Here is a 57,671-nt window from a genome sequence, read left to right on the forward strand (position 1 = left end):
GAGCTAAGGGCGCTCCCGCCTTATTGTGCATGATCCGGCGACATGTCACGCACACGTTTTCGCCGTGTCAGGCTGTCAACCCGATCACACCCCACATGAACAGGGTTTCCAGCACGATAGTCGTGAGCGTCCAGTCAGCGGCGCGGCGGGGTGTGTGGGCTTCTGGGAGGATGCCGGAGGTGGCCAGGTAGAGGAAGGAACCCGGCGAAGGGGTGTGGTGGGCATCGTGTACGCCCGCTGAACGCTCCGCCACGTAGACCCCAGGGGCACCAGCGCGAGCATGGGCACCGGTACGCCGTGCAGGTGGAGCGGGTCGGGGGCCAGGACCCGGAGGAGGTCGGAGGGGACCGACCGGAGCATCGCACCGGCCGCGGAGGCCCGGACGCGATGGCGGCGCCCGCCGAACCGATGGGATGCGCGACCAGTTCGCCGAGGAGCGTCATGAGGGGACGCTGGCATCGACAGCGGGACGGGCACAGGGATGGCCATCTGCATCGGTACGCAGCTCCAGGTCGGTCGGCTAGGAGCACGGTAGCGGGCTGGGCCCTCGCTTTGCGGTGGGCGCGCCCTGTGGCGGCCTTGGCCCGTGTGGTTCGAGGGGCTTGGTCTGGGATTGGGCGCCGGGCAGGCTCAGGCGGCTTGAACCCCTGCGGCCCGATACCCGAACGGGGTCCGTGGGCGGTGGGAAAGGCGGCGCGGGGTGGGGCGGAAGGGGTCTAAGCTGTCTTGGCATGGTCGCGACGCTCCTGCATGAAGTTCCCCTGCAGGGCGGGGACGTGACAGACGGGGTGGTGCGCGTCGGAGACACCGTGCGCAGACCGGCCAGTACGTCGACGCCCGCCGTGCATGCCCTGCTGAGACACCTGGAGGCCGCCGGGTTCGACGGGGCGCCCAGGGTGGTGGGCATGGACGGGCTGGGTCGCGAGATTCTCACCTACCTCCCCGGCAGGACGGGCCTGCGGCTCGAAAGCGTGACCGATGAGGCGCTGGCCGGGCTGGCGGGGTTGGTGCGGCGGTTCCACGACGCGACCACCGGGTTCCCGCTGTCGGGCAGAGGTTGGGACGGCGGGTCGAACGACGACAGAGCGCCCGAAGTGATCGGGCATTGTGATGTGACCCTGGAAAACGTGGTGTTCCGCGAGGGCGGCCCGGCGACCCCGTACGCGCTGATCGACTTCGACCTCGCCCGGCCCACCACCAGGCTGTTCGACGTCGTCACGACGCTTCGCCACTGGGCCCCCCTCGCCGACCCCGTCGACCGTGCCCCGCTCCTGCGCACCGTGGACGTCGGTGCCCGGCTGCGCCTGTTCTGCGACGCGTACGGAGTCGAGCCCCGCGAGCGCCGCCGCCTCCTCGAACTGGCCAGGCTCCGCTTCCACCGCTCCTACGCCGTCATGCGCACCCGCGCCGCCACCGGTGGCAACTGGGCGAAGATGTGGGCGGGCGGCGCTGGTGAACGCATCCGCCGTGCCACGGCGTGGCTGGATGTACACGAAGATGAGCTTCATGCCCATTTGGTGTGATCCTTTGGGGCTCGCCCTCGGCGTGGCCCTCGATCGGCTTCTCGCCGACCCGCAGAGCCCTGCTCATCCCGTCGCGCTGTTCGGGCGCGTCGCGGGGCGGCTGGAGAAGTCCCTGTACGCCGACGACCGGGCGCGTGGCGCGCTGCACGTCGCCGTGTGCGTCGGCGGCGCGACGGCCCTGGGGGTCCTGGCCGTGCGCCTGACGCCGCACCCTGCCCTCCGTACGGGGGTCACCGCCCTGGCCACCTGGGCCGTGCTCGGGGGTACGACGCTCGCCCGCGAGGGCCGCCACATGGCCGACGCGCTGGAGGGCGACGACGTGCCGCGTGCCAGGGCCCGGCTGCCCCACCTCTGCGGACGCGATCCGCGTCACCTGGAGGCCCCCGAACTGGCGCGGGCCACGGTCGAGTCCCTGGCCGAGAACACCTCCGACGCCGTCGTGGCGCCGCTGTTCTGGGGGGCGGTGGCGGGGGTGCCGGGGCTGCTGGCGTACCGGGCGGTCAACACGCTGGACGCCATGATCGGGCACCGCTCCCCCCGCTACGAGCGGTTCGGCTGGGCCGCCGCCCGGCTGGACGACGTGGCCAACTACGTGCCTGCGCGGCTCACCGGTGTGCTCACCGTGCTGACCGCGCCGGATCCGGCGGGGGCCCGGGCCATGCTGAGCAGGGACGGGCACCGCCACCCCAGCCCGAACTCCGGCCGGTGCGAAGCCGCGTTCGCCGGTGCGCTGGGCGTGACGCTGGGCGGCAAGAACGTGTACGAGGGCAGGACCGAGGAGCGGCCCACGATGGGCGACGGGCCCAGCCCGGAGGTCGGGGACATCCGCCGCGCCGTACGTCTGACGCGGGCGGTGAGCCTGGCAGCCGCGGGCGCGGCCGTCGCCACGGCCTGGGCCCTGCGCCGCCTGCTCACCAAATGACGACAGGGACCGCCCAGATGAGGCGACCTGATGGGCGCCGGGCGGCTCCCCAGCGACATAGCGGGTAAGCCGGGCCCACCCGCAGCCCGGCTCAGGTCGGGATCGGCTGGTGATCCCGGACCCTCAAGCAGGTGATCCCGGATTCTCAATCCGGCCCGGCTGGGGTGAAGAACGAGTTCCTCCAACCGGCCCGGCCGAGGTCGAGGACGAGGTTCTCACATCATTCGGTTGAGGTTGAGGACGAGCCAGATCACGAACACCGCGATCAACGTGATGGAGATCAGCGCCTTCGCCGCGCTGTGCGCGACTTCCTTCCTGGCCGTGACCTGCCGGGCACTCTGCTTCCACACCTGACGCATGATGATCATGGCCTGGAAGCGGCGGCCGAGGAAGAACACGGCGATCCCGATGAGAATGAAGAGAATGACGCGACCGTCTGCAGGTTCCACGGAGATCCCCCTGTGGTCCTTGAAGCTCCCTGATCCCCCCGAAACATTTGAGAACACAGGATACTCGTGTGACAGCGGTTTGTGACGCAAATCACTGCTCCGGATCGACCACGATCGGCGCGTGGTCGGACGGGCCCTTCCCCTTGCGGCGTGGACTTCCCAGTCCAGATGCACCAATTGCCAGTTCACGGTCAAGATCTGGCCGTCGAGGTCGACCTCCTTCCAGCGCAGCCCGCACGCCTCGCCCCGGCGCAGCCCGCGCAGCGCGATCAGTTGGTAGCGGGCGAACAGGCGGTGAGCTTTGGTTTCTCGGAGGAACCGGCGGGTGTGCGCGGGTGTCCAGACCATGACGGGGGAGGGGGGTGGCACGCTGGTGTAGGCGTCGATCGGGTCGCCCCGGCGCTGCTTCTCCCTTTCCCGGTAGCTGCGGTAGTCCTCCTGGCAGGCGTGCACCTGGTCGTCGGTCCACACCAGCGGCCTGGGCCGGGTCTTGGCTGGCTGTGGGGTGCCATAACCCGTACAACGGTCCTGGCCTGGGCCGATGTGGCTTGCCGCGAGCGCCGCCGCGTGGCCCTCGATCGCGGCTCGCGCGGCGTAGAGATCGATGATGTCCTTGGTGTGCAACCGCCGGACGACGGCGCCGCGCTTCGGCTCGACGACGACCGGCCCCTCGCCGGCCAGCCGCCCCAGCGCCTCTCGCGCAGGGCCACGGCTCACCCCCGGCTCCCGTGTCCAGTCGGCCTCGATCAGCCGCCGGCCGCCGACGAGCTGCCCACGCTTGATACGCGCGCTCGCTCGCTCGCGAAGCTCGTCGGCAATGCGCTCGACGACCGACGGCCCGCTTTCGGACACGAGCCTGGACAATGGTGAATCACGGCAGTGTTCGACGCGATCGTCCAACAAGAGTGTCGGTCACTTCACCCGGTTTCCGACCGCGTGGACCGTGCCTGCCGCAGCGCCGCGAGGCGGCGCGGAGACGGGGGCGCCGGACGGAACCGCCGCGAACTCGACGTCCGGCTCCACCCAGTCCGCCGTGAAGCGGTACCAGTCCACCGCCGTGGTCGGTTCCGCTGTCAGCGCCTTGCGTACCTCGGCGAACCACCGCTCCCAGCGCGAACGGAAATAGCCGCCCACCAGACCTGCCCAGCTCCGGGTCGCATACTCGGTCAGCACGAACGAGTCCTCGTAACCCCAGCTCGTGAGGAGCCGTTTGGCCTCGGTCGCCAGCCGCACGGATTCGGCCGGCGAGCCTGCCCACCGTCTCACGTCGGCGACCCAGTGCCCGAGCAGGAAGTTCTCGTCGGTCGAGAGGACCGCGTCCTGGCCGTCGACGCCGTCGAGGAAGAGCGCCACCAGACGGTCGTACCGGTCCAGGTCCTTCGCGTCGGCGGCCTCGGCGAGGGCCGGAAGGATGCGTCGCGCCTCGTCATCGACCACCTGACGAGCGAGGTCGACGAGATCGAACCGGAATCCGGGCGTCAGCTCGCCGGGAGCGCCTGACAACATCAGACGCAACGCGGGCACCAGTGCTCCGGCCGGATAGCCGAGTGCTCGCGGGCCCACCGCGCTCGCCTGGTTGGCGCGCAGGCTCGGGAGGAGACGCTCGCGGTCAACGGCGTCGAGCAGTTCGCGGCGCGGGTTCCCGACCCACGCCTGCAGGACCCAGGTGTAGGCGGGGTCGGCCCGCCGCATTCCCGCCTCGACGCCGCGGGCGGCCTCGTCCGGCGGCACGCCGCCGGACTTGCCGCCCTCGTGGAGAAGGTCGACGGCCCACATACCGCTGGCCTCGAAGAGGCGGTGCTGCTCGGCGTAGAACGCGTCCGCGACGGCGTCGTAGTGCGGCGTGTCGCTGGCCGGCCAGTCCGGGCGAGATCTGCCGTCGGTGAAAACCAAGTGACATTTCGCATCACTTGCCGGAATGCTGGGCACGGTCGATGAGTTTTGTCGGTGGTGCAGGTCAGTCTGTGCATGACCACGACTTCTTGCGAGATCCAAGGCTGTGCCCCCAGCCATGACCATGTCATGTCCGACAACCCTGATCGAGGTACCGTGTCCGGCCCACAGCTCGACTCACCTGCCAAATCCGCGACCGCCGTTTCAGGTCGCACCCCGGCCGTGATCCGGCTGCTGGTGCTTGCCACGTTCGTGGTCATTCTCAACGAGACGATCATGATCAACGCGATCCCGGCGCTGATGGACTCGTTGCACATCACCGAGCAGACCGCGCAGTGGCTCTCGACCGCCTTCATGCTGACCATGGCCGCTGTCATCCCGATCACCGGATGGTTCCTGCAGCGGGTGTCCACCCGCCATGCGTACGCCACCGCGATGGGTTTGTTCCTGCTCGGCACCGCGTTGGCCGCCGTCGCGCCGTCGTTCGAGGTGTTGCTGGGCGCCCGCATCATCCAGGCGTCCGGGACGGCCGTGATGATGCCGCTGCTGATGACCACATTGATGCAGGTGGTGCCCGAGGCAGACCGGGGCCGGGTGATGGGCAACGTCTCCCTGGCCATCTCGGTCGCGCCCGCAATGGGCCCGACGGTCTCGGGCGTGATCCTCCAGTTCGGGTCCTGGCCGTTGCTGTTCGCCGTGGTGCTCCCCATCGCCGCCGTGATCACCTGGCGCGGCCTGAAGCAGCTCAAGAACGTCGGAGAGCCCCAGTTCAGCACGGTCGACTGGGTGAGCGTGGTGACCGCGGCCGCGGGCTTCGGCGGCCTGGTCTACGGGCTCAGCAGGTTCGAGGGCGGTGACGCCCGCGTCGCCGCCGCGATCGTGGCGGCCGGCCTGTTCGCCATCGCCGTCTTCGTCGTCCGCCAGTTGTCGTTGCAGAAGCGCGGCGTGCCGCTGTTGGACCTGCGTACCCTGCTCCACCGCACCTACACGGTCGCGCTGATCCTGATGTCAGTGGCCTTCATGGCGATGCTCGGCTCGATGATCCTGCTGCCGCTGTACCTGCAGAACGTCCGCGGACTCACCGCCCTGGAGACCGGACTCCTCGTGATGCCGGGCGGTCTCGCGATGGGGCTGCTCGGGCCGACCGTCGGCCGCCTGTTCGACCGGTTCGGCGGCCGGGTCCTGGTCATCCCCGGCGCGATCGGGATCATGCTCGCGCTCGCCGGCTTCACCCAGGTCACGACGACCATGCCGTTCTGGCAGCTCCTCGGTCTGCACACGCTGCTGATGGTGAGTCTGGCCGCGACCTTCACTCCGGTGTTCACCCTCGGGCTCGGAGCGGTTCCACCGTCGCTCTACTCCCACGCCAGCTCGATCCTGAGCACGCTGCAGCAGGTCTCCGCGGCCTTCGGCACCGCGCTCGTGATCACCGTGATGAGCGCGCGGGCTGAGGCACTGAAGTCCGCAGGAGTCACCGAGGTGCTCGCCAACCTCGACGGCATGCGGCTGGCCTTCATCATCGGCGCGGTGCTGTCCGTGGCTGTGGTCGTCACCGCCCTGCTCCTACCGGCCCGCGCGGACAGCACCGGCGAGCTCCAGGAATCCAGTCGATGAACGCTTCGATCCCTTTCTCCTCGCGCGACCTGCACGCTCTGCCGCTGCGGGGTGTCGGGCCGCGGGCCGAGCGACCGCGGTAGACCTGGCCATCACTGGCGCGGGCTGGTGTGGCCGAGGCGTGACGCGACCTGGACGGCACGCCTCTCCAGAGGGAGCGTGGTCGGCGGCTGCTCGACGACGGCCACTGCGTCACGAAGGGCTCTCAGGTCCGTAACCGGCCCGGGGTCTGCTGAGCCAGGCATCCGCCGCTGGGCGAGCTGTCTGACCGCGAGATCTGCCGAGACGAACTCGAATACAATTGACTTTCTGTCCAGAAAACCGTCATGGCGGAGGCGGCATGGGTCGGTTGGCGCGTCCTGGGCGTCGGCCCTCTCCCATCCCCGACCCCGGCAGTCTTCTCGGGCGCTTCGCCCAGGCGTTGCGAGACCTGCGCGACCAGGCCGGTGATCCCAGCTACGAGGCGCTGGCCCGCGAGTCCGGCCGGTTGGGCACGCCGTACTCCGAGACCTCACTCCGCAACGCCGCCTCCGGACGTGTCCGGCCGTCTTGGGAAGTCGTCGAGGCGTTCGTCCGTGCCTGCGCCGCCTTCGCGGAAGCGCACCCCCAGAGGGCGGCCGAGACCGCGCATGGCCGGCACCTGTCAGCGCTCCTCCACACCTGGGCGGTTCGCTGGCGCGAGGTTTCCCTCTCCGATGACGGGGCGGAACCAAGCCAGGTGCCCGGCCAGGACCTCCGGGCCGACCGGGCCGCCGCGGAACCACCGACGCCCCCGGGCAACCTGCCGTCGGCGCTGGCCGGCTTCATGGGCCGGGAACGGGAGCTGGCAGAGGGCACCCGGTTGGTCATGACGGCCCGCCTGGTGACCCTGACCGGGGTCGGCGGCGTCGGCAAGACCAGTCTCGCACTCCGGATGGCGGAAGAGAGCGCAGGCCGGTTCCCCGCCGGGGTGTGGCTGGTCGAGCTGGCCGGGCTCACCGAGCGGGCCATGGTCGACCACGCCGTCGCCACCGTCATCGGTGTCCAGCTCAACGCGGATCAGCGACCACTGGAGGCCATCGCCAAGGCGCTCGGAGGTCAGCGGGTGCTCCTGGTGCTGGACAACTGCGAGCACCTACTCGACGTGACCGCCGCCCTGGCCAGGGCGCTGCTGCGGGCCGTACCCACGCTACGCATCCTGGCGACGAGCCGGCAGCCGCTGAACGTGGCCGGTGAGCATGTGCTGGAGGTCGGCCCGTTCCCGCTCCCGGGCGACACCGGCACGGACTCGGTGGCCGTGGACCTCTTCGCCGACCGCGCACGGGCGGTGCTACCGGGGTTTCGCGTGACCGCGGGAAACCGGGCCACGGTGGTCCGGGTGTGCCGCGTGCTGGACGGGCTGCCGTTGGCGCTGGAACTCGCCGCCCGCCGCCTACGTACGCTCTCCCTCGACGACCTGCTCGACCGGCTCGACCGGCGTTTCCACCTGCTCGGGCCGGCGAGCGCAGAGCGTACGGCGCATCCGCGGCACAGGACACTGCGTGGGGTGTTCGACTGGAGTTACGAGCTGTGCTCGGCGGACGAGCAGCTCATGTGGGAGTGGCTGTCGGTGTGGGCGGGGAGCGTGTCCCTTGCCGACGCCGAAGCGGCGTGCACCGACGAGCGGCTCGGCCCGCACGCCGCGTTCGAGGCGCTCTCGGGGCTCGTCGACAAGTCGCTCCTGCGGCGAGCCGAATCCGGTGGACGGACCCGGCTGCACATGCTGGAGACAGTCCGGCTCTACGGGCAGGAGCGGCTGGCCTCCTCAGGGCGGGAGCCCGAAGCGCGCCGCCGCCATCACGTCCACCACCTCGGCCTCGCCTTGCATGCGGAGAAGGCGTACGCCACGCCGCGGCAGCAGGCATGGCTCGTGCGGCTCGCGGAGGAGCACGCCAATATCCGGCAGGCGTTCACGTACGCGCTGGCCGAGGGCCCGGCGTCCGACACCCTCTTCGAGGGCGCTTATGCGCTGTGGATGTACTGGCTCGCACGCGGGAAGGTCGGGGAAGGCGTCCATTGGATGCGCCGGATAGCCGGCCTTCACCCTGGGTCGCCCGATGACGACCTGGCCCCCGCCTGGTGCCGGGCAATGTGGAGCGCCGCGTTCATTCTGCTCGTGCACGGTGACCGTGACGGTGCCGAAGGCCTGCTCAAGCGCGTTGAGCCGGTCATCCGGCGCGAGGGCGAGGGTTGGCACGGCATCCGCGCCGCCGTTCACCAGCTACGCGGGCTCTCCGCGCTGTTCGTCGGTGACACCGAGAGGGCGGCGGAGCAGTCGTGGGCGGCGCTGCGCGCCGACGGGCACCGCGACGGCATGCTGACACGCCAGCAGGCGCTGGCGCAGCTCGGGCTGGCCGCGTCGATGCGCGGTTGCCGTGAGGAGGCTGCCGGCTTCTTCCATCAGGCGCTGGAGCTGTCGGAGTCCTGCGGCGAGATCTGGCATCGCTCCTATCTGTTCTGGACGCTGGCCATGGAGTACGCCGAGATCAACCAGCCTGAGGAGGCCGTCGCCCTGCTGCGGCGCAGCCTGGAGCTCAAGCGGCGGCTCGGTGACCGGCTGGGAGCGGCCACGGTGAGCGAGACGCTCGCCAGGGTCCTGGCACAGCGCGGAGAGCCCCGGCTGGCGGCGCTGCTGCTCGGCGCCGCGCACAGCATCTGGCAGCCGGCCGGAGCCCCCCAGTTGTGGGGCTTCTCGCACCTGGTGCACAGCCGCGACCGCAGCATCGGTCAGATTCGGCGAATTCTCGGCGAGAAGGTCTTCCAGCAGGAGTACGCCGATGGCGAGCGCCTGGGACTGACGCAGGCCCTGGACACCCTGGTCGCGTACCAGCGGTAGTCGTCACTGGTTCCGCACTTTCCGCAGCAGATCCGCTTTCCACGCGGAGTGCTCTGGCCTCGGATGTCCCCGCCCCAGACACTCGATGGACCCGCGGCGCCAGAGGCGCGCCGCGGCCCGAACAGTGAGGGAGCGCATGGAGATCCAACTCGCCGACGCACTCAAGGCTCTGCGTCAGGAGCTCTCCAGATCCATCAAGGAGAGCGAGGGCGAAGCGGTCCGGTTCCGGATCGAGAGAATCAACCTTGAGGCCCAGGTCGCCGTGACGGCCGGACGCGAGGGGGGCGCGGCCGTCAAGATCTGGCTGTTCTCGGGAGACGGCAAGTCGTCCAGGCAGACCGTGTCCACCCACACGCTCACGCTGGAGCTGGCGGCCGAGACCGCGGACGGCGACTACGTGCGGACCGGGGCAAGCCGGAGGCCGACGGGCGCGCTCCCTCGCGACAGCCGCTGACAGCGCCGCTCATCGAAAGGAGCGTCGGCACCCTTGGCCAGCGACACGATACTTGACCGAGTCGTCGAGATTCTCGGAGATGACGGGACGTTCCGCGGCTCCGGCTATTTGATCGCGCCGGATCTGGTCCTGACCTGTGCGCACCTCTTCAAGGACGCACGCGATGGCGACCGTGGCCTCGTCCGGCTGACGGACACCGGCCGGCTGTTGAGGATCAGCAGGTTCCAGCAGCACTCGCGCTACGCACCTGATGACGATGGAACGTACGACATCGCGCTGGCGGTGCTGGAAAGCGAAGCGCGGCCGGACATGTGGAATGCCCGGATCGCGAAACTGCGGAAGAACGCCGACCAGGTCCGCTATGACGTGATCGGCTTTCCCGAGTACGGCGTTGAGAAACGCCTCTCGGGCCGGCGGCAGTTCTTCGGCACGATCGTGCTCGGCTCCTTCGCTGATCCGTACCGACTGGAGCTGACCGTCGACTCCGGCCAGCCCGAGATCACCGTCCTCATCGACACGGCGCGGGGCCTTACCCCGGAGACGAGACCTTGGGCAGGGGTCTCCGGCGCCGTCGTCCTCGTCGGAGGGAAAGGCGTGGTCGTCGGCGTCTGTACCGGTCACCTGTCCCCCTCACTGCGTGCTGTCAGCGTCGCTCACCTGGAGGAGGACCCGCCACTGCGGAGCCTTCTGGAGCCGCGTGGCATCCGCCCGCTGGAGTACACCGGGGAAACCCCTCCCTCCGACCTTCGAGAACTCGTGCCGCACGACAACGTCGTCGCGGAGCTGGCGGACTCGGGCCGCCATCTCTGCGAGAAGCGGATATCTTTCGTCAAACCGGAACAACACCACCCGGCCCGCCCCGAGAACCTTCTCGCTCGGCTGGAGTTCGAGACCCCCGGCGTGCTCCTCACCGGTGCGGCTGGAGCGGGTAAGAGCCGCATCTGCCTGGAGACCGCCGCGCTGGCCCAGCGAAACGGTTGGCAGGTGCTGCACCAGCGACCGGCCACCGACCCGGCCGTCGAGCGGGCCGTCGACCTGGCCGTGCGCTCCGGTCGCGGAAAGGTCCTCATCGTCCTCGACGACGTCCGGCCGGACATCTCTTTCGACCCGGGCGCCATGCGGGAAGGAGCGGACCACCGGCTGCCCCGGGTCGCCGTCCTCGCCTCGGCCGGCCCGACCGCGTTCGCCACGCTCCGCGAACGTTGCGTGGCCCAGCTCTTCGGGCACGCGGCCGTGCCCGACACCGAGCCTTACCTGCGCCGCGTACAGCAGGCGATCCTCGGTTGCATCGCGCCCCGGCCCGACAAGGCGTCCGGATGGAGCGCCGAGGAGCTGGCTGGACTGTGCGGGCTCCGGCCCGGCCTCGCCGTACTGATCGCCGCGGAGGTCAGGCGGCGGGGCCCTGGGGAGCCTGCGGTGCCGCGCAGGTCACGGCTGCCGGGAGGCGAGCTGTCGAACTGGCTGCTGACGCACCTGCGTGCGGACGAACTGTTCCCGGATCCGGGCGCCATGGCCGGGCGCGGGCCGTACCCGCTCGCCGCGGCGGCGGCCCTGGCCGCATGCCCGCAGCCGCGTCCCATGGTCGAGGCCGCCGCCGGCCGGCTGCTGGCCGGGTTCCCCGAAAGCGGGTTGGACGCCGCGTCCGTGGTGGACACGCTGGTCAACCGGGGCTGGCTGGAGGAGCGGGAGGAACGCCTGCACAGCGTGCACGATCTGGTCACCGAGGAACTGCTGCGCTACTGCCTCGTCACGCCATCCGGCGAGACCTTGCACGGAGCACAGTCGGCTGCGCTGCTGGACGCCGCGCTCACGGGCACGGCCACGTTCGCCCGCTTAGCGCACCGGCTGCGGCTGATGTCCGCCGGCTATCCGGAGAGCGCGCTGCGGCCTCTCCTAGAGCGGCTCTGCGGCCTGTGGCTGGATCAGCACGCGCGGGAGGCAGGCGTGCTCCTGGGGGACGGCGACAACACTCAGGAGGCTGAGCGGGGACTGCTGGCCATGGTCGCCGGGCCGCCCTGGCACGCCGCGCTGACGCGAAACTGGCCGGTCGTCGCCGGCCCTTTCCTCCAGGCGGCGGAGACGGGGCAGCGGGCATCCCTCGCTCTCACGAACCTCCTGCACGAGTGCCCCAAGGGGCCTGTACCCCTGCCGTTGGTCGAGTCGGCGCTGGACTGGTTGCGGCGGTTCCCCGGCCACCTGGACGCGCCGAAACTGCTCGGCGTGCTGTTGCGCCGTCTCGAACCCGGGGCCGCCGGAGAGGAGTCGTGCCGGGCTCTGGCCCTGGAGTGGCTGTCGGAGAACAGCACCTGGTCAACCGCCTCCCGTGTGCTCGACCCGCTGCTGAGAAGCACCGCGCTGCCGGACGAGGAAGCCGGAAAGGTGGTCGCCGCCGCCCTGCGGTGGCTGGACAAGCACGGGGAGAAGCCCCGGGGCAGCTTCGTGCTTCGCCCGCTGCTGGAGCGCCGGGCACCGGGTGAGCCGCTTCGCGTCCAGTCCGCCGAGCGGGCCCTGGCCTGGCTCCGCCACCACGACACGCGTGCCGATGCGCACTTCGTCCTCAGGGCGCTACTGGCGGCCCAGGGCATCGAGGCCCAGCACTTTCATCCGGCCGTGTCGCACACCCTGAACTGGTTCGCGGCGCACGGTCAGTCCAACGCCGCCTACCAACTGGCGGATGTCTTGTTCGAGCTCAGGGACGGACTGTCGGCGACCGACGCCGTGCTGGACTGGCTCGACTCCCACAACACCCACCTGGAGAGCCTCCACCTGGTCAAGGAGGCGGTCCGGCTCAAGGAGAAGGACATCAGCCGGGAACAGGCCCGGCGCGCCATCGCCCACGCGCTGATCTGGCTGGAGGCCCACTCCGGTCCCGATGCCAAGGAGGTCATCCACGCGCTGGCCGGACGGGGCCGTCGAAAGCCTTCCCAGGAGAACCCCCGGGTCGTCGACCGGATGGAGTTCAGTTCGACGCAGCCGGACCAGATCGCTCGCCACGCCGCGGACTGGATGGATTCCCACGGGGTCGAGCGAATGTCCGCCCTCTTGCTGAGCTCGATGCTCGGCTTCTGGCACTGCGGGCCGGTGCAGGGGCAGCGCATCTCCGCCCACGCCCTCGAGTGGCTCAGAACCCACAGGAACGACCGCCGGTACGGTGCGGTACTCGGGGACCTGATGCGTCGAGGCCGGCTCTCAAACGAGCAGGCGGGGAAGGCGCTCGATCGAGCGGCCGAGTGGCTTCGCGAGACCGAGCACCCGCCTGGCGAGACCTTCTACGCGGGAGTCCTCAAGCTTCTGAAGACTTGCCCCCCACGCGAACCAGGCAGGGCGGAGCACAACTCCGCCCTCATCGACGCCATTCTCGCCGCCCGGCACCGCACCCGGAGACCGCTGGACGACGGCCTTGCGCCGCCGCCTTCTCCCATCCGGCTCAGCCTGAACGAAGCATGCTTTCTGGTCGGCGTTCCGAATCTCACCGAGAAACAGACGGCGCAGATCGTCCCGGCCATCCTCGACTGGCTCGAACTGCACGCGGAGCACCAGCGGTCCGACTTCGTCCTCCGGGGCATCCTGAGGTGGAATGACCTGCGCACTCCCGAGGCGCGGCGGGTCATCGACTTCGCCTTCTCGTGGCTGCACCACTGGAACGACGCCAGCCAGGCCAAGGCGGTCCACGACGGCCCGGCTCTGGTGATCACCGGCCTGCTCCGGCGCGCCGAACTCACCAAGGCGCAGTTGGGCGACGCGGCGACGCTGGCGCTCGAGTGGATGTCCCCCTGGTTCAGAAGGAGGTCCGGGCTCAACCCGACGCTGCTGGGCGCGCTTCTGGGCCGGCCGGAACTGCCGCCACGGCTCATGGCCGACGTGCTCCTGCGTGCCCTGCACTGGCGCGGCAAGGACATCGTGCTCCTCGGCCGCGTCGGCAGGGTGAAGCCCGAGGGGGAGAGCGAGCCGGACGAGCCGGGATGGGCTCTCGACGAGCAGGCGTTCGCCTGGCTGGACGCCAACCACGCCAGTCATGAGGCCGGGGGCGTCATCGGCGCGCTGATGTCCCGCCTGCTGCGCGCCCCGCACGTCGACGACGTGGTGGTGGAACGCGCTCTGGGCCTCGCGCTGACCTGGCTGGAGGAGTACTCGGAGGACTTCGGGAGCCACCACGTCCTCCCCGTCCTCCTCGACCACCAGGAACGTTTCGCGGAGCAGGGACGCCGGTTGCCGGGCCTCGCCCTGCGGTGGCTCGCGCGGCACCATGCGGCCTTCGGCGCGTTGCAGGTGCTGCGGCATTGCGTCGACCACCCCGGGCTCACCCCGCAAGAACAGCAGGAATCGGCGCGCTACGCCTTCGCTTGGCTGGCGGAACACGGGACGAAGAAGAGAGCCTCCTACGTTCTCCGGCCGCTGGCGGAGCTCGACCACCTCAACGAGGGTCAGGTACGGCTCCTGACCGATCGGATTCTGGAGTGGTCCTCGCTGATGGTGGACAGGCTCGAGGACCTCAACAGGAAAGGGCAGTTGCGGAATCCGAGTGTGGAACGTCCTGACCCGCGTTACGTGCTGCAGCGGCTGCTCGTACGGGCGGACCTGCCGCCGGAACTGTTCGCCAGGGTGGCGGGCGCGGCCCTGGACAGCCGGTTCCTTCCTGGCCTGCAACCCGCCTTCGACTGGGAACTACCCGGACCGGACGGGTGCGGCACCGCTTCCCTGCCGGACTTCGCGCTCGACGGTATCGAACCGACAGCCCATCTCGCCGAGGCCGGTGACGCGATCGCGAGCCTGCTGGGTGTGCGCGAACTCCAGGACCACAGGCCGAAGCTGATCAACCTCTCCCTGCGCTGGCTCGGCGAGCACAGCCGCAGGCCAGAGGCCGTGACGGTCTGCTCAGCGATCTTCAGGTTCCTCAGGCCGCTCACGGACGAGCACAACTCGGTGACCCGGTTCGCGCTCGACTGGCTGGACGCGCACCCGGCCGATGCAAGGAGCGCCGTCCTGCTCCAGCATCTCCTGGACCGGTCCGCCACCAAGGCATCGACGGCGGCGATCCGGCACGCGGTCGTCTGGCTGAACGTCCACGCTGGTGAGTGCGAGGCCACCTTCGTCCTGACCCCACTCCTTGGCCGTCCGGAGCGCTCACCGGAGGACGAGGCGATCACCGTCCGCCAGGCGCTCGACTGGCTGGACCGGCATGGGCTCCGTCCCCAGTCGCACCACCTGCTCAACAGCCTGCTGCGGCACGCGAGGCTGAGCTCCGCGCAGCGCGGGCAGGTCATCAGGCACGCCCTGGTCTGGGTGCGGGCCCACGAGACCCGGCCTCCCGTGAGCACCGTGCTGATCTCCTGCCTGAGGTGCTCCGCGCTGTCCGCTGACCAGCTCCGCGAGATCTGCGGCGCGGCGCTGGCCTGGCTGGGCGGGCAAGCCAGGGAGGCCGCCGCGCCCGACGTCGTCCGGGCTCTGCTGAGCCGCGACGACCTCGTCGACGACCAGATCGTCCGTGTACGGCGGTATGCGGACGACTGGCTTGCCCAACACCGCCTGGAGCACTCGGCCGGTTCCCTGCTCTCCGCCTGTCTGACGCGCTCCGACCTCGATCAAGAAAGTGGCAGATCACTGGTCGCGCACAGCCTGGAATGGCTCGACGAGCACGTCGAAAGCTATGCGGCCCACCAGGTGCTGGGCGCGCTGCTCTGCCAGGAGCACCTGGGCATGGGTAACGCGCGCCGCGCTGCGGCCTTGGCACTGACCTGGGGGGCCGAGCACCGGGGAACCCCTCCTGTGGCCGTGCTGTGCGACCTGCTCCTGGCACGCGACGACCTGCGCGCGAATCAACGCGAGAGAGCCCTGGAGCTCAGGACCGAACTCGGCGTCGAGGCGGCCGAAGAACTCTGACGCGCGGGCCGTATGGATGCGGGGAGTGAAGCGGGACGGTAGGTGATGAATCGGATGCTCCTGGTCAATGCCCGCACAGCGCCCGAACCGGTTACCAAAAGTTGACCCGCCGACCGCCGATTCCGCGGGCGATTCAGGTGTGGATGCGACCCAACCCGCTCGTGGGCCGAGGCGCGGAGCTCGCGCACTTCGCCAACCTGCTCGACGCGGGCGGGCGGCCGATGTTCGCCGTCGTGACCGGCGAGCCGGGCATCGGCAAGACGCGGCTGCTGGCCGGGTTCGCCGAGCTGGCCGTGCGGCCGGTCCAGCACGGTCAGGGCGCGCAGGTCCAGGCCGGGCCACCGCTCGTTCAGCCAGGCCAGCACGTCGTTGAAGTGGGTGTGCACGCCTATCGGCCGTGGCTTGTAGGCCAGGCGGGTGCCGTCGGCGAAGCGCAGCAGGCCCACCGAGCGGCCTCCCTGGTGGCCGTCGCCGACGCCGCCCATGCGTACCTCGGCGAGAGGGCCGGGGTCGTGGCCGCGGAACATCTCACGTATGAGCAGGTCGCGGTCGGAGGCCAGGCGCCGTAGCAGCTCCAGGTGCGTGGTCACGGCCTGCTCGCAGCACTGCGCCAGGAGCCTGGCCAGCACCGGGTACTCGGCCAGCAGCGCGCCCAGGTTGCCGCGGGAGGCGAAGTGGGCGACGAAGGAGTCGAACCGCTCCTGCGGGGTGTCACCGGCCAGCGCGTCGCGTACGCGCAGCACGTTCAGCTCCAGCACCAGCGCCCGTGCGGCCAGGGTGGCGAGCTGCGGCCCGAGCGTGCCCGCGACCTGCTCGCGCAGCGGGGCCGGGTCGATCAGGGTGTCCAGCCCTTCGGCCGCACCGCCGCGGCCAGCTCGTCGACCGCGTGCCGGGCGAATGGCGCGACGACGAGCGTGAGCCCGGCGTGCCCGCCCGGCGGCACGCCGCCCTCGGGCAGTTCCCCCTGCGGGGGCATCGCGGCGAGGACCTCCTCTGCCCTGGCCGCCCATCCTGGCAGGGAGGCCCGCCCGGCCAGCTCCTGCGCGGGTTCGGCGAGCAGCGCGGTCAGGTCCGCCTCCTCGATGCCCAGCTCGGCGAGGCGCCGCTCGAAGCGCCCGTCCCGATCGAGCCGGTACGCCGTGCGCCACCGCTCCACCCGCCGCCGTGCCCGGTCAGCCGGTTCCTGTCCGGGGTCGGCCGCCGGAGTGCCGGGCAGCGCGAGTCGTTCGGCGAGGTGGAGGCCCGGCGCCCACCAGTGGGCCGGCATTCCCACCGGCACGGTCGCGGTGGCTTGCTGTTCTCCTGCTGCTGGGACGGCTGTCGGGGACATGGGCTCCCTCACTGCTCGCGATCAGGTCGCTGACTGGCAGCAGGATGCCGCGCGCAAGGAGGAGATCATGGAGCGCACCACCCAAGGAGGCCGACGGCCGCTCGCACGTATCGCCGCCGGCGCGGTCACACTCGCGGTCGCGGGCGTGCTCGCCCTCGCGGGGCCACCGGGAGCTGGTAACCCGGCTGCGCGTGCCAGGAGAGCGCGTGCCAGGAGAGCGCGTGCCAGGAGAGCGCGTGCCAGGAGAGCGCGTGCCAGGAGAGCGCGTGCCAGGAGAGCGCGTACGCCGACGCGCTCTCCGCAGGCGCCCGCCTGGTCGCCGGCGGCCAGGCGCGATCATGCATGTCTCCGATCAGAGCACGCGCGAGGGACGCCTCAACCTGGTGGCAGAAGAGCACATGGGCATCAGGTCACCAGGCCCCGGCGGAAGGCATAGACCACCGCCTGCACCCGGTCACGCAGGTCGAGCTTGGTGAGGATGCGCGACACGTATGTCTTGACGGTCTCCTGGCTGAGCACCAGCGTCTCGGCGATCTCGCTGTTGGACATGCCGTTGGCGATGAGGCGCAGTACCTCCAGTTCGCGCGGGGCCAGCGCGATGTCGTCCTCGGCGTCGGGAACGGGACGGATCCGGGTCGCGTACCTGCCGACGAGTTGCCGCGTCACCTCGGGCGCGAGCAGCGCGGCACCGGCGGCGACGGTGCGGATCCCGTGCAGTAGCTGCCCTGGCGGGGCGTCCTTGAGCAGGAACCCGCTGGCTCCCGCGCGCAGCGCCTCGTACACGTACTCGTCCAGGTTGAACGTCGTCACCACGAGCACCTTGACCGGATGCTCCACCCCGGCGCCGGCCAGCCTGCGGGTCGCCTCGATGCCGTCGAGGATCGGCATCCGTACGTCCATCACCACCAGATCCGGGTCCAGCCGGCGGGCGAGGTCGATGGCGGTGTGCCCGTCCCCGCACTCGCCCGCCACCTCGAGGTCGGGCTGGGCATCGATGATCGTCGAGAACCCGGTGCGGATCAGCGGCTGGTCGTCGCAGATCAGGATCCTTGTCGGCGCGTTCACGACGGGCTCCCCGCGGGGATGTGCGCCCGTACGGCGAAGCCGCCGTCCGCCCGCCGGTCCGCGCTGAACTCGCCGCCCAGCGCGTCGACCCGATCGCGGAGCCCGGCCAGACCCCGCCCGCTCCCACCAGGAGAGCCCGCGGTACCCGGGCCGTCGGTGCTGACCTCCACGATGATCTCCCTCGCGCCATGGCGCAGGCGGACCGCGGTACGGCTGCCGCGGGCGTGCTTGAGGGCATTCGTCAGGGACTCCTGTACGACGCGGTAGGCCACGAACTCGGCGCTGCCGGGGGTTTCCGCAGGCTTGCCCTCCTCGGTGAACTCCACCGGCTGCCCGGCCTGGCGGGTCCGCTCCACCAGCGTGTGCAGGTCGCCGACCGACGGCATCCTGACGTCCGCGTCATGGTCGGGGTTGAGCAGGTCGAGCAGGTGCCGCAGGTCGGTGAGGGCCCGCCGCCCGGTGTCGGTGACGGCGGTCAGGGTCTCGTCGAGGCGATCGGGTACGGCGGTCAGGTAGCGCGCGGCCTCGGCCTGCACGACCATCGCCGTGACGTGGTGGGTCACCACGTCGTGGAGTTCACGGGCGATGCGCGTGCGTTCGGCGGTCCTGGTGGTCTCGGCGATGTGGCGGCGCCGTTCCGCCTCGGCGATCCGGGTGGAGCGCAGCCAGGATCCGATGCACCATGCGGCTGCCAGCCCCAGGTAGAAGGCCACGAACCCGTCCAGGCCCTCGGGCGAGCCGAGCCCGTCGAGCACGACCGCCAGTGCGATGTACACCGCCGTCAGGATGGCCAGGGTGAGCCGCCGGTGATGTGCCAGATGCGCGCCTGCGCTCACCAGCGCCACCGGTAGCGCGGTGCCCGCGACCAGGTGGTAGCTGCCGAGGTGGGCGAGGACGAAGCCCAGCGACACCACGGCGAGGCTGATGGCCGGCCACTGCCGGCGTACGGCGAGGGGCAGGCACAGCAGGGCGAGCACCACAGCGGCCAAGGCGTCGAAGGGACGCGCCGGGAGGTCGCCGACCTGCGTCTCGTGGCCGCGGAGCACCGGCAGGAACGAGGCGATGATGAGCAGCAGTGCGAGCGGGAGATCCCGTAACTTGACGTCACATCTGCGCCACAGATCCAAGACCCGTAGGAGATCGCTCACGGGGAGAGCCTAGTGGCTGTGCCGTCGCGGCGGCGCTGTCGCGAGGTCCCTTTGTCCCCCGTGCGAGCTACCGGCGAATGTCCACTGTGCGGTGACGATTTCGGGGTGGTCGCTTCCCTAGCGTTACTTCTCAGTCACGGCGCGCCTTCGCCCGTTTCTCGCCACACCGCCGCCGTACGAACCGCTCTCCCAGTGGAGGACATCGTGTTCCGCAAGATCAAGGCATCCGTCGGGGTCACGCTGTGCAGCATCGTGGTCGGTGCCGCGCTCGTCGGCTGCGGCAGCGACTCGGGGACGGACTGGAATCCCTTCGGGCCCACGCGGAAGGCCGATGCCGAACCGATCTCGGGAACCGAGAGAATCAAGGTTGCCGGCCAGTCGGTGAACGTGTCGTGCTCCGGGGATCCGGCGAAGGGCGGGCCGGTCGTCATCCTCATGCACGGAGGCGGTGACGGCCTGGACAAGCTGGCCGCCCTCCAGAAGACGCTGAGCAAGAAGAACCGGGTCTGCTCCTACGACCGGCTGGGGGCGGGTGCGAGCGACAAGCCGACCGGCCCGCAGAGCTTCTCGAGCACTGGGAAGGTGCTGACCGGGGTGCTCGACCGGGTCGCGGGGGACAGTCCGGTCGTCCTGGCGGGGCACTCGCTGGGTGGGCTGATCGCCGCCCGGTACGCCCCCGACCACAAGGACAGGGTCAAGGGACTGGTCCTGCTGGACACCACCTCACCTACGATTGTCGGCGACATCACCAAGGCGATCCCGGCGTCCGCGAAGGGGCCCGCGGCCGAGGTGCGCGCCCAGAACCTCGCGATATTCAAGGGCGCGAACCCGGAGAAGCTCGTCATCACCGACGGCAAGGTCCGTTCCGCCGGGAACATCCCGGTGGAAGTGGTCCAGCACGGCGAGCAGTACCTCGCGGCCATCCCCGAATACGGCCTGCTCCTGGAGAAGGCCTGGTCCGCGGGCCAGCGCAAGTGGCTCGCGCTGTCCGGCAGAAGCAAGCTGAGCACGGCGGCCAAGAGCGGGCACTACATATACCTCGACCAGCCCGAAGTCGCCGTCCGCGCGATTGAGCGCGTCGCCGCGCTGGCCTCCCCCTCCGCTGGCTGACCGCGTGCACCACCCGGGTGGCCCGGCCCACGCCGACCCAGCAACGCATCGGAACGGCGCGGTGACCACCCGGCCGGCTCTGGTCGACGCCGGCGTGAAGTCCGCTCCTGGCGGCTTCACCTGCGCACTCGCCCGTGGAAGAGATCTCCTCGGGCTCCCCGACCTTAGGACTCCCGCCCGATGAGGGCATCGCTCACCTACGTGAGGACCCCACTGTTGATGCTCGTCACGCGGGTCCCATCGGTCGAACCGCCGCCTTGGAGAGGAAGCCCGATCACCAGGCGTTGCAGGAGCAGCTCCAGAACAGCCCGCACCCCTGTTCGGTCGACCAGCACACACGATCAAGACTGGCCGTCCGTGAGTTGGGCGAGGCGGTCCCAAGCTGGGGATGAGGCTCCGGGCTGGGATTGCTCGGCCAATCGGGCGATGGCGGGGTTGTGGACGGGGCTGGACTCGGATCGGCTGTGGCGGTTGGTGAACCAGTTCTTGGTACGGTCCGCGAGGTCGAGGAGGCGGGGATCGTTCGGCGACCAGTCGTAGGCGGCGTCATAGTCCAGGTAGAGGGCGCGGAACTCAGGATCGGTCATGAGTTCGCGTTTCTCGGAGATCCACAGGGAGGTGTCCTCGGGTGAGGCCGTCTGCATGAGGATCCAGCCGTCGCGCTCTACCTGGATCGCGCGTTCGCTGACGCCGAGGTCGCGCAGGTCGTCGAGATAGTCGGCGACCTCGGGGGAGACGAAGAGCCGGTCGCCGCGGCGTAGCTGGGCGAGCTGGTCGCGGGTTCGTCCCAACTGCGCGATGCGGTCTTCAAGGTCGTGATCGATCTCGGCGATGGCCGCCGTGAGAGTCTCCGGGTCGGCGTCGAGAAGGTCCCTGATGCGGGCCAGTGGCACGCCCGCATGAGCCAGGGTTCTGATCTTGACGAGGGTGACGGCGTCTTCGGCGGTGTAGCGCCGGTAGCCGGAGGAGTCGCGGTCGGGTTCGGTGAGCAGGCCGCGCTGGTGATAGTGGCGGATGGCCTTGATGGTCACTCCGGCGTAGTCCGCGAGCTGGCCGATCGTGAGCATGCTGGACATCCTTCCACCTCGGTGTGGAGCGGTCAGATCCGGCGGGTCAGACGGCCGCCGCCGTTGCGGAAGCGCGCCTGGCCGTCGCGGACGTCGTGGAAGGAGACGAGGAGCAGTCGCAGGTATCCGTCGAACGCCTCCAGCGGGTAGCCGGCGGGTGCGAAGAGGCCCGGCCGGATCGGCACGTAGCGCTGCGGCGGGGCGGAGGTCATGCCGCCGGCGAACTCGGTGAAGATCCGCTCCTGCGATTCGTCCGCCGGTTCGTAGGTCGTCCGCTCCTCGAGTTGGCCGTCGACGACGGTGACGTCGATGCGGAGCTGGTTGGAGCGGTAGGTGCCCACGTAGGGGGCGAGGTCGACGTCCTGCTCCACTTCGGTGACCAGGGTGGGGATCTGGACGCCGAGATGTGCGCTCAGGAGCCACTGCAGCATCTGGTCCTGCAGCATGATCGCCCCCGGATTGTTGCCGAAGGCGGTGAAGACCAGGTCGTGTTCGGGGACGACGCACAGGATGGACACGCCGCCGGGCGACGCGCCGGACATGGCCAGGACGGTCGTGTCGCCGAACGGGTATCGCACCCAGCCCAGGCCCATCGGCGGGACGTTCGGGGTCGCCATGTCGTGCGAGACCTGCTGCATCAGCGCGGTCGACGCGGCTGACAGGACGCGGGTGCCGGACGGGGACACACCGCCGGCAAGGTGGGTGTGTCCGAAGGCGAGCAGGTCGGCGATGGTGCCGATCGGCGTGCTGCCGGCCGGTCCCCAGGTGTCGGGCAGCATGAACATGCCGGTTGGCTTGGCCGCCATGGTCTCGGGGTCGAGGAAGTGGCCGATGGCCGTGCTGCGCAGGATGGCCTGCTCCGCTGAGGTGCTGGAGTTCTTCATGCCGACGGGTGCGTAGATGTCGCGCTGGAGCAGGTCGGGAAAGGGCATGCCGGTCACCACTTCCAACAGGCGGCCCGCGACGATCATGCCGCCGTTGGAGTAGCTGAGCTGCTCGCCGGGCTCGAACAGGGTGCCGCAGTTGCTCGCGAGACCGCTGACGTAGGTTCTCAGGGCGTCGCGGCCCTTGGCATCGGGGAAGAACAGGTCCGCGTCGATGCCGTTGGTGTGTGAGATCAGGTGCCTGACCAGGATCTTGTCCGCCGCGCCCGGCGCGGTGAGCACGAGTTCGGGGAGGTACTTCGTCACCGGGGTGTCGAGGTCCAGCAGCCCGCGGTCGACTTGCTGGAGGACCAGGGTGGTGGTCAGGACCTTGGTGACGGAGCCGAAGAGGAACCCGGTGTCGTGGAGCATGGGCGCGCCGGTGGCGATGTTCGCCGTGCCGTGGGCGACGATGATCTGCTCGCCGGCGCGGTAGACGCCGGCGACGTATCCGGGGATGTTGCTGGACTCGCAGTGGGCGGCGGCCTGCTCGCGGATCTGGGCTTCGACGGCGTGCAGTGCGTTGTCGGTCATGCAGAGCATCGTCGAACCTTGACCTAGGGGCAAGGTCAAGCCCACTCGTGAGCGCGACGTCGGGCAGCCGCACAGGTTGACGTGATCTCGGCGAATCGCCGGCAGGTGACTCCGCTGAGCGGATGCCCGCCTTATGTCCGGGCAACGCCCTGGTTCGCAAAAGGTGTGATCTTCACAATCGTGCCGTGAACCTTCAGCGAATCTTCCGGTTATTACCCATCACAACCCTCTCGTTACTGATGGTTGTCTCCTCCGCAGTGCTCTGGGCAGGGGCGACGCCGACCCAAGCGGTAAAGGGCGCAAGCCCGGTAGCCGACGGCACATGGGGCTTCGTGGCGAAGGTGAACGTGGGCGAGACTCACGGCTGCACCGGAGCCTTGGTCAGCCCGCAGTGGGTGCTCACCGCCGCCAGTTGCTTCGCCTCTCAGGGGCAGTCCGTCACGAGCGGGGCGCCGAAGACTGCGACGACGGTGACGGTCGGCAGGGCGGACCTGTCCGGTTCGGGCGGGCGGGTGCTGCCCGTCGAGTGGATCCACCCGCACCGCGACCGGGATGTCGTGCTGGTCAAGCTGTCATTGCGGGCCGTCGGCAGCACGCCTGTCACGGTCGGCTCCACCGTTCCTGGCGCGGGGGACGCGCTGCAGGTCGCCGGCTATGGGCGGACCGCCGAGGAGTGGGCGCCGAACCGGCTGCATGCCGCGCCGGTCGTGGCCGGGGCCGTGGCCGCCGGCTCGTTCGGTTGGACCGGAGCGAACGGCAGCGATGTGAGCGCCTGTCAGGGTGACGCGGGCGCGCCGGTGCTCCGCACGAGCGGCAGCCGCGCGGAGCTCGTCGGGCTCAGCTCCGGTGCGGGGCAGGGAGGCTGCCTCGGTGCGGCCGACGACGGGCCGCGCGGCGGCGACGCGGTGCGGGTGGACGACCTGGCGAGCTGGATCCGCACGGTCGCGGTCGAGCCCACCACGTCCTTCATCCAGTACGGATCCAGTCTCAGCGGGATCGGCGGTTATGACCTGGATGACAACCGTGATCAGGTGGTGGCGTTCGACTACGAGCATTCGGGAAAGCTCGATCATCTGCTGTTGTACCGGCCGGGGACCGGGATGGCCCGCATACTCAAGCACAGCGGTGGTGGCACGTTCACGCCGGTCTATGCCTCGGCCGACGGTGGGATCGGTGGCTACAACCTCAAAGATGCCCGGGACCGCATCATCGCCTTCGATTACACGAGTTCGGGGAAGCCGGATCACCTGGTGCTCTACCGTCCGGGCGGGCAAACGGCGTGGGTTCTCGAGCACGGCGCGGGCAACACGTTCAAAGCCGTCTTCAACAGCGCGGCCGGTATCGGTGGCTATGACCTGAAGAGCACGGCGGATCAGATCATCGCCTTCGACTACGAGCATTCGGGGAAGCTGGATCATCTGCTGCTCTACCGTCCGGGCGGGAAGACGGCCTGGATTCTGCAACACGGCGTGGGCAATTCGTTCACAGCGGTGTTCCACAGCTCGACCGGCATCGGCGGCTATGACCTGGAGATGGCGAAGGACCGCATCATCGCCTTCGACTACAGGAGTACGGGCGGGCAGAGCCATCTGTTCCTCTACCGGCCAGGCGACCAGATCACCTATTTCGCGGGACGGGCTCTTCCGCCGGTACGGGTGGTTCCGGTCACCGTGTCGCCCGTCATCGGCCCGGACTCCATCGTGGAGAGATTCGTCTATCCCGTGAACTTCCCGCACGAATTCGCGGGCACCTCCGGCCAGGACGATTGGGGGACGGACGAGGCCGAGGCGCAGAACTTCGAGCTGATCTCCGGGAACGGCGGGATCATCTGGGTCTCGTGCACCGCGTCCCCCGAGAGCGGGGTCGGCGTGATCAAGGTGTTTCCTGGCTTGCTGAACGGCCAGACCGAGATCGGCGAGCCGCACCTCGGCGTGACGGCGGTCTGCTTCAAGGTCCTCGGCTCAGAAGGATGGGTGAAGCTCCGGATCCCGAACGTCTATGAGGTTCAGGGAGACAGCCGCTCGCCAGGGGTCGGCCATGACGTGGACGCGACAGTTGTGAACGTGTCTTCCGGAGCGGAGCGGACCAAGCGCGTCGAGCGGGACGAGAGCGAGCAGTTCGGACGTACGGATACCACGTGTGAAGAGAGCCACCAGGATTATCCCGCCAACTGCCAAGAGACCCTCCTGGAACTGCGGGTCGTGAGCTGAGAACTGAACTGCCGGCCGGCGTATGACATCCGGCCGGCCGTTCAGCCCATTCATCGACCGCATCGACGGAAATGGTGGAAGTGAAGACGATTCAAGCGTTACCCGACAGGACTCCTTGGCGGACGGCAGGGGTCATCGGCGCCGTGCTCGCGTTGCTTCTCATGGGCAGCCCGGTCACCGAGGCCGCGGTGGCGGACCCACCCGCCGCGCCGGTATGCGAACGTCAAGTGGTTCTGGAAGCGTGGGTCACGGGCGGCGTGAACGTGCGTCCGGCGGCGGAGAAGGCTCTGCTCGGGGACAAAGCGGCGATCTGTGCGCTGCTTGCCGAGCTTCCCCGGCTCGTGGCGCAGGACGATCGTGAACAGGTCGGCCGCATCAAGGCCCGCGGAGGGCCCGAGGTGGCTGCCGCTGCCAACGCCGCCCTGGTCTCGGACGACTCCGATGCCGTGGTGAGGTTTCTCGACGGTGGCTGGGAGACCGTTCGGGAGATCGACCTGCGTGCCAGCGTGAACGAGATGAAGGCGGCCGGCGGGCCGGAGGTCAAGGCTGCCGCGAACGCGGTGCTGCGCAACGGGTCACGTGCGGCTTTGGGGCAGTTCATCGAGTCGGGCTGGCGGCTGCCGTACAGACTGGACCTTCGTGCGGTCGTCAATCGTGCGATGGCTGACGGCGGCCCGGAGGTGCAGGCAGCGGCGAACCGGGCGCTTCAGGACGGCAGCCTGGAGATGCAGGAGCGATTCGTCCAGATCGACTGGGGGGTGGCCCAGGCCCGGGACAACGAGAACCAGACCTTGAACGATCTCCGGGCGAGTGCCACAGAGGCGACCCGCCGTGCGGCATTCGAGACGATCTCCGCAGTCGCACAGGCCGAGCGTGCGAAAGCTGAGGCCGCGGCGGCCAAGGACGACGCGCAGGAGGCGGAACGCCTTGCCTCGCAGGCCGGGCGGGAGTCGGCGGAGGCCAAGCGTCAGGCCCGACGTGCGGCTGAGGCCGCCGACCGCGCCGCGGCTGCGTCCCGTGTCGCCGTACAAGCCGCGCGGGCAGCGGCGGAGGCCGCGCGCGCAGCCGCCGGAGCCGCCGGACGCGCTGCGACCGCGGCGGCGCGGGCGCATACGAAGTCCGACGAGGCATGGGCGGCAGCGGCGGCGGCCGAGCTGGACGCGAAGGCCGCTGCTGAGGCGGAGAACCACAACCGGGTCATGCAGCAGATCGGTCCACAGATCTCAGCCTGGCTCTCGCCCATCGATCAGATCACCGCTGTGACGCAGCAGGCGTACGCCGCGGTCGCCGCCGCCGATTCGGCGCGGGCGAACACCGAGGCCGCCGGACGTGCGGCCGAGGCCGCCGGCCGTTACGCGGGGGAGTCAAGCGCCGAGGCCCGGGCCGCGTTCGAGGCGGCCGCGCGTGCGGGAGCAAGCGCGGAACGGGCGAAGCGCGCCACCGCGGAGACGGTGCGTCACGCGGACGTCGCCAAGGACGCGGCCGGCAAGGCGCGAGATGCCGCGACGCGTGCGGTGTCCTATGCGGAAGCGGCGGCGAGCGCCGCGGCGAGCGCGGCCAAGCACGCGGGCACCGCCGTCAACGCGGCCGAGCTGGCGACGCAGCACGCGAACAATGCCTACCGCGCGGCGGAGGACGCACTGCAGGCAGCCGAAACGGCCCAGATCGTGTACAAAGCGGCGCGTGAGGCGGACGCCGAACGACTCAAGAACGAGCTCGAGCTCGAGTTGTCATTCGCCCGGCACATCAGTCAGGAAGCCGCCCAGGCCCGATTGGGGGACGCTCGCGGCTTCGGAGTGCCGATCGGCCGCTACCACACGCCCGAGATCGATGCGCTGATCGCCGAGGCCGCCAACCCGCAGACCGATGCCGCACTGGCCGCCCGCAAGGCGCGGGAGGTGGCTCGATACTTCGCGACCGTGCCCGGCACGTGGACCAGTTCGGCGGCCATGACGGCTCTCGGCGCGGACGATGACGTTCTTGCCATCGCGTTCGTCAAGAGCGGACTCGCAGCCGCAGAAGAGCAGGACGACCGCACGACCCTGACCGGTCTCATGGTCACCGGCACCCCGGCCATGAGAGCCGCCGCTCAGGACGCCCTCGACGGCGGGTGGCCCGACGTCATCGCGTTCCTCGACGACCCGGACTACCCCGAGCGAGCCGCCGAACAACGAGAGCAGATCGGCCGGATCCTCGCCGAGGCCCGCAGCGCCGGCCACGCGCAGACCGAGGAGGCGGCGAACATCGCCCTGCGCTCGGACGATCCGGACGCACTCAAGGAGTTCCTGGAGGTGAAGCACAACACCGCTTACACGATCGACGTCCGGTCGAAGGTCGGCGCGATCGCCGGCGACGACTCTCACGGTACCGAGGTGCGCAACGGCGCCCAGGTCGCACTCGCCGGCACGACGGCGATGCAGGTCGAGTTCTTGGAGGTGGAGCGGCACCGTGCGGCCGAACGCGACTACGCGACCGCGACGCACAACTACATCGCCACGTCCTTGATGATCGAGACCTCGCAGATCGCGCAGCGCGCCGTCGACTTCGCGCGCACCGCGCAGGCCGCGGCGGCAGAGGCCCGCGGTGCGGCGGAGGAGGCCATCGGGTACGCGAACGACGCCGGCAGAGCGGCCGAGCGGGCGCGGACGTTCGCAACCGAGGCCGTCGCCCACGCACGCGACGCCGCCGCGTCCGCGGAACGGGCCGCGGAGGCCGTCCGCACCGCCGCCGCGGCGGCCCAGCAGGCTCAGCAGTCGGCCAGGAAGGCGTCCCTCTCGGCACGTTGGGCCCGCGCCTCGGCTGTCTCGGCGGCACAGGACGCGGCCAGTGCCTTCGCCGCCTACGACACCGCGTACGCGGCGCAGATCCGGGCCGGCGAGAGCGCGTCCGAAGCGGCCCGGATCGCTGCCGAAGTGTTCGACGACTATCGGGAACAGGCCGAGCAGCGCCTCCGCGAACTCAAAGGCGAGTGGTACGGACACTGCAAGTCGGGGCCCGAGGACGGCCTGCCCGGGTACCACGACTGCAACGCCTACGTCGAGAAGATCCTCAACGACCCCAAGGGGCCGCTCCACGACCCGGACGGTTACGCCAAAGACCGAATCGAGCACTGCAAGAAGCAGTTCGTCGGCAAGGCCCAGGACGCCTGCATGTCCATCGTCCTGAGCCCGCTCTTCTACTTCGCGGCGAGAGGGATCTCCGACCGAGAGACCGAAACCCACCGTCTCGCCGAGGAATACCTGGCCCTGACCGGGCTGGACCTGCTCAACGGCGCCTCTCAGCTCTCGTTGATCAACGATTGTAAGAACGCCGCCGGGAAAGCCGCCGCACGCGCAGGCAAGGCGTTCTCGGACTGCATCACCGGGGCCCTGGACCTGTCCGAGGATCCCGACTGGGACAAATATTCGAGCGAGTGGAAGGGGACCTTCGTGGAGTCGCTCGTCCCCGAGGAACTTCGATTCGCCGAATACAACTCGGTCTGGGGGACGATGTACCTGCGCGAGCATTTGTCCGATCGCACCATTCTCTCGGCGATTCACGAGTCTGATCTGGCGACATCGCTTCTGCGTACTCTTCCGATCGGATGCGTGCAGGAGGGCGGACACTGCCCGTTCGAGGGCGCCGCGCTCCAGCTCAAGGACGTGAGCGAGTCCATCAAGCGGCTGAACAACCAGGGCTACATCGTCGACGAGTCCGGACGGGTGCTCAATGCGAGCGGACTGCCGATCGCGAGTCTGCCGCCGTCCAGCGATCTGGAGAAGTGGGCAGGGTACACCGTCGAGAGCGGGCTGCACGACGACCTGGCGGCCCTCGAACACCGCCTCGGCCTGCTGTACAGGCAGGAGTTCGGCCTGCCCATCGCACCTCCGGCCTGGCACCTCGAGACGCAGCTCGCCTATCGCGTCGCCACGCGGGAGGTGGCGCTCCGTGACTCCACGCTCCGGCTTGTCATGAACAATCGGGGCGGGGTCTGTGACGCGGTCCCGATCAGCGGCACCGGGCCTGACCAGCAGCGGCAGGCTGTGGCAGGGTGCATCCAGGCCATCAAACTGCTGCTTCCGGCCGGCACCACAATGATCATCTACTATCCCGACCCGGAAAATCCGGCGGAACTGCTTGAAGTCACCGTGCGTGGGGTCGGCCGCTGGCTGGACTGAGCCCGCCAGCCGCGTGTGGGTGAACTGGCTGGCATTTGGCCCAGGTACGGGCGCGGTCGTCGAGAGACGCCGCGCCTTCACCCTGCTGCGGAGGGCTGCGGGGGCACGAGACCGCGGACACGATGTCGGCCGGCCCGGCGCGGGCTCAGGCAGGACGGCTGCCGGACGGCGAGACCGTACCGCCCTGGGGCCGCATGCCATGCCAGGATTCCGGACCCTAAGATCCGAGGCGTGGCCAGATACTTCGATCTTCATCCAGACAATCCCCAGCCTCGCCTGATCAGCCAGATCGCCGAGATCCTGCGAGCGGACGGGCTCATCGCCTACCCCACCGACTCGTGCTATGCCCTCGGATGCCGACCGGGCAACAAGGAGGGCCTCGACCGGATCAGGGAGATCCGCGGCCTTGGCAGCGACCACCACTTCACCCTGGTATGTCGTGACTTCGCCCAATTCGGCCAGTTCGTTCACCTGAGCAATGCGCTGTTCCGCCAGGTCAAGGCGGCGACTCCCGGCGGCTACACGTTCATTCTGCCCGCGACCAAGGAGGTCCCGCGGCGGCTGCTGCATCCCCGGAAGAAGACGGTCGGCGTCCGCATCCCTGATCACGTCGTCGCCCAAGCGCTGCTGGCCGAGCTCGGCGAACCGCTGGTGTCCAGCACCCTGCTGCTGCCCGACGAGACCGAACCCCCGATGCAGGGGTGGGAGATCAAGGAGCGGCTTGACCACGTGGTGGACGCGGTCATCGACTCCGGCGAATGCGGCGCCACCCCGACGACCGTCGTCGACTTCTCGCAGGCGGAACCCGAGATTCTGCGCCGGGGCACGGGAGACACGTCCCTGTTCGAATAGGCGACCGGCAGTGGTCTCGCCGACCGCGATCTCCAGGCCGATTCGACATCTGAGGGCCGGCCTTCGACCGCGTCGGCGCTCCCCTGACCGCCGCCGGCGGCGGGGCGGGCGTCGTCCACCGGGGGCACCGCCGCGCGATCCGCGCCATCGCCGGACGCTCGAAGGGGCGGGGCACGTGCCCGGGGAGCGGTACCGCCGCATCTGCCCTGGCTGAGGCATGCGGAAAGGCACGGGCTGCGGTCAGCCCCGCAGTTCGGCTGGCCTGAACGAGGTCCCGGCCAGCCGAACTCGCCGATACCTGCCGCGTCGGCAGGAAGGGCCTAGTTTGTCGATTCCGCCAGGGGCTTGAGTTTCTCAGGCGAAACTTGCAGTTGAATGACGCCGTCCTGGATCGACCGCGCCTGCCAGACGACCCAGTCCGGCCCGACCTCACTGGCATCGACGGGTTCGAAGGTCAGGTGGTAATACCGGTCGGTGGCGTAGTTGGACGGGCCCTCGTCATGGGACGTCACCCGCTCGTACACGACCTGGAGATCACGCTTCTTGATCTCGTCGAGCACCTCGGCCACCGGCCGCTCGTGTGCCCCGACCCCTTGAAGCACCTCGCCGGAGTCCGTGGCAAGAGTCGGGCGTTGGTAGGGCTCTCCCTGCTGTGCGGGTCGGCCGACCTGGAACGACACGGTCCCGCGGAAGTCTTCGGCGATGCGGATGGCGAGGTGGCAGTCGCCCTGCCCGATCTGGCAGCCGGAAGGCTCCTTGCCCGCGGTGATGATCGTACGGCCGCTCGGCGTTTCGTCATCTCCCGGCAGCGGGCTGGGCATCGGCCCGCTCCGGTCGCCCCCGACCACCCTCCCTACATCTACCGGGGAGGCCGGAACCAGACGCAACTGCACATCCAACCCCACCGCCCTGAACCCCTCCGCATAGCGCTCATGATCGGCGAGAGGGTCCTTGATCTTGGCCACCCACTCGCCGTTCTCCTTCTCGATCTCGATGGCGGCATTGGCGTAGGAGGTCGCGCTGCCCGGTGCTCCGGGCACCACACTCGGGCCGACCACCAAAGCCGCCGCCAGCGCCGCGGTCAGCGCAGCGCCGATGATCAGTCCCCGGTTGCGCTTCGGGGTGAACGCGAGTGAGCGCCAGCGGTTCGACCGGACCGGTGCTGTCGGGAGCTCCGATCGCCAGCCGATGGACGCGGCCAGTTCGTCCGGGTCGGGCACGGCTATCTCGGCGCGCATGTGCCGGAGCAGCTTCATCTCATCCATCGGATACCTCTCCCAGAGCTTTGCGAAGTTTGGCGCGGGTCCTGTTCAGCCGCGAGCGGACCGTTCCTACCGGGATGCCGAGCACGTCGGCGACCTGCTGGTACGACAGCTCGCCCCAGGCGATCAGCAGCAGCAGATCGCGATCGGCTTTGCGCAGCCCGGCCAGCGCCTTGGCCAGGCGTGGAGTCGTGGTCGCCGCGGTGACCTGGTCGACGACGAGGTCGGCGTGGCCCTCGGTGACAGGGTCGACGCCGGTACGTGCGAGCGCACGATAAAGCCGTGCCTCCGAACGGTGGTGACGGCGTATCAGGTTGGTGGCGATGGTCCACAACCACGACAACGTGTCCCCGCGGGCGGGGTCGTAGCTGTGGCGATGCTGAAGCGCCTGATGGAAGGTCGCGGCGACGATGTCATCGGCGAGGTGGCCGCCCAACCGGCGGGCGGCATAACGGTGCAGCGGTGGTGCGTGCCGGCGGAACAGATCGTCGAAGCAGCGGGGGTCATCAAGTGATGAGGGTCTCAGTAACGCCTCATCCCATTCTTCAGGTATGACGTCGGGGGTACTCACACACGGCCATCCACGTCTCGTTGTGGTCGATACACCTATCACTAGCCCGATAGGCATCCTCCAGTTCCCTGTGAGTGTCAGAAACTTGTCCGCCCTGTGCGACCTGCGCGTATTCGCGGATCAGCCCGCCGAAGCGGGCGCGTCGGATGCCCTTGACATCGTCCTCGGCCGGGTCGGGAAGGGCGCTCGCCACGGGGGCGGCCCGGTCCAGGAGGCGATGTGGGCGGTGCTCTTGAAGGGGGTCTCGTAGATCGCCGGCACGCGTCGTAGCCGGCGGGCGTTGACGCTAAGGATCCGATCGAGGAGTTCTCGGCGCGGCCGCCGATCCAGCGTACGGCGAACGCGTCGGCCCGCGGAGCCCGGGGTGGGCTCTTGAGGATGCAGATGCCCGCGGCTACTCACCCCGCTCCAGGTGGCGGAGGTCAAGGCGCCGGCCTGCCGACTACCGGCCAAGACAGGCGTACCGCTATCGCTCACCGTGAGCGTACTCAACCACTCACGGAATGGAACCCGCTAGGATCCCATGCCCGGCGGTATTTCGTGCCCCTAGCACCTTTAGTTGATAAAGCGAGAGTGGTGGGATCGTTGGCGGCAGATCTGTCCAACTCCAAGGTTGCGCACCTGTATCAGGAAAGGTGCATCGTCAGGGTTCGCGGCGTGGACGACCTACGCGCGGAGGCTCTGGAGGCCGTGGCGGACAGCACGGCATCAGTGACCTACCGATCCATTCATGGCGGCACTATTACGGCAACGGACGAAATTTTTCGACTGCTCGACACTCTTCTTGAAAAGCGGCTGCCGGAGGCGTTCACACCGCTGGAAGAGCGCAAACATTGGGAAGACGATGACGAAGAAGCCGGGGCCCTGCCGGCCGGGCCCGGACCCTACGGTTCGGGTGTGCGGGCCCTGGGATCTGCCGGTGAGCGGATTACCCTGATCTCCAACGGGAAGCTTGACCTGCCCGACGCCGGGTTCGGGTTTGAAGACGATGGTCCAGACGACGATGCCCCGCATCGTCGAGAACCTTGGCAGGAAGTAACCGGTGACCCCGACCTCCTGCCGACCTGGCTGATCGGTCGGATGCGCTGGACAATGAACGATGGCACCTACGATGAGTTTCCGCATACCGAGCAGGGCCGAATCCAGCTTGCCGAGACACAAGCCAGCCGAGCAGAGCTGGCCGACCAGCTCCTCACTTCGTTCCCGCCGGAACGAAGTCGGTACTTTGTCGGCGCACATGCCGGTTGGGACCGTTGGTCTGAGGACTACCTGTCCCGCGACGAGGTGATCGCATTCGCCTCCGAAAACCACATGGCGGTTCTCTGGCTCGCCTTGTACCGCTACTACGGGTGAACCGCGTGAGTTAGAAGAGGTGGCGCGGGTCGAGCAGCAGCCACAAGATCCAAAGCGTCGGCTTGACCACCGCCGGCTTGACCACCGCCGGCACCGTCCGGAACGTACTTCGCCGCGCTTCCTGCTCGCGGCTCCCGCTCGGCCTCGTAGCCCGGCGAGTCGTCGCGGACGTCACAGAGCCGCGAGGCCACCTCGCCCCCTCATGGCGACCGGCCGCGCTCAGCCGGTCTCGCCTTGCGGAATCACGTAGAGGGTGTGGCCGGCGTTCAACCACCTCCTGCTGATTTCCACTCCAGTGACCCGCCCGATGAGGACCAATGCCGAGGTGATGCTTTCGGCCACCTCAACGGGACCCAGTGCTCCTCCTCGATCATCATTGAGCCCGAAACGCAGTCCCGTCATGTACGAATCCAGCGCACCGGGATCCTCGCCGGAGCGCACCAGCGGATTCGCAATTTTGAACTGGGTGATAACCTCCCCGTCGCTCGCATACACGAGGACGCCTGGACCGCCAATCTCCCACCCCATACTGATGGCCTTGGCCCCACCGCTGGAGATCGATCGAAGAGCCGTGTCGCTCGCGCACACACGGTCTCCGATCACGGCGATCCACCTGCCCGCCTTTCCGGCAAGAAACGCCCGATCGTCATGGATATTCAGAGCGATGCCGGCGCAGTCGGCGAACCTGGCTGCAGTGGCCGAGCCCAGATCGGCGCCCAGGCGGCGCGCGACTTCCTGTTCTGCAAGGCCCTGACACCAGACGGCGTAGAAGGCGGGTAGAGGGTCCTCCACCTCATCGTAGGAGCACAGCAGTTCGTAAAGACGGTCACGATCGGCCATTGAATCCATTCCTAGAAAAGCCGCCCGGCGTTGCGCCGGGCGGCACATTCGCTACGGCTGGACGGAGACTCAGAAGGGGTTTCCGCCGCCTACCTTATATCGCGCGAGGAAGACAGCGCGGTGCCAGCTTTTACTGGAGTCGCGACTGCTGTCGAGAGCGAGAACGGAATGGTTTCCGTCTCCCTTCCCGGCGCCTTCATGCGTCAACGCGAACGGGGACTCGTCACATTCCTTTTGGTTCTCGTGGGTTTGGTGAGATCAGGCGTGGTGAAGGCCGTGTTCACATGTTTGGCCACCTCGCCCATTCGCGGATGGCTCATGCTCATGGTGTAGACCCGTGCGGGTCTTATCCGGCTCATCGCAGAACTCCTACCCGGGCGCGACGAGACGTGCGCCGGGGAACGAGCTATGCACCGTCGTTGCCGTCGCGCAGGGAATGGATCATCCTCTGCAGGATCCGGAACGCGTCTGACTGCTCGGTCTCGGTCATGCCGGCCAGCATTCTGACCTCGACGGACCGGACCGCTACGGTCGCCTTCTCAAGGCTCCGTCGGCCGCGAGGCGTGAGCCGCGCGGGCGGCTGCGGGCACGTGTGGCGCCAGGACACCACTCGTGCCGCCGAGCCACGAGCGAAGCTCTCGCGCCGCGGGCCGCGGTGGGCACGGAGGCAGGTGGGCACTGGAGGCAATCGTGGTCCAGCACCTGACCGTGGCCCGGATCGCCGAAGGCCTCGCGGTTTCGTGGAACACCGCCAACGACGCGATCCTGGCCGAGGGCAAGCAGGTCCTGATCAACGACGAGCATCGCTTCGACGGCGTCCACGTGATCGGGGTCGACGAGTGTGGCGACACATCCGCCGCGGCGACAAGTACGTCACCGTGATCATCGACCTCACCGGGATCCGTGACGGCACCGGGCCGGTGCGCCTGCTGGACATGGTCGAGGGCCGCTCCAAGCAGGCGCTCTTTGACGGTCATCTGGTGATGATCGCTGGTCCGGGTGAACGCCACCACCCCTTTGTCGTCAGCCAACTCGGACCCCGGTGCGGCAGCACGGCCAACCCACCTGCCTGACACGCCTTACCGGCCCTCATGCCGCTGACCAGCTACTTCGCTTGACAACCCCAGATGACAATCGAGTCGCTGTTTGCCGAGATCAGTGTGCGAGTCGTCTGCTTCCCCTGCGCCGTGGGCGTGTCGAGCGCGCTTCTTCGCGAGAAGCTCCGCAAGGTTCCTGTAGTCGCCCAGCACGGTGACCGGCAATGACACCCATCTGAAATCTCACGTTCTGCGGGCGGCGGACGTCTACCAGTCAGGAGAAGGGAAACGCAGATGAGTACTCGACACATCGTGATCGAGACCAGCCTTGGACCGATCACGCTCGTGGCAAAGGGCGAGACGATTGCCGGCCTGTACTTCAGGCACCACGTCCGCCGGCCCTCGGAGGAGACGTTCGGCCCCGAGGTGGCCGACTCCACGGATCCGCTGTTGAACGAGGCTGCCCGACAGTTGCGCCACTACCTGGCGGGTCGGCGCAGGCAGTTCGATCTTCCGCTCGCCGCCGAGGGTGACGCGTTCCAGCACGCTGTCTGGGACATCGTGAAGAGCATCCAGTGCGGTGACACGACCACCTACGGTCGGATCGCCGAGCAGGTCGGAGACCGCAGTCTCGCGCAACGGGTCGGACAGGCCGTGGGTGCGAACCCGCTGTGCATCTTCGTGCCGTGCCACCGCGTCGTCGGCTCCAACGGCTCCCTCACCGGGTACGCCGGCGGGCTGGGGCACAAGCAGGCGCTGCTGGAGCTTGAGGAGCCGCCTGCGGTCAGCGCCGGACGGTTGTTCTGACCGGAAAACTCACGTTTGCCATCGAAAGTATGTCTTCAATGGGATGGACATGAAACAACCGTTCGAGAACGTAGTCGCGCAGCACGGCGCAACCGTGCTGCGCGTCTGCCGGGTCGTCCTCGGCCCGTACGACGCGGACGACGCATGGTCGGAGACCTTCCTCTCCGCCATGCGCGCCTATCCCGACCTGCCTGAGACGGCGAACGTGGAGGCATGGCTCGTGACGATCGCGCATCGTAAGGCAATCGACGTGCTGCGTGTCGCGAAGAGGAGTCCCCTGCCAGTCGACGAGGTACCGGAAGCACCGGAAGCACCGACAGGGCGGGACATCCCGGACTCTGAGGACTCTGACCTGTGGGCCGTAGTGAAGGAGCTCCCGAGCAAACAACGCCAGGCAGTCGCCTACCGCTACGTGGCGGGGCTGACATACGCCGAGATCGCGGAGATCCTCGGCGGCACCGTTGAGGCGGCCAGAAGAGCCGCCGCAGACGGGCTCAAGAATCTCAGGAAGAAGTATCCGGGCGCGATCACGAAAGGAGCATCATCATGAACGACATTCGCCACGATGACGACATGACCGCCCTGCTGTCGACGCCTGTGGATGCCGGCACTCTCGGCCGGCTCCATCGCCGTCTGGAGCAGGCGGCAGAGCGAGCCGATCTCGTCGATGTCGCTTACACCACCATCGACTCACCTGTCGGCAAGTTGCTGCTCGCCGCCACCCCGGAGGGGCTGGTCCGCGTGGCGTACGCCAGCGAGGACCACGATCGAGTCCTGGAAGCCCTCGGCCAGAAGCTCAGCCCGCGCATCCTGCGCGCCCCGAAGCGGCTGGACGAAGTGGTGCGCGAGATCGACGAGTACTTCGCCAAGCGCCGCCAGGTCTTCGATCTGACGCTGGACCTGTCCCTGTCTCGCGGATTCCGGCGCCTCGTGCAGACGCATCTGCCCGAGATCGGGTACGGCCAGACCCGCAGCTACCGAGACATGGCCGAGCTCGTCGGCAACCCCAAGGCCGTCCGGGCGGTGGGCACCGCCTGTGCGACCAACCCGCTGCCGATCGTCGTCCCGTGCCACCGCGTGCTGCGTACCGACGGCACGCTCGGCGGTTACATCGGCGGGCTCGAGGCCAAGACCATGCTGCTGAACCTGGAGGCCGCAGCATGAGCACCGCGAAGGCGACCAGGAGGAAGACGGATCGATGGTACGGCCGCGTCGAGTCCGGCGACTGGGAGGCGATCACCACAGAGGTCAACGAGTACGGCGGCGCACTGCTGCCGCAGTTGCTGACCCCGGAGGAGACCGTGGAGATCAGGGAGCTGTACGAGCAGGACGACCTGTTCCGCAGCACCGTCGACATGGGCCGGCACCGCTTCGGCGAGGGCCGGTACCGATACTTCAAAGCGCCGTACCCGGAACCGATCGAGCGGCTCAAGCAGGCGCTGTACCCGCGGCTGCTTCCCATCGCCCGCGACTGGTGGACCAAGCTCGGCAGGCCCGCACCGTGGCCGGACTCGCTTGATGAGTGGCTTCAGATGTGCCACGACGCCGGCCAGACGAAGTCTTCTGCGATCCTGCTCCACTACGGCGAGAAGGATTGGAACGCTCTGCATCGCGACCTGTACGGCGACCTCGTGTTCCCGTTGCAGGTCGTGATCAACCTCAACGAGCCCGGTGTGGATCACACGGGCGGCGAGTTCCTGCTGCTGGAACAGCGCCCGCGCGCCCAGTCCCGGGGCACGGCCACGCTGCTGCCGCACGGTCACGGATACCTCTTCACCACCCGCGACCGACCCGTCAAGTCCGCCCGCGGATGGTCCGCCGCGCCGGTTCGGCACGGTGTGTCCGCCATCCGGTCCGGCGAACGTCACACCCTTGCTCTCGTCTTCCATGACGCCGCATGAGTGACGCAACGAAGACGTACACCCTTCTGGGGGCAGACGGCTGTCTCTATCGGTCTGCGGTCAAGGGGCTGTGGGGCGGCCATCGCAGCTCGAAGATCTACGGGCGACTCGATTGTCCCGCCGCGCTGCGCGCCATCGCTCGCGGCTGCTACGTGCAGCACCGGGTCTTCTTCGCTGACGAGGCCACGGCGGTCGCCGCCGGGTTCCGTCCCTGCGGAGCCTGCTGCAGGGACCGTTATCAGAAGTGGAAGAGCGCCCAAGAGAACGGCGAACGATGGAAGCCCTGACCAGCCCCTTGCTGAAGGCGTCAGCGAGTCATGACGCGGACCTGACGGCTACGGATGCCGAGGTCGCGACCGTCATCAGAATCGCCTGCGACCGCCGTGCCCGCGATATCGTGATCGGCTCCGGCCGCACCCCTCACGCCCTTGCGACCTCACGCCTGATCGAATCGGCCTGGGATCGTACAGGAGGCGGAACTCTCGATACGATCACCTGGCCCGAGACCGGGGCCTCCTGGCTGCGTCACGCGTCACGGTTCGCCGCCGCCGACCCCGACCTGTGGGTGATGGTCGGGCCGGCAACCGGTTGGGCCCAGATGACCCGGCGGCTGCTGTGGTCGACTCGCTGGAGCCCCGCACGTACCCTCGCGACCGCCGGAGTCGGCGACCCGCGCACTCTCGCACTCGTCGGACTGGTCAATCTGGACGGTCTGGCCGGCGCAAACGCCGACGGTACCTCCTGGCTCGTTGCGCACGATTCCCTCGTGCACCTCACACACACGGAGGGCAAGCGATGACAGCGCTGTTCACTCCGGAGATCCCCGAGCGTGACGGGGGAGAGGTCGCCCCGGGCGCCACCCTGGTCCCCGATTGGCTGACTCGGGAACAGCAGAAGTGGATCGTGGATCAGTTCCGCGAGTGGGTGCGAGGCCCTCTCTTCGTCTTCTGCGGACCCGCCCGACTGGCCTACCACGGCGTCACCAAGGTGCACGAGAGCACTGCCTCCGAGGGATGCGGCCTCAGTCGCGGCCGGATCAACATCACGATGCGCGTGACCGGGCTTGACGGGTGATCGAATGACACAGGACGCAAGCGGCACCACCGCCGACCCCGGCGTCGTCGTCGGGGACGACGGGCTCGCCCGGCCCGCATGGGCAGCCGCCGCCCCTCTGCTGCGCGACTACTACGACACAGAGTGGGGCATGCCGGTCACGGACGAACGCGGCGTCTACGAGCGCGTCAGTCTCGAAGGATTTCAGGCGGGTCTGTCCTGGGCAACGATCCTCCGCAAGCGACCCGCATTCCGTGCGGCGTTCGACAACTTCCTCCCGGACGTGATCGCTGCGTACACCGAGACCGATGTCGAGCGGTTGATGGCCGACGTCGGCATCGTGCGCAACCGGCAGAAGATCCAGGCGACCATCACCAATGCCCGCGCCACCATCATGCTGCGTGAGGAGATGGGCCTGGCCGAACTGGTCTGGTCCTTCCGACCCGAGAGCACGCCCTGCCCCCAGACCTTTGCAGAGATCCCCACGAAGTCCGCCGAGTCGGTCGCGTTGTCAAAGGAACTGCGCCGACGCGGATTCGTCTTCGTCGGCCCGACCACCATGTACGCGCTCATGGAGGCGATCGGCATCGTCGACACCCATCTGCTCGGCTCGCATCGACGGGGCAGCTCCGGAATCTGGACCTCGTGACCCTTCATGGGCAAGCTCGTCGATAGCCGGTCTGCAAGCTCTCCCTGCACCACAGGATCTCGCGGCGATCCCGATGCGGAACTGCAGACGGTCGTCGGTCTCAGCGCCGCGCGGACCCGCACGCTCCGGGCCGTCGATCCTGAAGCCGAGCCCCGATCTCACGTTCCTGCGCGACCCGGCGTCTTCCACATGCCGGGAAGCAACCGCCCGGCATCGCTGACATCAGTCGGCTCAGCATGCCCGCGGCCGTTACGCGCCCGGCGGTCGCGGGCACCGCTGCTATGGCTGGGCGTGCAGGGAGCAAATACGAATGACCCGTCGACAGGACAAGGAATACGACCTGACCGACTTCGACGCCGACAAATTCTGGATCGAGTCGCACCGCGCGACCGCCGCCACGTACTACTTCCCGAGTCTCGCGGACAAGAGCGCCCGATCGACTCGGCTCGGCATGGCGGTCGGAGACCTCCTCCGATCCGCCATGATCTGCGGTGGCATCGACGTGATGCCCTTCACGATCCGCGACGAGAGCCTCGTCGTCGTAGCGTGCAGAGGCTACGAGACCGTCGGCATCTCGATCATCGACCCAGGCGGCGATGTCCCACGCGACGTCGTGACATGGATGGAGCCGACCCACGCGGCGTGGGTGGAGCAGGTGCTCAAGATCGAACTTCTGCGTAACGCCCGTGAGGCGGGCATCGACCGAGTGATCGTCCGGGACGGCACGGCGACAGAGGCCGTCTACAAGGCCCTCGGCCTGCACCCCATCGAGATGACCGCATGACCGAGGCCTCACGGACCGCTCACGCCCTCACCGGAATGGTCTCGATGAAGTCGCAGGCCAGTAGGGCGTCGGCTGGGCGAAAGTGTTCGCGACCTACCGAGGGGCGCCCGAGGTGGGGTTGCCGGAGATTTCGCCGGAGGGGGTGATGTCGTCGATTATCTCGGTGGGTCCGGCGGCGAAGGCGGAAGCGGCAGTCGCAGCGCCAAGGCCGAGCGCGAGAAAACCGGCTGCGGCCACAACGGCAAGCTTCTTGAGCAGTCTGACGTGTGTCACGAGACCTCCTGCGCGATACGAAGATGCAGGGGCGATCGTAGGGGACACCGAGATCGCGACACAATCCTCCGCATGAGGCTGGGGCGCGGGCCCACGTATGGCAGGTATGTGACGGTGTCAGGTGGACACCGACGCTGCACGAGCGGGTGGGGGCACCGTGTGGTCGGCCGGTACGGACGCCGTGGGGACGTCCTGCCGTAGTCTGCCCTGATGAATTCGTAGCCTGCCGAGTCATCTGTAAGGTATCTGCAACTCTCCGCGTCTATACATGCACATGTGAACCATGGCGCCAGAAGCCCGCACGAGGGCCGTGTTCCCTACGCCGATCCCTACGTCATCGCCACGAATGGGCCCGGCGGCGTCATTGTGCTGCCGACGCGGTCAAGGGCGGGGAGTGTCTTCTGATGGCGTTGGAGATCGGATTCCTTGGCCCGTTGCAGGTTCTGGGTGGTGACGGACCGGTTCGGGTCGTGGGGAGTCGACGTATCGGTGTGCTGGCCAGGCTGGCCCTGAACGCCGGGCAGGTCGTGCACGCCGAGCGGATCCTCACCGACGTCTGGGGCGATGGCTCTGCGGTGACCGCGGGCAAGCAGCTTCACATCGTGATCTCCAAACTCCGTGAAACCCTCGGGCCCCACAGCGCTGAGGAGGTCATCCAGACGGTGCCCGGCGGTTACCGGCTCGCGCTCGAACCCGACCACGTCGACGCCCATCTGTTCGGCCGTCTGGTCAAACGTGCCCGCATCGCCCAGGCGCAAGAGGGCAGGGCTGTCGCGGACGCTCTGTTCCGCGCGGCGCTGCAGTTGTGGCGGGGGGAGCCATTGGCAGAGCTGGCCGCCCCCTGGGCGCGGATCGAAGCCACCCGTCTGGAGGAAGAACGCCTCACCGTTCTGGAGGACCACGCCGATCTCCGCCTGGCCGCCGGGGACCATCACGCGGTGGCCACCGACCTGGCCGTGCATGTGCGGACCCACCCCTTGCGCGAACGTGCCGCCGCTCAGCTCATGCTCGCCCTGCACCGCGCCGGTCGTTCATCCGAGGCGCTCGCGGTCTACCAGGACACCCGCAGGGTCATGGTCTCCGAGCTCGGTATCGAACCCGGTGCCGAACTTCGCCGCCTGCACCAGGCCGTCCTGGTCAAGGATCCCGTCCTCGATCTGGCCGCTCCGGCCCAGCAGGTCATGGCCGGCGAGCCGTACGTCCCGGCCGAGATGCCCGCCGACACCCGTGCCTTCACCGCCCGCGCCGCCGAGATCGATCGCCTGCGCACCGCGCTCGGACCCGCCCACGGGCCTGTCGTCACCGTGATCGACGGACCTGGCGGTGTTGGTAAGTCCGCCTTGGCTGTTCATGTCGCCCACGCGATGGCGGCCCGGTTCACCGATGGCGTCATCTACCTCAACCTGCACGGGTCCACCCCTGGTCTCGACCCGTTGCCCCCGGCCCAAGCCTTGCGCCATCTGCTGCGTTCTCTCGGTCTGGACGGTGCCGCCGTTCCCGCCGGCCTGGACGAGGCCGCCGCGCGTTACCGGTCCCTGACGGCGACCTGCAATCTGCTGGTCATCCTGGACAACGCCCGTGACGTCCGCCAGATCCGCCCGCTCATCCCCGCCGGTTCCGGCTGCCGGGTCCTGATCACCTGCCGGGACCCGCTGGCCACTCTCGACAGCGCTCGCCGTCTCCATCTGGGCGCCCTGAACGCCGCCGACGCCGCCGCGCTCCTGTCCCGTCTGGCCGGACCCGATCGGGTACGCGCCGAGCCGCAGGCGGCCGAGCGGGTCGTCCACCTGTGCGGTGGCTTTCCTCTCGCCCTGCGGATCGTCGGCGCCCGCCTGGCCGCCCGCCCCGACTGGGCCCTGTCCGACCTGGAAGCGCGGCTGGCCGACGCCACCCGCCGCCTGGACGTGCTGGAGTACGCCGACCTGGCCGTCCGCGCCAGCATCGCGGTCAGCCACCACCACCTCCACGAAGAGCCCACCGGCCATGACGCCGCCCGCCTGCTGCCCCTGCTCGGCCTGCTCGACCTGCCTGCCCACACCCCCGCCGCCACCGCCGCCCTGACCGGCTGGCCGCACCACCGCGCGGAAGCCGCCCTGGAACGCCTGCTGGACGCCCGCCTCCTCGAACCCGCCGCCCCCGGCCGTTACCAGTTCCACGACCTGGTCGGCCTCTACGCCCGCGAACGAGCACACCAGGACCTGCCCGAGCAGGAACGCACCAACGCCGTACAGCGCGCGCTGCACCACTACCTGACCACCCTGTGGATGGCGAACACCCTGTTCAACAACGAGCCCGTACCGCGCTGCCCCGTCGAACTGCCCGCCACCATCTTCAAGGACCCGGCCGAAGCCGAACGATGGGTCCAGGACGAACGGGACAACCTGCTCGCTGCCGCGCAGCAGGCGTTGACCGGCCCCGACCCGGCGACCGCCGTCGGCCTGGTCATCGGACTCCACTGGCCCTTCTGCTACCAGGGCTGGCACACACAACTGGCCGACCTCTACACCCACGCCATCGAGGTAGCCGACCACGTCCACGCATGGGAGGACAAAGCCCAGCTCCGCAGCTTCCTCGGCTGGGTACACCGAGACCAGGGCCGCTACGACGCCGCGATCGCCCAACTGGAGACGGCCCTCACCGACTGGGACCGCGCCGGCCTGCCTCGGCGGAAGGCCGGGGTGCTCAACAACCTCGGCGTCATCAACACGATCGTGGGCCGTCTCGACGAGGCACTCGGCTACTTGGAGTCCGCGTTGGAGCTCAACGACGACGCAGAACGCCCCGCGGCCGCGGCGGTGCTCCGCAACAACCGGGTGCACGTCTACTACCGGCAGGGGCGCTTCGACGAGGCGATCGCGGAAGCACGCCAGTTGGTGGAGCTGTGGCCGAAAACGGACCCGCTCGCCGATGCGGGCATCGCACACGGTTCGCTGGGCGACGCCTACCGCCATGCCGGTCGGCTGACCGAGGCGGTGGAGAGCTACACGACGGCCGTGCGGCTGCTCCACGAGTCGGGATACCGCCTGAAGGAGGCCGTGTCACGCTGGTGGTTCGGCACCACGCTGCACGATCTCGAACGGCACGGCGAAGCGTGGAAACAGTGGGAGGAGTCCGTTCGCCTCCTGCGCGACGCCCGCCTGCTCACACCCGGGGAGGCGACCGAGATCCTCGCCCAGCCCGTGCCGGAAACACCCCAGCCGATCAAGAACATGCTCTGACCCGCACCCCGGTCGCGTGCCCGACATCTCGATCTGTACAAATTCTGGCGGACTACGCCGACCGACCTGACCGCCCGCCCCGGCACCGAACGCGCCGTCCATGGCCCTTCGGCCTCGGCCAGGATCGAGGTGTTCGCGTTCTGCTCCGGCGGGACCACGATCGGCTACTTCGCCGCTCTGGACCCGGCCGAGGCACTGGAGGAGGGGCTGAGAGCCGCGCTGCTGCGCCTGCAGTCCACGTACGGGTCGGCCGCGGAACCCCTGCCCGACCGGCTGCGCGGCTCATGGCGAGGCGGCTCGGCCCCGGCTGCCGAGGCGGCCGTGGAGGCGGCCACGGTGGCGGCACGGCTGCGCGCCCGGGGCCGGGTGGCGGTGGCCGTTGATCATCGGTCGGGCGGCGACGTCGTTCCGCTTCGCGCGGAAGAGCCGCCACCGTAGAGGACCTGGAGGCGCAGTACGACACGGCCGCCCATACCGAGGAAGCCCTCACTCTCAACGTCGAGGACCTCGACCCGGAATTCCGCCGCGACCGTGTCGTCACCAAGCGGCCGCACTCATGCGCTCGGCGTCGGGCTCGGCGTTGGGCTCTGCGTTGGCCGAGCCTGACCGGGTCAGCCTGCGAGCTGCTTCTGCAGGGCCTCGGCGTCGTGGAGGGCCGACATGTGCAGAAACTTCCCGTCGCGAATCCGGTAGATGGCGTACTCGACGATCTCGATCGACTTGCCGGTGGGAGCTGCCCCGAGCCACTCCTTGGCGGGGGTACCGGTATTGATCAGACGGGCGGCGAGGCTGTCGCCATTGATGGCGAGCTCCTGGGTCTCCCAGTGGAAGTCGGGGACCGCGTCGACGATGCTGTTCAGCTGCGCGACGAGGGCCGCGCGGGAGCTGGGCTCGCTGTGCATGACGATGGACTCGTGGACGAACTCGTCCATGCGGTCGAACTCGTGCGCGTTGAGTGCCTCGATGTAGCGCTCGTAGAACTCGCGCGGGTTGGTGTCAGGCATGGTGGCCTCTCTGTCGCCCAGATCGGGGCTGTGGTCGGATGGTGATGACTCACGACGCCCTTCCGCGATCTCATCGCGGCGGTGATCGCAGAAGGGGGAACCTCGATCCCGCGACTTCTATTCCAAGCGGTACATAAGTCGGTATGCCGCGCCACCGACGCACTCGCACCGGCGGATCTCGTCACACCCCGGCAAGCGCAATGAGGAGCGGGACGAGCAACGCGGTCGCGTTGTTGACGCCGTGCAGGGCGATGCCCGACCAGATCGAACCCGACCAGCGAAACAGCAGGGCGGCGAGCACGCCGCCGACGAACGCCACGGGCAGGATGGGGTTGATGCCAAGGAAGGATCTGACCGCGAGAATGGGCCGATGATCGACAGAGAGCACGCCGTGCGCCTGATCGAAGAACTGCTCCGTGCTGACCGCGGGACCGTGGATGGTCACGGCCAAGTGAGTCCCCTTGCGATCACCAGGGTCACCGAGCATCGCCTCGGCTGGATCGTCAGCTATCAGTCCCAGATATACCTCCGCAGCGGCAGCACCAGCGATCTGCTTGCCGGCAACGGCCCCTATCTGGTCGACCGCCGTGACGGCAGTATCCATCTCATCCCCGTCACCGACTACGTCGCCGGGCTCTGGGAAGAGGACTACGAGCAGCGCATCAAGCCCATCGGCTCTGTTGAGAACGACCCTCATCGCGACATTCCGTTCGCGACCGAAGTTCGTGCGGCGCTGGGGGACAGCCGGGTCGCCGCCATCCGCCTCCTCCGGCGACGCGCTCCCATCCTGAACATGACCCAAGCCAGTGACTACGTTGCCGCGATCGGGACCGGCGAACGCCCAGCAGCCGAGTTGATCGAACTGGTCAGGCCACCCGAACCGTTCTCACCCCGACTGGGAATCACGACCATCACAGGCCCCCTCCTGTCGGCCACCGACCCTCCTGAACCCACCTCGGCGTCACCACCCAGCGCCCAGGCGCGGCGACCCGAAAATGAAGAGTGACGCGGCTTCGCACGGTGGACGCCGAACGCGGCGAGCCCGCGGATGCGGATGTTCACGGCGACTGCAAAGGTCATCAGCCCCATCGCACCCGATACGAGAAGCCCCACGACGCCGACCACGGCGGCGTTCTCAACGAGCAATGGGTTGGCTGAAAGGAGAGACCGTCGGGACGCGGTCAATACATCGCTCGTACGGCCCGTTCAGATTGAGCACGTCAACGGTCCGCCTGGCGAGTGTCCGCGCCGGATTCGATCCGGGGCGTCGTCCGCGTACCGGAGGGCGATTTTTGTGAGCGCGGCCGGCGTCGCTCCGGTGAGGCGGCTCTGCGCGGATGCGTGTCGGATGCGTTCGGATCCTTCATCTCGACAGAGTCGTACCCCTGCTACGGCTGCCAGCTACGCAGTGCCATGTCGGCGATGTCCTGGAGTTCGTCGTGACCGAGGCCGCCGGCCGCCTGGACGGCGATGCCGAATGCCACCGCCATGATGTATCGGGCGAGTCGCCCTGGGTCGGCGTCGCGCGGGAGGTCGCCCTCGTCGACGGCGCGTTGGAAGCGCTCCTCAAGGCGTAGACTCGCGTCGTTCCGCCAGCCGACGAGCAGATCGTGCGCGGGTCGGCCTCCGTCGCTCGCGGCCAGCGCGCCCTGCACTGTCAGGCATCCAGGATGGTCTTCGGAAAGGGTCGTGGTCCGAACCGCTCCACGCAGGAGCGCCTCGGCCACCCCTCGCGCGGTCGGCTCCTCCAGGGCGCGCGTCGCGTAGGAGGCCGGCCCCTCGGCGTAGCGCTCCAGTGCCCTGCGGAACAACTGCTCCTTGTTGCCGAAGGCCGCGTACATGCTCGTCTTGGTGATCCCCATGGCCCCGGTCAGATCGGAGAGGGTCGCCCCCTCGTATCCCCGCTCCCAGAACACCTGCATGGCGCGCTCCAGCGCCTCGTCGATGTCGAATTCCCTGGGCCGGCCCATGACAGTACTCCGGGAATCACCCATGCCACAATTGTACTCCTCGGTACGGATCGGAACTGAGATGCTGGTCACGTCATCGCCGCGACGTTCCCGCTGGACCAGCGCCGCCCACGGGCACCCATGAGACTTCGGTACCGAGCAGTACTGAAGTGTTACGGTCTTTCTCAGCACCTGCGTCGACGTATCTGCTGGACCTGACATGCCGGCAGGCGAGACGACGACGCACTCTGTGAGCGCGGGAAGGAGACGACGTGGCCTGGAGCACACGCGAACTCGCGGAGCTCGCCGGCACCACGGTGAACACCATTCGGCACTACCACCGGCTCGGCCTGCTCGACGAGCCCGAGCGCAGGTACAACGGATACAAGCAGTACGGGGTGCAGGATCTCGTGCACCTTCTGCGCATCCGACGGCTCGCCGAGCTCGGCGTGCCTCTCTCGCAGATCGGAGAAGTCGGCGCGGGCGGGGACAGCACCCCGGATGCACTGCGACAGCTCGACGCCGAACTCGCGGCACGCATCGAGCGCCTGCAGAGAGCTCGGTCCGACATCGCGGCCATCCTGCGCGACAGCGCGCCGGCCGACGTGCCGGCGGGGTTCGAGTCCGTCGCCTCACGCCTGTCCGAGGCTGACAGCTCGATCATCCACATCTACACGCAACTCTACGACGAGGATGCGATGACGGACCTGAGGCGCATGGTGGAGGCCGACACCGGCTCCATAAGCGCCGACATCGACGCCTTGTCGCCCGACGCGGACGAGGCGACCAGGCAGCGACTCGCTGAGAGACTCGCGCCGATCCTCGCCCAGAACCTCATCGACTATCCCTGGCTGAGCGATCCGGCGGCGCATCTGTCGAAGAGTGAGCATGTCACGCAGCAGACGTTCATCGAAGCGGTGATCGAGCTGTACAACACCGCCCAGCTCGACGTACTGCACCGCGCCAGCATCCTCGCGCACGAGCAACCGCGCATCGCGCGCGAGGCGAATGGCGACGACTGACAGTCGCCTCCCACGGGGTTTGACCATGTTCCAAGAACACGGTCTCTACTGGGGCTCCAGTCGAAACAGATCGCGATATGCGCGAGACGCAGCCCGAGGAGCCGTCGTGAATCCCATCGAGACCCTGGTCCGTAACTTTCAAGATCTCGTGGCTCAGGTTCCCGACATCGTCCAGCCCCTCATTGTCATGCTCGCCGGAGCGATCCCGTTCATCGAGGGCGAAGGAGCGTCGCCGATCGGCGTCCTGGGTGGGATCCATCCCATCGTCGCCGGCATCGCCGCGGCTTCAGGGAACTTCCTCAGCGTTCTCGCGGTCGTGCTGCTCAGCACGCGAGTCCGCACCACTGCGGCGGCTCGTCGCGCGCGCCGGGTTGAGACGCCCGCGGAGCCCAAGCCCGAGTCGAAGGGACGTCAGCGCTTCCGTAGGTACCTGGTCCGATTCGGCGTGCCCGGCGCGAGCATCCTCGGGCCCCTGGCAATTCCCACCCAATTCACCTCCGCCATGCTCGTCGCCTCCGGGACGCCGCGAGGGTGGGTCCTGCTGTGGCAGGCGGTGGCGATCCTTGTCTGGACGACCGTGACCACGACCCTGTCCTGGGGCATGCTCACGGCCCTGCTGGCCTGAACACACCGCGACGGATTCTCATCGTGACGCCAGCGCCACCTCGATCGACGACAGAACTCTGGTCCTCGACAGAACCGATCCACCACAGAAAGAAGTGACCGATGAATCAACAACCTGACGAACCGTTCGTCGGCGGCGAGACCGAGACGCCCGGCGAGGCGAAACGGCTCGGCGCTCCGACCCTGGCGGAGGATCTCCTGCTCCTCCTGTTCCAGCCGGCCTCCGGCCTCCAGGCGGGCACCGGGACCATCGCAGGCGAGAACACCCTCTTCTACACCCTCGCAGGAGCGGTGCTCGCGGATCTCGCCCTCGGCCAGCACGTCCGAACCGGCACCGGCAGGGGCGGGACGACACGGGTGGAAGCCGTCGAGGACCGCCCGCCGTCGGACGACATCCTCCGCTCCGCCTGGGACTACGTCTCCCAGAAGCCCCGAGGCGTCCAGACGGTCCTCGCAGCGATCGGGCCGACACTGCGCAGCCCGCTGCTGGACAGGCTCATCGAACGCGGCGACATCCGCCGCGAAAGCCGCAAGGCGCTCGGCCTGTTCAACACGACGGTCCTCAAGGACGGCGGAAGCGGGCGCCGGTCTCGGCTCCTTGAGGAGGTCCGCGACGTGCTCGTCGAGGGCGCGGAACCGCAGCCCCGTATCGCCGCGCTCGCGGCACTGCTCTCAGGAAGCGGGACGCTTCCCCAGTTCCACCGCGAGATCCCCTGGACCTCCCCTGTGATCACCCGCGCCAAGGAGCTCGAGCAGGGCAACTGGGGAGCCGGAGCCGCCGCCGAAGCGGTTGCGCGCACCGTCACCGCAACCATCGTCAACAACGTCGTCATCGCGGCGGCCGTGCTTCCGCAGAACTAGCCGTGCTTCCGCAGAACCAAAGGAACGACCTGCGTCGATCTCACGACGATTGTCCAATGATGACATCCAGCCCGATTCCGGATCCGCCGCCGAGAATCGCCCGAAGCCTCGACACGGCGCATCGACAAGTTCAGCAGAACCGGGGAGTTGAATGAGCAGCTACGCAGTGACGGGTTCGGCATCGGGGATCGGCGCCGCGGTAACCGGGCGACTTCGTGCCGCCGGACACTCCGTGATCGAGGTGGATCTGCACGACGCCGACATCCTCGCCGATCTTGGGACACCGGAAGGCCGCTCGGCAGCGGCCGCCGGAGTGCTCGAGCGGTCCGGTGGCGTACTCGACGGTGCGGTCCTCGCCGCCGGGATCGGCCCCTCACCCGGTCCCGACCGCCCACGGAAGATCGCGCAGATCAACCACCTGGGCACGGTCGAGCTGCTGACCGCCCTGCGGCCGGCGCTCGCGGCGAGCGGCGATGCCCGGGCCGTGGTGTTCGGCAGCAACTCGGCGAGCGTCACCCCTGGAGTACCCCGACGGGTGATCCGCGCCCTGCGCGCCGGTGAGATCGACCGGGCGGTGCGGACGCTGCGACTGTTCGGGCCGGTCGCCCCGAACATCGCCTACGCGGCATCGAAGATCGCGGTGACCGACTGGGCACGCAGAGCGGCCGTGACACCGGCGTGGGCCGGCGCCGGGATTCGGCTCAACGTGCTCGCCCCAGGACCTGTGCAGACCGCCCTGCTCGACGAGGAGCTCGCGAACCCGGCCGCGGCCAGAGCGTTCCGCGCATTCCCCATCCCGGTCGGTGGAGTGGGTGACCCCGGACACCTCGCCGACTGGGTGATGATGATGCTCTCGCCCGCGGCCGCGTTCCTTTGTGGCAGCGTCATCGTCGTCGACGGCGGCTCCGAGGCGTGGCTCCGCGCCGGTGAGTGGCCACGGCCCGTTGCCCTCCGGCAGGTGCCCCGCTATCTGTTGCGTTATCGAGCCTTCTCCCGGTCCTCGCCCACCCGATCACCCTGAACCGTTGGACGGCTTCTTCGCCCGGTCCTTCCGTTCGCCCGCCCGGTCTGGTGGTCTCGCCGAGTTGGGAGGCGGCACGCAACTGCGGCACGGGCGCGGCCTCCTTGTCCTCGTGGCCGTGGACCTGATGGCTGCCGTCGTGGCTGTCCTGACCTGGTACGGCAGGCCGGGATGGTTCGGACAGACAGGCCGAACCCGCCCACGTCGATCTCGCCGTCCGGCCGTACAGGTGCCATTGGCCGTCGGAGCGGGCCAGACGTACGTGCGTCTGCGGGACGGCCTTTCCTGCGGCGTGGCCGGAAATGCCTGCCGTCGCGAGCACCAGGCGGTCGGCGACGAGGACGGTGTCGACCAGGCCGGGAAGGCCGGCGTTGACGATGCTGGCGGCCGGGTCGGTGACCGGGAAAACGGTCAGGTCGTCGGCGCGCAGAAGGATGAGGTCGGCGTCCTTGCCGGGTGTGATGCTGCCCGTTCGGGCGTAGAGTCCGCACGACTGGGCGGCGTCGATGGTGGCGAACGACAGCAGGTCCCGGGAGCGCAGGCCACCGTCCAGGCCGCGCTGCACGGCGAAGGCGGTGCGCATGGTGGAGAACATGTCGCGGCCGGCCGATGGGACGTCGTCAATGGACAACGTCGGGCGCAGGCCGGCCGCCAGCGCCCGGCCGGTCATCGGCCGGCCGAACCCCATCTTCAGCTCGACGTCCGGGCTGATCGACACCGAACTGCCCGCGTCGGCGAGCATCCGCAACTCCTCGTCGCTGATGCCGTTGGCCTGCTGGTGTCCTCGGGCCCGCGCAGCCCCAGCGCCATGGTGACCAGGCCGTCTCCGGCCAGGCTGGAGCGGACGCGGCGGATCTCGGCGTCGACGGGGTCGGGGGTGCCCCATCCGGCGCCGAGGCAGAAGATCGACCGCCCCGGTGTGTCCCGCAGCGCGGCGACGGCGGCGTTCTCATGCTCGTGGCTCTGCACGATGTGGTACCAGTCCAGCATCGTGGTCACGCCGGAGTGCAGGGCCTCCAAGCGGCCGAGCAGGGTGCCCACGTAGACGGCCACGGTGACCAGCTACGTCACCATGAAGACGCTCTCCGCCGACAGCAAAGGCCCAGGCGGTCGAGCTCTCTGACGGTCGCGTAGTTGTCCACTTCCTGCGGGGGCACGGACGGGCGGGAAGGCCAGGTGGTGGCGGCACCGGGAAATGCGCCCGCATCGTTTCCCTTGAGTCAGGACATCGTGGGGCAGCGGGACTTCTGGCGGGCTTCTCGCGAGGCCCGCCGGAAGTGCATCTTGCGTCTTCAGCCGACGAGGCCGGGGGCCTCCTCGCTGATGGGCAATGCCGAGATGGCGGCCAGTGTCTCGTTCTGAGGCCGCTGATGCTTCATGCGTAGTCGCCGCCAGGCGGTGGTCCACGCCTGCAGGTCCTCTTCGGAACCGGAGCAGGCCCAGACGAAGGCCCGGACCAGCTTCTCGGGCGGCAGGTGGGAGGACTTCAGAGCTTCACACAACGTGCTGGCGCCGAACGCCTTGCGAGCGCGTCGGACGATTTCCCGATAGCTGGGCTCGCCCGCCCAGATTCGGTACTGCTTCAGCAGCTCCACGAACTCGGCGGGAGTCCGCGCGGACAGCGGATCCGGCTTCAGAACATAGCCGGGAAGGTCTGCCGGCGGCCCGAACGGCAATTCCGGCGGCCCGCCGGCCTCCGCCTGATTCAGCCGTTGACTGCCGAGGCTTCCAGCGATGTAGGACTCTATCGCCGTGGTCGTGGCAGCGGCACGAGCGACCCCTGCCTCAGCCATCACCCGCTTGTATTGCTGCTCAGTAAGGTTGTGCTGCTGCTCGGTAAGCCTCAGCTTCCTTTCCGCCTGCGCGCGCCGGGCATCGGCGTGCGTCAACTCTTCTTCGGCACGCACGCGTTGGGCGTCAGTCCGCCCCAGTTCCTCTATCGCATCCCGGTACCGGGCGTCGGCGTGCGCCAGGTCGTCTTCGGCACTCGCGCTACGACCGTCGGCCTCCGCCAGCCCTCCCTCCGCCCGCGCAACCGCACTGTTTTCCCTGGCGTCCAGAGACCCGACTCTCGCGTACGCCTGGTCGGCTTCTTCCGCCAGGACCCGTACGGCACGTATTCGGTCCTTCTTGGCCAGGGTCAGAGCCAGTGCCGCCTGCTCGCGGTCTTCTTCGGCCGTCGCCAGGAACCGTGCGGCGCGCTTGTGCTGCTTCTCGGCGGCGGCCAGGGTCCCCAGCGCGCGCGTGCGGTCCTCTTCCGCCAACGCCAAGGTCTGCAACGCTTCCCGCAGCCGGAACAACGAGTTGTCCGTCGCTCCTTTCCCTGCCGGGCGCTGGGGCTCTTCACCGCCCTTGCGAATCACCATTCGCTCAGATCGTCTTCGACCGGGGAAGGAACCGCTGCGTGGCCTTGACCGCCACCGCCGCGGTGCCCGCGATCAGCGCGAGTGCTACCTCCGGCTCATAGCCCAGACGCAGCAGTGTCACCGTGAACACGATGACGATGATCAGGATGACGACGCCGGCACCCGGGAAGCGGAAACGAACAGAGAACATCGAGAGGATCACCTACTTTTGAAGGCTCGACCACGGAAAGGCCCCAAAAAACCTTGTGATCCCATCGGCGCCAACCGTCCGGAATCAGGGGCGTTGAACCAATGATGGCCCACGCCGCACGACTGTTCGGCTCCATGCGCGGAATCGGGGAAACGCTGGTGGGCGCGGATGTTCAGAGACGTTCGGCACTGTTCGGTGGCGTTCAGAGTTGGACACCGCTATTCGCGAACGTGCGAATATGCCACACACGCTACCGATGTCCATTTTGCACCGCTTCAATAGAGGAAAGTTCGCCTGAGAGCTGGTGAACTTTTCGAAGGGGACCATCCGTCTCGACCACGGAACACCTCGACCTCGGGGGCCTGCTGCGCCAACAGCGGGCCCCTTCTCTGTCGCCTTGTGCTGTCCTTGTGCCACCAACTGCGCCACGCCCACGCCACCGAACTCTGCGCCGCTGCGATGTGCATCTGATCATCCAGCCGAGGCCGGCGTTCGGCGGGCGGCTTCAAGGGCGAACCGGGCCGGGGCGAACCCCTGCGCGCTCTCCAGACTCGGCTCAGCGGACATATCCGTCGTGTTCGGGATCGGCTGGCACCAGACGGAAGTGTTCGTGGTCTCCGATGCCGCCGACGTCCTCTGGCGACCCATGAGAACACCGTAGGATCGGGTGCCGTGGCGAAGAAGCGTAGAGCGAAGGCAAATCCCACGCGGGGAGTCAGCGGCAATCCTGCTCGGCGCGCTTTGCAACTCGCCGCCCGTCAGCCCGCACCCGACCCTCGTTCTGTGCTGTTCGAGTCGCTGATGGGGACCGCTGGGGATCAGTGGTGGCCGGACTCCCACAATGCGATCATCGAGCGCCTCGCCGACCTGCCCGCCCACTCGCCTCTGCGGCTGGAGAACGCCGTCGTCGACCTCGTCGGCGAGGAGTTGTGGGCGCGCACACAGACCGAGACCATGGGTTTCCACTGGGACCAGTACCTGGCCTCCCTGGCTGACCTCGTCCGCGACGAGATCCAGATGGCCGCGCGCACCGGCGGGCCGACAAGCGACCTGTGGCGGCTGCTGCACGGGCTCGCCGCGATGACCCCGCCGTCCAGCGGGCAGACGCTGCGCCGCGACCCCGACCTGGCCGTCCGCGAAGCCATCAAGGACACCACGACGGCGTTGGCCAAGGCCGGGATCGCTCCCGGGTGGCCGAGTGAGATCCTCCGGGCCACTCCGACCGGAGAGCCACTGCTGCTGGCCGACGAGTACGGCTCGCGGTACGCGCTCCTCGCCCCCTTCGCCTGGGGCGAGGAGGACCCGCACTGGTACTGCTGGGACATCGACCGCTGCGCCCGAGACCAGGTCGTGCACGCCGCCGTCTTCGCCTCACCGGAGGAAGCGCTCGCCGAGTGGCGAGCCGCCGTGGGGACGCACGCGGCGCCCGCCTCCACCCAACCGGCCCCGTGCGACGAAGCCACCGCCCGCGACCTCCTGGATCCGCTGCGCCGTTCGGGCCTCCTGGGCGCCCTGCTGCTCGGCAGTGAGTCGCAACAGCTCATCGCCGAGCATTTCCGGCTGAGCCAGCGCGCCGGCGCCCTCTGCGAGTCGTTCGCTGTCGCTCCTGAGCCCAAGCCCGAGCGGGACCTCGCCCCGATCATCGACGACTTCGCCGCCTGGCTACGCGATCGAGCTGACCACAGACCCGAACGAGAGGACATCGCCACGCTCGCCGACACCTGGTCCCGCCTCTCCGGACCCGGTTACTACGCCTGCTCCCCGCATCGGATCGAGCACACCGTGATCCTCGTCGCAGACGGATACATCAAGAAGTACGCCGAGGCCGTACTCGATCTGCTACCCCAGTGGGTCGAATGGTGCATCGAACGCACCGGCCTGACCGGCGAACTGGCAGAGCGAGCCCGCCAAGCAGCCGCGAACAACCGGTGGGACGGATCCGACACCATGGATCTGCGCCGCACCGAATAGTCGAACCGCTCCCGGATGTCCGCGCTGCGCGCCAGCGCTGGAAGCGCCGGCGGCGGCCGGACCGGCGCACCCGAGTCCATCGGATGGCTCCGGCTCCTGCCGCGTCGGCAGTGACACCCGCAGGGTGAGGCAGGCAGCCCACGATGCCCGGCCTCGAAAGCCATGGCTCCGCCCATGCCCGGGTCGCGACGTGGTTCTTCGCCGTGCCGGGGAGAGGCGACGGGCTGGAACGCCTGGTCAGACCGGCCACGACGCCTTGGTTGGGGTCACTATCTAGAGATAATTCAGTAGAAATCAAACCGCATATGGAAAGATGCCGATCCCTAGGCGCGCGTCGGCTCCGCGTCGGCTCGGGGAAGGAAATGGTACGGCATCGTGTCAGATCGTGATCACGGGGCATTTGCGGCAAGCGGGGATAACTCGCCTCCTGGTGGAGGGATGGCGCAGCCTCAGCAGCACGCTCCGCAGGGACCCTGGGGGCCGCAGGGACAGCAAGGGTACGGGCCGTCGTCAGGCCAGGACGTCCCCGGCTACGGCACCCAGCAGGGCCCCGGCCACCAGGAACACGGTCAACACAACCAGCAGGCGCCCTGGCCGCAGCCTGGCCAGGGCGGTCCGCCTCCTGGTGCCGCCGGCTACGGACAACCGCCCAGCCCTGGCCCCGGGCCGTACGATCGGGGCGCGGGTCACTACGGCCAGGGTCAGCCACACCCGGGCAGTCAAAGCCACCAGCAGCAGCCCCACGGCCAGGGCCAGGGCCAGCCGCAGCAGCCGCACGGGCAGAGCCACCAGCAGCCGTACGGTCAAGGCCAGCCGCAGCAGCCGCACGGGCAGAGCCACCAGCAGCCCTACGGGCAGAACCCGGGGCAGTACCGCTTTGAGACCCAGGCGTGGCCGGCATCCACACCGCCCACCGGCGCTCAGCCCGGCAACCGCACCAACCCCGCCCTCATCGGCGTGATCATCGCCCTGTCGGCACTGCTGCTCCTCGGCGGTGGCGCGTTCGGCACGTACGTCTATCTCAACACCCCCGGCCCGGAGGCCACCACCGTCGCTCAGCCGAGCCTCCCTCCGTCGTACGCGTCGCCGTCGGTTGCGCCACCGTCGTCCGCGCCACCGTCACCGACCGAATCGCCCGACGTCCAGCCCACTGAGCCGTCCACCTCGCCGAGCAGCCCCAGCAGCGGATCGGACGGGCCGCTCGAGCACACGGAATTCGGCGACTGGAACTACTCCCTGAAGGACGAGAAGTACGCGGCGAACAAGGTCGGCGGCTGGACGTACGACTCATGCGACCCGGTGGACGCCGAGGGCCTGATGGCCGACAACGGCTGTGAAAACGCCGTCCAGCTCGCCTACAGTGCTTATGGTGGGAACCTCAAGGCGGTGCAGGTCATCTTGTCGTTCGCCAACAGCAGTGACGCCAAGAAGACCGCGAACGCGTTCAAGAACACCGCCGACAACAAGGTGAACTGGCGCAGGAGCAGCGCCCACAGCAGGTACGCCTACGGCTCGATCTTCACGGGCTCGTACACGAACTACATGGTCATCACGATCGTCACCGCCAACGAGTCGGCCAAGTCCAAGGCCAAGAAGTTCCACTCCGCCATGCAGGCCGATCGCGGCATCTACTTCTTCCTGGGCCGCCAGGACGAAAGGGTCGTCACCAGCTGACCGCGGCACCCGCCCGCAGCGCTCCGCCGTACACGCCCCCGGCCCGGCGTGGCGAGCGAGCGCACGGGAGACGTGCGGAATCGCGCGCTGTGGCGGGGGCATGGCCCTGGCAATAGCCGCTCGTTCACGGGCGAGGCGACATGTGAAACCCTCCCATGTCCTCGAGCCCGAGCACGGACGGCCTGTGGTTGGAGGACGGCCACGAATCGGTGGAGCGGAGGTATTCCGCCCCGCATCGTGCGGCCAAGCGGAAGAACCACCAGCGTGTACGTTCGTCGAGATTGCCGAATGTGCAGTGCAGGAGCGCAGCGGCCAGCAGCGACAAAGGTAGCTGGTTGATCCAGTCCTCGCGGAAGTCGTCGGTGATCAGTTTGGCGTCGACGTCGCGGACCGCACGCGTCAGTGGCGCGAAGAGGTCATGGCGCCCCTCACCTCGTACGATCTGGTCGACCAACTCCTCCTGAGCACGTGCGTCCAGCGGTACGCGTCCGGCGACGATGGAGAGCAGGAGCATGGCCGGATCTCTGGTCAGGGGCGCGCTGATGTCGAAGGTGGTCAGGTCGACCAGCCTGAACCGCTGCGGCAGGAGCTCCCCTTGCCCCATGCGCGGCAGGAGGATGTTGCCTGTATGCAGGTCGCCATGCGTCAGCCCGCGCAGGTGCTTCCTGTTCCACTTGCAGATCAACCCGTGCAACACCGCGTTGAAGGCGGCGATGATCTCCCGAGGGGACTCCAGTTCTGCCATCTGGCACATGGCGGCGAAGCTGCCTCCGGCGACCTCCTGCAGCAGTACGTAGCCTCCTGTGTCGCCGATGGCCGGTCCGCAGGTACCCGGAATCGCTAATATCAGCCGCTCTTCGATGGGGATAATCGGAAACTCTTCGGTCATCTAGGCGTGAATGGTCTGGAATTTTCCATGGAAAGCGTGGTGAGCTGCCTGATATATCGCTAGTTCCCGCCACTCCGTATCAATAGGATGGACGAGGGCGGTCGCCGGCGCAGCCGATCTCGACCGGCTGCGCCCGCGTCTTCCCCGGCTATCGGGTCGCCGGGATCGTGCCGTTGACGTAGTTGCTCTTGACGGTCTGGGCGATGGAGCGCTGCCAGGCCGTCATGTCCGCCTTGAGCTGGGCCGGGGTGCGGGTGCCTGTGCGCAGGTCGGCGATGAAGTCGTCGTACTGGTCGAAGGCCCAGTTCTCGATGCCGAAGGTGTACTTCTGGATGCCGCCCGTACCGTAGTAGCCTCCGGCACCGAC

50 protein-coding genes and 4 pseudogenes (1 of these 54 running past the window's edge) are annotated in these 57,671 nt (G+C 68.6%); 31 read left to right on the forward strand and 23 right to left on the reverse strand.

All coding sequences use genetic code 11. The annotated features are described in order from the left end of the window. Positions 1-731 precede the first annotated feature (731 nt). Positions 732-1,523 (forward strand): aminoglycoside phosphotransferase family protein, encoded by a 792-nt coding sequence (locus ABD844_RS51640; RefSeq protein ID WP_344897237.1) that lies wholly within the window; start codon positions 732-734, stop codon positions 1,521-1,523. Continuing rightward, the gene (locus ABD844_RS51645; protein WP_344897240.1) at positions 1,507-2,445 is read left to right on the forward strand and encodes a cobalamin biosynthesis protein; all 939 of its coding nucleotides are present in this window, start codon (positions 1,507-1,509) and stop codon (positions 2,443-2,445) included. The genes ABD844_RS51640 and ABD844_RS51645 overlap by 17 nt, the downstream gene beginning before the upstream one ends. Positions 2,446-2,660: 215 nt before the next feature. Here ABD844_RS51645 and ABD844_RS51650 read toward each other — a convergent pair whose 3' ends face one another. Continuing rightward, a complete protein-coding gene (locus tag ABD844_RS51650) occupies positions 2,661-3,746 on the reverse strand; it encodes a GntR family transcriptional regulator (protein ID WP_344897243.1) in 1,086 nt (361 codons plus the stop codon). Between the two features lie 60 nt (positions 3,747-3,806). Next, positions 3,807-4,787 carry an alpha-N-acetylglucosaminidase gene (locus ABD844_RS51655; RefSeq protein ID WP_344897247.1) on the reverse strand — a complete coding sequence of 327 codons (981 nt, stop codon included), beginning with the start codon at positions 4,785-4,787 and terminating at the stop codon, positions 3,807-3,809. 222 nt (positions 4,788-5,009) lie between these two features. On the opposite strand from ABD844_RS51655, the gene ABD844_RS51660 reads away from it, so the two are divergent. From ABD844_RS51660 to ABD844_RS53540, 5 genes and pseudogenes are all read left to right on the forward strand, one after another. Then, positions 5,010-6,401 (forward strand): MDR family MFS transporter, encoded by a 1,392-nt coding sequence (locus tag ABD844_RS51660; protein ID WP_344897250.1) that lies wholly within the window; start codon positions 5,010-5,012, stop codon positions 6,399-6,401. A 340-nt stretch (positions 6,402-6,741) separates the two neighbouring features. Further along, complete coding sequence (locus ABD844_RS51665; RefSeq protein WP_344897253.1) at positions 6,742-9,255, forward strand: ATP-binding protein; 2,514 nt, start codon at positions 6,742-6,744, stop codon at positions 9,253-9,255. A 136-nt stretch (positions 9,256-9,391) separates the two neighbouring features. Further along, positions 9,392-9,709 (forward strand): trypco2 family protein, encoded by a 318-nt coding sequence (locus ABD844_RS51670; RefSeq protein ID WP_344897256.1) that lies wholly within the window; start codon positions 9,392-9,394, stop codon positions 9,707-9,709. Positions 9,710-9,742: 33 nt separating this feature from the next. Next, positions 9,743-15,589, forward strand: coding sequence for a hypothetical protein (locus tag ABD844_RS51675; protein WP_344897259.1), 5,847 nt, complete (start codon positions 9,743-9,745; stop codon positions 15,587-15,589). Between the two features lie 143 nt (positions 15,590-15,732). Next, positions 15,733-15,876, forward strand: a pseudogene (locus tag ABD844_RS53540) (ATP-binding protein); the annotation flags it as partial. Positions 15,877-15,900: 24 nt separating this feature from the next. Here ABD844_RS53540 and ABD844_RS51685 read toward each other — a convergent pair. From ABD844_RS51685 to ABD844_RS51705, 5 genes and pseudogenes are all read right to left on the reverse strand, one after another. Next, a pseudogene (locus ABD844_RS51685) lies at positions 15,901-16,347 on the reverse strand (DUF4135 domain-containing protein); the annotation flags it as partial. Between the two features lie 77 nt (positions 16,348-16,424). Next, positions 16,425-16,919: a hypothetical protein gene (locus ABD844_RS51690; protein ID WP_344897262.1), complete on the reverse strand. Its 495-nt coding sequence runs from the start codon at positions 16,917-16,919 to the stop codon at positions 16,425-16,427. Positions 16,920-17,044: 125 nt separating this feature from the next. Next, positions 17,045-17,263 (reverse strand): hypothetical protein, encoded by a 219-nt coding sequence (locus ABD844_RS51695; RefSeq protein WP_344897265.1) that lies wholly within the window; start codon positions 17,261-17,263, stop codon positions 17,045-17,047. Between the two features lie 61 nt (positions 17,264-17,324). After that, positions 17,325-17,984, reverse strand: coding sequence for a response regulator (locus ABD844_RS51700; RefSeq protein ID WP_344897268.1), 660 nt, complete (start codon positions 17,982-17,984; stop codon positions 17,325-17,327). Beyond that, positions 17,981-19,132, reverse strand: coding sequence for a sensor histidine kinase (locus tag ABD844_RS51705; protein WP_344897271.1), 1,152 nt, complete (start codon positions 19,130-19,132; stop codon positions 17,981-17,983). Before ABD844_RS51705 ends, ABD844_RS51700 begins: the two co-directional genes overlap by 4 nt. Positions 19,133-19,336: 204 nt before the next feature. On the opposite strand from ABD844_RS51705, the gene ABD844_RS51710 reads away from it, so the two are divergent. Then, positions 19,337-20,242: an alpha/beta fold hydrolase gene (locus ABD844_RS51710; RefSeq protein WP_344897274.1), complete on the forward strand. Its 906-nt coding sequence runs from the start codon at positions 19,337-19,339 to the stop codon at positions 20,240-20,242. A 341-nt stretch (positions 20,243-20,583) separates the two neighbouring features. On the opposite strand, the gene ABD844_RS51715 is transcribed toward ABD844_RS51710, so the two are convergent. Next, entirely contained in the window at positions 20,584-21,318 is a 735-nt protein-coding gene (locus tag ABD844_RS51715; RefSeq protein ID WP_344897277.1) for a MerR family transcriptional regulator, read from the reverse strand. Positions 21,319-21,341: 23 nt separating this feature from the next. Beyond that, positions 21,342-22,766: a serine hydrolase domain-containing protein gene (locus tag ABD844_RS51720; protein WP_344897280.1), complete on the reverse strand. Its 1,425-nt coding sequence runs from the start codon at positions 22,764-22,766 to the stop codon at positions 21,342-21,344. Positions 22,767-22,951: 185 nt separating this feature from the next. Here ABD844_RS51720 and ABD844_RS51725 point away from each other — a divergent pair, with 185 nt between their 5' ends. From ABD844_RS51725 to ABD844_RS51735, 3 genes are all read left to right on the forward strand, one after another. Next, complete coding sequence (locus ABD844_RS51725) at positions 22,952-24,976, forward strand: S1 family peptidase (protein ID WP_344897283.1); 2,025 nt, start codon at positions 22,952-22,954, stop codon at positions 24,974-24,976. Between the two features lie 71 nt (positions 24,977-25,047). Beyond that, positions 25,048-29,133 (forward strand): DddA-like double-stranded DNA deaminase toxin, encoded by a 4,086-nt coding sequence (locus ABD844_RS51730; protein WP_344897285.1) that lies wholly within the window; start codon positions 25,048-25,050, stop codon positions 29,131-29,133. Positions 29,134-29,364: 231 nt separating this feature from the next. Next, positions 29,365-29,985 carry an L-threonylcarbamoyladenylate synthase gene (locus ABD844_RS51735; RefSeq protein WP_344897288.1) on the forward strand — a complete coding sequence of 207 codons (621 nt, stop codon included), beginning with the start codon at positions 29,365-29,367 and terminating at the stop codon, positions 29,983-29,985. A 320-nt stretch (positions 29,986-30,305) separates the two neighbouring features. Here ABD844_RS51735 and ABD844_RS51740 read toward each other — a convergent pair whose 3' ends face one another. After that, positions 30,306-31,250, reverse strand: a complete 945-nt coding sequence (locus ABD844_RS51740; RefSeq protein ID WP_344897291.1) for a hypothetical protein — start codon at positions 31,248-31,250, stop codon at positions 30,306-30,308. Beyond that, positions 31,243-31,818: an RNA polymerase sigma factor gene (locus ABD844_RS51745; protein WP_344897294.1), complete on the reverse strand. Its 576-nt coding sequence runs from the start codon at positions 31,816-31,818 to the stop codon at positions 31,243-31,245. The genes ABD844_RS51740 and ABD844_RS51745 overlap by 8 nt, the downstream gene beginning before the upstream one ends. A gap of 585 nt (positions 31,819-32,403) precedes the next feature. Between ABD844_RS51745 and ABD844_RS51750 the strand changes: the two genes are divergently transcribed. Beyond that, a complete protein-coding gene (locus ABD844_RS51750) occupies positions 32,404-33,171 on the forward strand; it encodes a hypothetical protein (RefSeq protein WP_344897297.1) in 768 nt (255 codons plus the stop codon). Between the two features lie 219 nt (positions 33,172-33,390). Here the strand turns inward: ABD844_RS51750 and ABD844_RS51755 are convergent, their stop codons facing one another. Then, positions 33,391-34,011 (reverse strand): DUF6461 domain-containing protein, encoded by a 621-nt coding sequence (locus ABD844_RS51755; RefSeq protein WP_344897300.1) that lies wholly within the window; start codon positions 34,009-34,011, stop codon positions 33,391-33,393. Positions 34,012-34,580: 569 nt separating this feature from the next. On the opposite strand from ABD844_RS51755, the pseudogene ABD844_RS51760 reads away from it, so the two are divergent. From ABD844_RS51760 to ABD844_RS51805, 10 genes and pseudogenes are all read left to right on the forward strand, one after another. Beyond that, a pseudogene (locus ABD844_RS51760) lies at positions 34,581-34,973 on the forward strand (ISL3 family transposase); the annotation flags it as partial. Positions 34,974-35,360: 387 nt separating this feature from the next. Continuing rightward, the gene (locus ABD844_RS51765; protein ID WP_344897303.1) at positions 35,361-35,855 is read left to right on the forward strand and encodes a methylated-DNA--[protein]-cysteine S-methyltransferase; all 495 of its coding nucleotides are present in this window, start codon (positions 35,361-35,363) and stop codon (positions 35,853-35,855) included. Between the two features lie 49 nt (positions 35,856-35,904). Then, positions 35,905-36,405 (forward strand): RNA polymerase sigma factor, encoded by a 501-nt coding sequence (locus ABD844_RS51770; RefSeq protein WP_344897305.1) that lies wholly within the window; start codon positions 35,905-35,907, stop codon positions 36,403-36,405. Then, on the forward strand, positions 36,402-37,019 hold the full coding sequence (locus ABD844_RS51775) for a methylated-DNA--[protein]-cysteine S-methyltransferase (RefSeq protein ID WP_344897308.1): 618 nt from the start codon (positions 36,402-36,404) through the stop codon (positions 37,017-37,019). Before ABD844_RS51770 ends, ABD844_RS51775 begins: the two co-directional genes overlap by 4 nt. Then, positions 37,016-37,756 (forward strand): 2OG-Fe(II) oxygenase, encoded by a 741-nt coding sequence (locus tag ABD844_RS51780; RefSeq protein ID WP_344897311.1) that lies wholly within the window; start codon positions 37,016-37,018, stop codon positions 37,754-37,756. The genes ABD844_RS51775 and ABD844_RS51780 overlap by 4 nt, the downstream gene beginning before the upstream one ends. Then, entirely contained in the window at positions 37,753-38,043 is a 291-nt protein-coding gene (locus ABD844_RS51785) for an Ada metal-binding domain-containing protein (protein WP_344897314.1), read from the forward strand. The genes ABD844_RS51780 and ABD844_RS51785 overlap by 4 nt, the downstream gene beginning before the upstream one ends. Continuing rightward, on the forward strand, positions 38,031-38,555 hold the full coding sequence (locus ABD844_RS51790; RefSeq protein ID WP_344897317.1) for a hypothetical protein: 525 nt from the start codon (positions 38,031-38,033) through the stop codon (positions 38,553-38,555). Before ABD844_RS51785 ends, ABD844_RS51790 begins: the two co-directional genes overlap by 13 nt. After that, positions 38,552-38,830 carry an alpha-ketoglutarate-dependent dioxygenase AlkB gene (locus tag ABD844_RS51795; protein WP_344897320.1) on the forward strand — a complete coding sequence of 93 codons (279 nt, stop codon included), beginning with the start codon at positions 38,552-38,554 and terminating at the stop codon, positions 38,828-38,830. The genes ABD844_RS51790 and ABD844_RS51795 overlap by 4 nt, the downstream gene beginning before the upstream one ends. Next, a complete protein-coding gene (locus ABD844_RS51800) occupies positions 38,820-39,458 on the forward strand; it encodes a DNA-3-methyladenine glycosylase I (protein WP_425568805.1) in 639 nt (212 codons plus the stop codon). The genes ABD844_RS51795 and ABD844_RS51800 overlap by 11 nt, the downstream gene beginning before the upstream one ends. A 310-nt stretch (positions 39,459-39,768) precedes the next feature. Then, positions 39,769-40,242 (forward strand): hypothetical protein, encoded by a 474-nt coding sequence (locus ABD844_RS51805; protein WP_344897323.1) that lies wholly within the window; start codon positions 39,769-39,771, stop codon positions 40,240-40,242. A gap of 93 nt (positions 40,243-40,335) precedes the next feature. Here the strand turns inward: ABD844_RS51805 and ABD844_RS51810 are convergent, their stop codons facing one another. Then, a complete protein-coding gene (locus ABD844_RS51810) occupies positions 40,336-40,515 on the reverse strand; it encodes a hypothetical protein (protein ID WP_344897326.1) in 180 nt (59 codons plus the stop codon). A 470-nt stretch (positions 40,516-40,985) separates the two neighbouring features. Here ABD844_RS51810 and ABD844_RS51815 point away from each other — a divergent pair, with 470 nt between their 5' ends. Then, positions 40,986-43,733: an AfsR/SARP family transcriptional regulator gene (locus ABD844_RS51815; RefSeq protein ID WP_344897329.1), complete on the forward strand. Its 2,748-nt coding sequence runs from the start codon at positions 40,986-40,988 to the stop codon at positions 43,731-43,733. A gap of 129 nt (positions 43,734-43,862) precedes the next feature. Continuing rightward, positions 43,863-44,171 (forward strand): hypothetical protein, encoded by a 309-nt coding sequence (locus ABD844_RS51820; protein ID WP_344897332.1) that lies wholly within the window; start codon positions 43,863-43,865, stop codon positions 44,169-44,171. A gap of 173 nt (positions 44,172-44,344) precedes the next feature. On the opposite strand, the gene ABD844_RS51825 is transcribed toward ABD844_RS51820, so the two are convergent. Both ABD844_RS51825 and ABD844_RS51830 read right to left on the reverse strand, forming a co-directional pair. Beyond that, positions 44,345-44,737: an ester cyclase gene (locus ABD844_RS51825; RefSeq protein WP_344897335.1), complete on the reverse strand. Its 393-nt coding sequence runs from the start codon at positions 44,735-44,737 to the stop codon at positions 44,345-44,347. A 181-nt stretch (positions 44,738-44,918) separates the two neighbouring features. After that, positions 44,919-45,182 carry a CPBP family glutamic-type intramembrane protease gene (locus tag ABD844_RS51830; protein ID WP_344897338.1) on the reverse strand — a complete coding sequence of 88 codons (264 nt, stop codon included), beginning with the start codon at positions 45,180-45,182 and terminating at the stop codon, positions 44,919-44,921. Here ABD844_RS51830 and ABD844_RS51835 point away from each other — a divergent pair. Further along, on the forward strand, positions 45,108-45,743 hold the full coding sequence (locus ABD844_RS51835; protein WP_344897341.1) for a YrhB domain-containing protein: 636 nt from the start codon (positions 45,108-45,110) through the stop codon (positions 45,741-45,743). The two genes, ABD844_RS51830 and ABD844_RS51835, sit on opposite strands and share 75 nt — an antisense overlap. A 382-nt stretch (positions 45,744-46,125) precedes the next feature. Here ABD844_RS51835 and ABD844_RS51840 read toward each other — a convergent pair whose 3' ends face one another. Beyond that, positions 46,126-46,731 (reverse strand): TetR/AcrR family transcriptional regulator, encoded by a 606-nt coding sequence (locus ABD844_RS51840; protein WP_344897344.1) that lies wholly within the window; start codon positions 46,729-46,731, stop codon positions 46,126-46,128. A gap of 227 nt (positions 46,732-46,958) precedes the next feature. Here ABD844_RS51840 and ABD844_RS51845 point away from each other — a divergent pair, with 227 nt between their 5' ends. The 4 genes from ABD844_RS51845 (at position 46,959) to ABD844_RS51860 (ending at position 50,214) form a co-directional block, all read left to right on the forward strand. Then, a complete protein-coding gene (locus tag ABD844_RS51845; protein WP_344897347.1) occupies positions 46,959-47,708 on the forward strand; it encodes a MerR family transcriptional regulator in 750 nt (249 codons plus the stop codon). A 106-nt stretch (positions 47,709-47,814) separates the two neighbouring features. Beyond that, positions 47,815-48,333: a hypothetical protein gene (locus ABD844_RS51850; protein ID WP_344897350.1), complete on the forward strand. Its 519-nt coding sequence runs from the start codon at positions 47,815-47,817 to the stop codon at positions 48,331-48,333. Positions 48,334-48,434: 101 nt separating this feature from the next. Further along, positions 48,435-49,193 carry a GOLPH3/VPS74 family protein gene (locus tag ABD844_RS51855; protein WP_344897353.1) on the forward strand — a complete coding sequence of 253 codons (759 nt, stop codon included), beginning with the start codon at positions 48,435-48,437 and terminating at the stop codon, positions 49,191-49,193. Between the two features lie 151 nt (positions 49,194-49,344). Continuing rightward, positions 49,345-50,214, forward strand: a complete 870-nt coding sequence (locus tag ABD844_RS51860; RefSeq protein ID WP_344897356.1) for an SDR family oxidoreductase — start codon at positions 49,345-49,347, stop codon at positions 50,212-50,214. 379 nt (positions 50,215-50,593) lie between these two features. Here the strand turns inward: ABD844_RS51860 and ABD844_RS51865 are convergent. The 4 genes and pseudogenes from ABD844_RS51865 to ABD844_RS51880 all read right to left on the reverse strand — a co-directional run. Continuing rightward, positions 50,594-50,956 (reverse strand): annotated as a pseudogene (locus ABD844_RS51865) (amidohydrolase family protein); the annotation flags it as partial. After that, entirely contained in the window at positions 50,905-51,267 is a 363-nt protein-coding gene (locus ABD844_RS51870) for an amidohydrolase family protein (RefSeq protein WP_344897359.1), read from the reverse strand. The gene ABD844_RS51870 and the pseudogene ABD844_RS51865, both read right to left, overlap by 52 nt. Before the next feature lie 239 nt (positions 51,268-51,506). After that, positions 51,507-52,580, reverse strand: a complete 1,074-nt coding sequence (locus ABD844_RS51875; RefSeq protein WP_344897363.1) for a hypothetical protein — start codon at positions 52,578-52,580, stop codon at positions 51,507-51,509. A gap of 4 nt (positions 52,581-52,584) precedes the next feature. Then, complete coding sequence (locus ABD844_RS51880) at positions 52,585-52,782, reverse strand: hypothetical protein (protein WP_344897365.1); 198 nt, start codon at positions 52,780-52,782, stop codon at positions 52,585-52,587. A 771-nt stretch (positions 52,783-53,553) separates the two neighbouring features. Here ABD844_RS51880 and ABD844_RS51885 point away from each other — a divergent pair. After that, a complete protein-coding gene (locus tag ABD844_RS51885; RefSeq protein ID WP_344897368.1) occupies positions 53,554-54,741 on the forward strand; it encodes a hypothetical protein in 1,188 nt (395 codons plus the stop codon). 510 nt (positions 54,742-55,251) lie between these two features. Here the strand turns inward: ABD844_RS51885 and ABD844_RS51890 are convergent. After that, the gene (locus ABD844_RS51890; RefSeq protein WP_344897371.1) at positions 55,252-55,581 is read right to left on the reverse strand and encodes a hypothetical protein; all 330 of its coding nucleotides are present in this window, start codon (positions 55,579-55,581) and stop codon (positions 55,252-55,254) included. 117 nt (positions 55,582-55,698) lie between these two features. On the opposite strand from ABD844_RS51890, the gene ABD844_RS51895 reads away from it, so the two are divergent. Beyond that, positions 55,699-56,415: a hypothetical protein gene (locus tag ABD844_RS51895; protein ID WP_344897374.1), complete on the forward strand. Its 717-nt coding sequence runs from the start codon at positions 55,699-55,701 to the stop codon at positions 56,413-56,415. A gap of 124 nt (positions 56,416-56,539) precedes the next feature. On the opposite strand, the gene ABD844_RS51900 is transcribed toward ABD844_RS51895, so the two are convergent. Together ABD844_RS51900 and ABD844_RS51905 are read right to left on the reverse strand one after the other, a co-directional pair. Then, positions 56,540-57,304, reverse strand: a complete 765-nt coding sequence (locus tag ABD844_RS51900) for a hypothetical protein (RefSeq protein ID WP_344897377.1) — start codon at positions 57,302-57,304, stop codon at positions 56,540-56,542. Positions 57,305-57,452: 148 nt separating this feature from the next. Beyond that, positions 57,453-57,671 carry the 3' end of a C45 family peptidase gene (locus ABD844_RS51905; RefSeq protein WP_344897380.1) on the reverse strand. It continues 1,338 nt past the right edge of the window, so 219 of the gene's 1,557 nt are visible here — the last part of the coding sequence; its start codon lies off the right edge, out of view; the stop codon is at positions 57,453-57,455.

It is taken from the genome of Nonomuraea antimicrobica (assembly GCF_039536965.1).
Lineage (GTDB): Bacteria > Actinomycetota > Actinomycetes > Streptosporangiales > Streptosporangiaceae > Nonomuraea > Nonomuraea antimicrobica.

Bases quoted from the DNA above. Each gene is read 5' to 3' on its own strand.
- ABD844_RS51780 (WP_344897311.1), top strand. From the start codon at position 37,016: ATGAGCACCGCGAAGGCGACCAGGAGGAAGACGGATCGATGGTACGGC.
- ABD844_RS51855 (WP_344897353.1), top strand. From the start codon at position 48,435: ATGAATCAACAACCTGACGAACCGTTCGTCGGCGGCGAGACCGAGACG.
- ABD844_RS51670 (WP_344897256.1), top strand. From the start codon at position 9,392: ATGGAGATCCAACTCGCCGACGCACTCAAGGCTCTGCGTCAGGAGCTC.
- ABD844_RS51795 (WP_344897320.1), top strand. From the start codon at position 38,552: ATGACAGCGCTGTTCACTCCGGAGATCCCCGAGCGTGACGGGGGAGAG.
- ABD844_RS51860 (WP_344897356.1), top strand. From the start codon at position 49,345: ATGAGCAGCTACGCAGTGACGGGTTCGGCATCGGGGATCGGCGCCGCG.
- ABD844_RS51730 (WP_344897285.1), top strand. From the start codon at position 25,048: ATGGTGGAAGTGAAGACGATTCAAGCGTTACCCGACAGGACTCCTTGG.
- ABD844_RS51715 (WP_344897277.1), bottom strand. From the start codon at position 21,318: ATGTCCAGCATGCTCACGATCGGCCAGCTCGCGGACTACGCCGGAGTG.
- ABD844_RS51825 (WP_344897335.1), bottom strand. From the start codon at position 44,737: ATGCCTGACACCAACCCGCGCGAGTTCTACGAGCGCTACATCGAGGCA.
- ABD844_RS51775 (WP_344897308.1), top strand. From the start codon at position 36,402: ATGAACGACATTCGCCACGATGACGACATGACCGCCCTGCTGTCGACG.
- ABD844_RS51755 (WP_344897300.1), bottom strand. From the start codon at position 34,011: ATGGCCGATCGTGACCGTCTTTACGAACTGCTGTGCTCCTACGATGAG.
- ABD844_RS51875 (WP_344897363.1), bottom strand. From the start codon at position 52,580: ATGGTGATTCGCAAGGGCGGTGAAGAGCCCCAGCGCCCGGCAGGGAAA.
- ABD844_RS51805 (WP_344897323.1), top strand. From the start codon at position 39,769: ATGACCCGTCGACAGGACAAGGAATACGACCTGACCGACTTCGACGCC.
- ABD844_RS51900 (WP_344897377.1), bottom strand. From the start codon at position 57,304: ATGACCGAAGAGTTTCCGATTATCCCCATCGAAGAGCGGCTGATATTA.
- ABD844_RS51840 (WP_344897344.1), bottom strand. From the start codon at position 46,731: ATGGGTGATTCCCGGAGTACTGTCATGGGCCGGCCCAGGGAATTCGAC.
- ABD844_RS51665 (WP_344897253.1), top strand. From the start codon at position 6,742: ATGGGTCGGTTGGCGCGTCCTGGGCGTCGGCCCTCTCCCATCCCCGAC.
- ABD844_RS51695 (WP_344897265.1), bottom strand. From the start codon at position 17,263: ATGCATGATCGCGCCTGGCCGCCGGCGACCAGGCGGGCGCCTGCGGAG.
- ABD844_RS51720 (WP_344897280.1), bottom strand. From the start codon at position 22,766: ATGACCGACAACGCACTGCACGCCGTCGAAGCCCAGATCCGCGAGCAG.
- ABD844_RS51835 (WP_344897341.1), top strand. From the start codon at position 45,108: ATGATCGACAGAGAGCACGCCGTGCGCCTGATCGAAGAACTGCTCCGT.
- ABD844_RS51785 (WP_344897314.1), top strand. From the start codon at position 37,753: ATGAGTGACGCAACGAAGACGTACACCCTTCTGGGGGCAGACGGCTGT.
- ABD844_RS51770 (WP_344897305.1), top strand. From the start codon at position 35,905: ATGAAACAACCGTTCGAGAACGTAGTCGCGCAGCACGGCGCAACCGTG.
- ABD844_RS51790 (WP_344897317.1), top strand. From the start codon at position 38,031: ATGGAAGCCCTGACCAGCCCCTTGCTGAAGGCGTCAGCGAGTCATGAC.
- ABD844_RS51690 (WP_344897262.1), bottom strand. From the start codon at position 16,919: ATGTCCCCGACAGCCGTCCCAGCAGCAGGAGAACAGCAAGCCACCGCG.
- ABD844_RS51740 (WP_344897291.1), bottom strand. From the start codon at position 31,250: ATGGATGAGATGAAGCTGCTCCGGCACATGCGCGCCGAGATAGCCGTG.
- ABD844_RS51645 (WP_344897240.1), top strand. From the start codon at position 1,507: ATGCCCATTTGGTGTGATCCTTTGGGGCTCGCCCTCGGCGTGGCCCTC.
- ABD844_RS51640 (WP_344897237.1), top strand. From the start codon at position 732: ATGGTCGCGACGCTCCTGCATGAAGTTCCCCTGCAGGGCGGGGACGTG.